Annotated in this window: 48 protein-coding genes and 4 tRNA genes (1 of these 52 running past the window's edge); 10 read left to right on the forward strand and 42 right to left on the reverse strand. The window is 61.1% G+C overall.

What is annotated here, in order from left to right:
- The 17 genes from M0H32_RS20085 to M0H32_RS20165 form a co-directional block, all read right to left on the reverse strand.
- A partial coding sequence (locus tag M0H32_RS20085; RefSeq protein WP_248157256.1) for a GTP-binding protein occupies positions 1-131 on the reverse strand: 131 nt, incomplete at its 3' end.
- A 47-nt stretch (positions 132-178) separates the two neighbouring features.
- Entirely contained in the window at positions 179-2,254 is a 2,076-nt protein-coding gene (gene fusA, locus M0H32_RS20090; RefSeq protein WP_248157076.1) for an elongation factor G, read from the reverse strand.
- 23 nt (positions 2,255-2,277) lie between these two features.
- Positions 2,278-2,748, reverse strand: coding sequence for a 30S ribosomal protein S7 (rpsG, locus tag M0H32_RS20095; protein ID WP_248157077.1), 471 nt, complete (start codon positions 2,746-2,748; stop codon positions 2,278-2,280).
- A 12-nt stretch (positions 2,749-2,760) separates the two neighbouring features.
- Positions 2,761-3,132, reverse strand: coding sequence for a 30S ribosomal protein S12 (rpsL, locus tag M0H32_RS20100; RefSeq protein ID WP_006936459.1), 372 nt, complete (start codon positions 3,130-3,132; stop codon positions 2,761-2,763).
- A 673-nt stretch (positions 3,133-3,805) separates the two neighbouring features.
- Positions 3,806-4,099, reverse strand: coding sequence for a regulator (locus M0H32_RS20105; RefSeq protein ID WP_248157078.1), 294 nt, complete (start codon positions 4,097-4,099; stop codon positions 3,806-3,808).
- Positions 4,100-4,177: 78 nt separating this feature from the next.
- Positions 4,178-8,377, reverse strand: coding sequence for a DNA-directed RNA polymerase subunit beta' (gene rpoC / locus M0H32_RS20110; protein ID WP_248157080.1), 4,200 nt, complete (start codon positions 8,375-8,377; stop codon positions 4,178-4,180).
- Positions 8,378-8,469: 92 nt separating this feature from the next.
- The gene (rpoB, locus tag M0H32_RS20115) at positions 8,470-12,609 is read right to left on the reverse strand and encodes a DNA-directed RNA polymerase subunit beta (protein WP_248157082.1); all 4,140 of its coding nucleotides are present in this window, start codon (positions 12,607-12,609) and stop codon (positions 8,470-8,472) included.
- 288 nt (positions 12,610-12,897) lie between these two features.
- A complete protein-coding gene (gene rplL, locus M0H32_RS20120) occupies positions 12,898-13,278 on the reverse strand; it encodes a 50S ribosomal protein L7/L12 (protein ID WP_248157083.1) in 381 nt (126 codons plus the stop codon).
- A gap of 60 nt (positions 13,279-13,338) precedes the next feature.
- On the reverse strand, positions 13,339-13,857 hold the full coding sequence (gene rplJ, locus M0H32_RS20125; protein ID WP_248157084.1) for a 50S ribosomal protein L10: 519 nt from the start codon (positions 13,855-13,857) through the stop codon (positions 13,339-13,341).
- Positions 13,858-14,182: 325 nt separating this feature from the next.
- Positions 14,183-14,881 carry a 50S ribosomal protein L1 gene (gene rplA, locus M0H32_RS20130; protein WP_248157086.1) on the reverse strand — a complete coding sequence of 233 codons (699 nt, stop codon included), beginning with the start codon at positions 14,879-14,881 and terminating at the stop codon, positions 14,183-14,185.
- A 4-nt stretch (positions 14,882-14,885) separates the two neighbouring features.
- On the reverse strand, positions 14,886-15,314 hold the full coding sequence (gene rplK / locus M0H32_RS20135) for a 50S ribosomal protein L11 (protein WP_248157089.1): 429 nt from the start codon (positions 15,312-15,314) through the stop codon (positions 14,886-14,888).
- Between the two features lie 173 nt (positions 15,315-15,487).
- Positions 15,488-16,018 (reverse strand): transcription termination/antitermination protein NusG, encoded by a 531-nt coding sequence (gene nusG, locus M0H32_RS20140; RefSeq protein WP_141186201.1) that lies wholly within the window; start codon positions 16,016-16,018, stop codon positions 15,488-15,490.
- Positions 16,019-16,072: 54 nt separating this feature from the next.
- Positions 16,073-16,270 (reverse strand): preprotein translocase subunit SecE, encoded by a 198-nt coding sequence (gene secE / locus M0H32_RS20145; RefSeq protein WP_248157091.1) that lies wholly within the window; start codon positions 16,268-16,270, stop codon positions 16,073-16,075.
- A gap of 104 nt (positions 16,271-16,374) precedes the next feature.
- Positions 16,375-16,450, reverse strand: a tRNA-Trp gene (locus M0H32_RS20150).
- Between the two features lie 108 nt (positions 16,451-16,558).
- Positions 16,559-17,749: an elongation factor Tu gene (tuf, locus tag M0H32_RS20155; protein ID WP_248157093.1), complete on the reverse strand. Its 1,191-nt coding sequence runs from the start codon at positions 17,747-17,749 to the stop codon at positions 16,559-16,561.
- 167 nt (positions 17,750-17,916) lie between these two features.
- Positions 17,917-17,990 (reverse strand) — tRNA-Gly (locus M0H32_RS20160).
- 22 nt (positions 17,991-18,012) lie between these two features.
- Positions 18,013-18,097: transfer RNA gene (locus M0H32_RS20165), tRNA-Tyr, on the reverse strand.
- Positions 18,098-18,516: 419 nt separating this feature from the next.
- Between M0H32_RS20165 and M0H32_RS20170 the strand changes: the two genes are divergently transcribed.
- From M0H32_RS20170 to M0H32_RS20180, 3 genes are all read left to right on the forward strand, one after another.
- Complete coding sequence (locus tag M0H32_RS20170) at positions 18,517-19,038, forward strand: MarR family winged helix-turn-helix transcriptional regulator (RefSeq protein WP_248157095.1); 522 nt, start codon at positions 18,517-18,519, stop codon at positions 19,036-19,038.
- Between the two features lie 30 nt (positions 19,039-19,068).
- Positions 19,069-19,572 carry a PaaI family thioesterase gene (locus tag M0H32_RS20175; protein ID WP_248157097.1) on the forward strand — a complete coding sequence of 168 codons (504 nt, stop codon included), beginning with the start codon at positions 19,069-19,071 and terminating at the stop codon, positions 19,570-19,572.
- Between the two features lie 67 nt (positions 19,573-19,639).
- On the forward strand, positions 19,640-20,455 hold the full coding sequence (locus M0H32_RS20180) for a TrmH family RNA methyltransferase (protein WP_248157099.1): 816 nt from the start codon (positions 19,640-19,642) through the stop codon (positions 20,453-20,455).
- A 330-nt stretch (positions 20,456-20,785) separates the two neighbouring features.
- Here the strand turns inward: M0H32_RS20180 and M0H32_RS20185 are convergent, their stop codons facing one another.
- Both M0H32_RS20185 and M0H32_RS20190 read right to left on the reverse strand, forming a co-directional pair.
- A complete protein-coding gene (locus tag M0H32_RS20185; RefSeq protein ID WP_248157101.1) occupies positions 20,786-21,952 on the reverse strand; it encodes an MFS transporter in 1,167 nt (388 codons plus the stop codon).
- A gap of 400 nt (positions 21,953-22,352) precedes the next feature.
- Positions 22,353-23,465: a YHYH protein gene (locus M0H32_RS20190; protein ID WP_248157102.1), complete on the reverse strand. Its 1,113-nt coding sequence runs from the start codon at positions 23,463-23,465 to the stop codon at positions 22,353-22,355.
- 374 nt (positions 23,466-23,839) lie between these two features.
- On the opposite strand from M0H32_RS20190, the gene M0H32_RS20195 reads away from it, so the two are divergent.
- A tRNA-Thr gene (locus M0H32_RS20195) sits at positions 23,840-23,915 on the forward strand.
- 63 nt (positions 23,916-23,978) lie between these two features.
- Here the strand turns inward: M0H32_RS20195 and cpaB are convergent.
- The 5 genes from cpaB to M0H32_RS20220 all read right to left on the reverse strand — a co-directional run bounded on the left by cpaB (position 23,979) and on the right by M0H32_RS20220 (position 28,068).
- Entirely contained in the window at positions 23,979-24,752 is a 774-nt protein-coding gene (gene cpaB, locus M0H32_RS20200; protein WP_248157257.1) for a Flp pilus assembly protein CpaB, read from the reverse strand.
- Between the two features lie 174 nt (positions 24,753-24,926).
- Positions 24,927-25,208, reverse strand: coding sequence for a hypothetical protein (locus tag M0H32_RS20205; protein ID WP_248157103.1), 282 nt, complete (start codon positions 25,206-25,208; stop codon positions 24,927-24,929).
- On the reverse strand, positions 25,189-26,625 hold the full coding sequence (locus tag M0H32_RS20210) for a type II and III secretion system protein family protein (RefSeq protein WP_425607342.1): 1,437 nt from the start codon (positions 26,623-26,625) through the stop codon (positions 25,189-25,191). Before M0H32_RS20210 ends, M0H32_RS20205 begins: the two co-directional genes overlap by 20 nt.
- Before the next feature lie 291 nt (positions 26,626-26,916).
- Entirely contained in the window at positions 26,917-27,555 is a 639-nt protein-coding gene (locus M0H32_RS20215) for a hypothetical protein (RefSeq protein WP_248157105.1), read from the reverse strand.
- Positions 27,556-28,068: a tetratricopeptide repeat protein gene (locus M0H32_RS20220; RefSeq protein ID WP_248157106.1), complete on the reverse strand. Its 513-nt coding sequence runs from the start codon at positions 28,066-28,068 to the stop codon at positions 27,556-27,558.
- Positions 28,069-28,513: 445 nt separating this feature from the next.
- On the opposite strand from M0H32_RS20220, the gene M0H32_RS20225 reads away from it, so the two are divergent.
- Positions 28,514-28,774 carry a hypothetical protein gene (locus tag M0H32_RS20225; RefSeq protein WP_248157108.1) on the forward strand — a complete coding sequence of 87 codons (261 nt, stop codon included), beginning with the start codon at positions 28,514-28,516 and terminating at the stop codon, positions 28,772-28,774.
- 36 nt (positions 28,775-28,810) lie between these two features.
- Here M0H32_RS20225 and M0H32_RS20230 read toward each other — a convergent pair whose 3' ends face one another.
- The 6 genes from M0H32_RS20230 to M0H32_RS20255 all read right to left on the reverse strand — a co-directional run bounded on the left by M0H32_RS20230 (position 28,811) and on the right by M0H32_RS20255 (position 34,499).
- The gene (locus tag M0H32_RS20230; RefSeq protein WP_248157109.1) at positions 28,811-29,089 is read right to left on the reverse strand and encodes a hypothetical protein; all 279 of its coding nucleotides are present in this window, start codon (positions 29,087-29,089) and stop codon (positions 28,811-28,813) included.
- 50 nt (positions 29,090-29,139) lie between these two features.
- On the reverse strand, positions 29,140-29,445 hold the full coding sequence (cyoD, locus tag M0H32_RS20235) for a cytochrome o ubiquinol oxidase subunit IV (protein WP_248157110.1): 306 nt from the start codon (positions 29,443-29,445) through the stop codon (positions 29,140-29,142).
- Between the two features lie 9 nt (positions 29,446-29,454).
- Positions 29,455-30,048: a cytochrome o ubiquinol oxidase subunit III gene (gene cyoC, locus M0H32_RS20240; protein ID WP_248157111.1), complete on the reverse strand. Its 594-nt coding sequence runs from the start codon at positions 30,046-30,048 to the stop codon at positions 29,455-29,457.
- Between the two features lie 14 nt (positions 30,049-30,062).
- On the reverse strand, positions 30,063-32,099 hold the full coding sequence (gene cyoB / locus M0H32_RS20245; protein ID WP_248157112.1) for a cytochrome o ubiquinol oxidase subunit I: 2,037 nt from the start codon (positions 32,097-32,099) through the stop codon (positions 30,063-30,065).
- Positions 32,100-33,023 (reverse strand): ubiquinol oxidase subunit II, encoded by a 924-nt coding sequence (cyoA, locus tag M0H32_RS20250; protein ID WP_248157114.1) that lies wholly within the window; start codon positions 33,021-33,023, stop codon positions 32,100-32,102.
- A gap of 225 nt (positions 33,024-33,248) precedes the next feature.
- Positions 33,249-34,499 (reverse strand): Zn-dependent hydrolase, encoded by a 1,251-nt coding sequence (locus M0H32_RS20255; RefSeq protein ID WP_248157116.1) that lies wholly within the window; start codon positions 34,497-34,499, stop codon positions 33,249-33,251.
- A gap of 147 nt (positions 34,500-34,646) precedes the next feature.
- Between M0H32_RS20255 and M0H32_RS20260 the strand changes: the two genes are divergently transcribed.
- The 5 genes from M0H32_RS20260 to M0H32_RS20280 all read left to right on the forward strand — a co-directional run bounded on the left by M0H32_RS20260 (position 34,647) and on the right by M0H32_RS20280 (position 41,204).
- A complete protein-coding gene (locus M0H32_RS20260) occupies positions 34,647-36,206 on the forward strand; it encodes an ABC transporter substrate-binding protein (protein ID WP_248157117.1) in 1,560 nt (519 codons plus the stop codon).
- Positions 36,207-36,507: 301 nt separating this feature from the next.
- Entirely contained in the window at positions 36,508-37,452 is a 945-nt protein-coding gene (locus tag M0H32_RS20265; RefSeq protein WP_248157118.1) for an ABC transporter permease, read from the forward strand.
- A complete protein-coding gene (locus M0H32_RS20270; RefSeq protein ID WP_248157119.1) occupies positions 37,452-39,389 on the forward strand; it encodes a dipeptide/oligopeptide/nickel ABC transporter permease/ATP-binding protein in 1,938 nt (645 codons plus the stop codon). The genes M0H32_RS20265 and M0H32_RS20270 overlap by 1 nt, the downstream gene beginning before the upstream one ends.
- Entirely contained in the window at positions 39,386-40,393 is a 1,008-nt protein-coding gene (locus M0H32_RS20275; protein ID WP_248157120.1) for an ABC transporter ATP-binding protein, read from the forward strand. Before M0H32_RS20270 ends, M0H32_RS20275 begins: the two co-directional genes overlap by 4 nt.
- Positions 40,394-40,424: 31 nt before the next feature.
- Entirely contained in the window at positions 40,425-41,204 is a 780-nt protein-coding gene (locus tag M0H32_RS20280; RefSeq protein WP_248157121.1) for a FadR/GntR family transcriptional regulator, read from the forward strand.
- A gap of 12 nt (positions 41,205-41,216) precedes the next feature.
- Here the strand turns inward: M0H32_RS20280 and cysG are convergent, their stop codons facing one another.
- The 12 genes from cysG to M0H32_RS20340 all read right to left on the reverse strand — a co-directional run.
- A complete protein-coding gene (cysG, locus tag M0H32_RS20285) occupies positions 41,217-42,698 on the reverse strand; it encodes a siroheme synthase CysG (protein WP_248157123.1) in 1,482 nt (493 codons plus the stop codon).
- The gene (locus M0H32_RS20290) at positions 42,670-45,351 is read right to left on the reverse strand and encodes a nitrate reductase (protein WP_248157124.1); all 2,682 of its coding nucleotides are present in this window, start codon (positions 45,349-45,351) and stop codon (positions 42,670-42,672) included. The genes cysG and M0H32_RS20290 overlap by 29 nt, the downstream gene beginning before the upstream one ends.
- A 23-nt stretch (positions 45,352-45,374) precedes the next feature.
- Positions 45,375-45,824, reverse strand: coding sequence for a cyanase (gene cynS / locus M0H32_RS20295; RefSeq protein WP_248157126.1), 450 nt, complete (start codon positions 45,822-45,824; stop codon positions 45,375-45,377).
- A 10-nt stretch (positions 45,825-45,834) separates the two neighbouring features.
- Positions 45,835-47,568, reverse strand: coding sequence for a bifunctional protein-serine/threonine kinase/phosphatase (locus M0H32_RS20300; RefSeq protein WP_248157258.1), 1,734 nt, complete (start codon positions 47,566-47,568; stop codon positions 45,835-45,837).
- 63 nt (positions 47,569-47,631) lie between these two features.
- Positions 47,632-48,477, reverse strand: coding sequence for a formate/nitrite transporter family protein (locus tag M0H32_RS20305; protein ID WP_248157129.1), 846 nt, complete (start codon positions 48,475-48,477; stop codon positions 47,632-47,634).
- Positions 48,478-48,508: 31 nt separating this feature from the next.
- Complete coding sequence (gene nirD, locus M0H32_RS20310; RefSeq protein ID WP_248157131.1) at positions 48,509-48,850, reverse strand: nitrite reductase small subunit NirD; 342 nt, start codon at positions 48,848-48,850, stop codon at positions 48,509-48,511.
- On the reverse strand, positions 48,847-51,300 hold the full coding sequence (gene nirB, locus M0H32_RS20315; RefSeq protein ID WP_248157133.1) for a nitrite reductase large subunit NirB: 2,454 nt from the start codon (positions 51,298-51,300) through the stop codon (positions 48,847-48,849). Before nirB ends, nirD begins: the two co-directional genes overlap by 4 nt.
- 17 nt (positions 51,301-51,317) lie before the next feature.
- The gene (locus M0H32_RS20320) at positions 51,318-53,078 is read right to left on the reverse strand and encodes an ABC transporter ATP-binding protein (RefSeq protein WP_248157134.1); all 1,761 of its coding nucleotides are present in this window, start codon (positions 53,076-53,078) and stop codon (positions 51,318-51,320) included.
- 10 nt (positions 53,079-53,088) lie between these two features.
- On the reverse strand, positions 53,089-54,171 hold the full coding sequence (locus M0H32_RS20325; protein ID WP_248157136.1) for an ABC transporter permease: 1,083 nt from the start codon (positions 54,169-54,171) through the stop codon (positions 53,089-53,091).
- Positions 54,172-54,263: 92 nt separating this feature from the next.
- On the reverse strand, positions 54,264-55,664 hold the full coding sequence (locus M0H32_RS20330; RefSeq protein WP_248157137.1) for a CmpA/NrtA family ABC transporter substrate-binding protein: 1,401 nt from the start codon (positions 55,662-55,664) through the stop codon (positions 54,264-54,266).
- A 362-nt stretch (positions 55,665-56,026) separates the two neighbouring features.
- Positions 56,027-57,136 carry a CmpA/NrtA family ABC transporter substrate-binding protein gene (locus M0H32_RS20335; protein WP_248157138.1) on the reverse strand — a complete coding sequence of 370 codons (1,110 nt, stop codon included), beginning with the start codon at positions 57,134-57,136 and terminating at the stop codon, positions 56,027-56,029.
- Positions 57,137-57,196: 60 nt separating this feature from the next.
- On the reverse strand, positions 57,197-57,671 hold the 3' portion of the coding sequence (locus M0H32_RS20340; protein WP_248157139.1) for an ANTAR domain-containing response regulator. 113 nt of this gene lie beyond the right edge of the window; the window shows 475 of its 588 coding nt (coding positions 114-588); the start codon falls outside the window, past its right edge — the gene reads right to left on this strand; the stop codon is at positions 57,197-57,199.

Here is a 57,671-nt window from a genome sequence, read left to right on the forward strand (position 1 = left end):
GCCGTAGCACCGCCGGTTTCGGCCAGCGTCATGGTGATTGCAGCGGTCAGCGTGGTCTTGCCGTGGTCAACGTGGCCAATCGTGCCAATGTTAACGTGCGGCTTCGTGCGCTCAAATTTTTCTTTCGCCATCGGATTACTCCGTTTCTCTATTTCTTTTTGACTTCAAGAGGTTGGGGTCAGGCGTATTTCGCCTGAACCTCTTCGGCGACAGCCTGCGGCACCTGCTCGTAGTGATCGAACACCATCGAGTACTGTGCGCGGCCTTGGGACATGGAACGCAGGTTGTTCACGTAGCCAAACATGTTGGCCAGCGGGACCATTGCGGTGATGACCGTGACGATGCCCCGGTTCTCCGTGCCGGCGATCTGGCCGCGGCGGGAGTTCAGGTCACCAATCACATCACCCATGTAGTCTTCCGGGGTGACAACCTCGACCTTCATGATCGGCTCGAGCAGTTTCGGGCCGGCCTTCTGGATCGCTTCGCGGAAACCGGCACGGCCGGCGATTTCGAAGGCGAGCACGGAGGAGTCAACGTCGTGGTATGCACCGTCGATCAGGATTGCCTTGATGTCGAGCATCGGGAATCCAGCGATCGGACCGGAAGACATGACGCTTTCGATACCCTTGGTAACACCCGGGATGTATTCCTTCGGGACGTTACCGCCGACAATCTTGCTCTCGAAGACATAACCTTCGTTCGGCTCGGCCGGCTCGATGACCAGCTTGATGCGAGCGAACTGACCGGAACCACCAGACTGCTTCTTGTGGGTGTAATCCACTTCGGCCTGCTTGGTGATGGTTTCGCGGTAAGCCACCTGCGGTGCGCCGATGTTGGCTTCGACCTTGAATTCGCGCTTCATGCGGTCGACGATGATGTCCAGGTGCAGTTCGCCCATGCCGGCGATGATGGTCTGACCGGATTCTTCGTCGGTTTTGACGCGGAAGGACGGATCCTCGGCTGCCAGGCGGTTGAGCGCGAGGCCCATCTTTTCCTGGTCGCCCTTGGTCTTCGGCTCGACAGCGATCTCGATGACCGGCTCCGGGAATTCCATGCGCTCCAGGATCACCGGCTTCAGCGGATCACACAGGGTGTCGCCAGTGGTGGTGTCCTTGAGGCCCGCGATGGCCACGATGTCGCCTGCATAGGCAATATCGATGTCTTCACGGGAGTTGGAGTGCATCTGCATCATCCGGCCGACGCGCTCACGCTTGTCTTTCACGGTGTTGAGCAGGGACACGCCCTTGTTCAGAACACCGGAGTAGATGCGGCAGAACGTCAGGGAGCCGACGAACGGGTCGTTGGCAATCTTGAACGCCAGCAGGCCAAGCGGCTCTTCGTCGGAGGACTTGCGGGTGATTTCACCTTCGGTCTTCGGATCGATGCCTTTGATGGCCGGCACTTCGACCGGGCTCGGCAGGTAGTCGACAACGGCGTCGAGCAGCGGCTGAACGCCTTTGTTCTTGAATGCGGAACCGCAGAAAACCGGAACGAAGTCGTTGTTGATGGTGCCCTTGCGGATCAACTTCTTGATGGTTTCTATGGAGGGCTCTTCGCCTTCCAGGTAGGCTTCCATGGCGGCTTCGTCGACTTCGACAACGGTCTCGATCAGCGCGTCACGTGCTTCCTGAGCACGGTCGACCAGATCGGCCGGGATGTCGACGACGTCCCAGGCAGCGCCGAGGTTTTCGGACTGCCAGATGAGGGCCTTCATGTCCAGAAGATCGACAACACCGGCGAAGTCGTTCTCGGCACCAACGTTCAGCTGCATGACCAGCGGGGTGCAGCCGAGGCGTTTCTTGATCATCTCGACGCAGCGATCGAAATCGGCGCCGAGCTTGTCCATCTTGTTGACGAAGATCATCCGCGGGACGTTGTACTTGTCGGCCTGGCGCCAGACAGTCTCGGTCTGCGGCTCAACGCCGGCGTTTGCGTCCAGAAGGGCGACGGCACCGTCGAGCACGCGCAGGGAGCGTTCAACTTCAATGGTGAAGTCAACGTGGCCCGGGGTGTCGATGATGTTCAGGCGCTTTTCTTTCCAGAAAGCGGTGGTCGCAGCAGAGGTGATCGTGATGCCACGCTCCTGCTCCTGCTCCATCCAGTCCATGGTGGCTGCGCCGTCATGAACTTCGCCGATCTTGTGGCTCTTACCCGTGTAGTAGAGGATCCGCTCGGTGGTAGTGGTCTTACCTGCATCGATGTGAGCCATGATGCCGAAGTTGCGGTAGTCCTCGATTTTATGCGTGCGCGACATAGCGTCAGCCCTTCGAAGTCAAATTACCAGCGATAGTGCGAGAACGCGCGGTTGGCATCTGCCATCCGGTGCGTGTCTTCGCGCTTCTTAACTGCGGTACCACGGTTGTTGGCTGCATCGAGCAGCTCACCGGAGAGGCGATCAATCATGGTGGTTTCGTTGCGGTTGCGCGCGGCGGCGATCAACCAACGAATGGCCAGCGCCTGACGGCGGTCGGTCCGAACCTCAACCGGCACCTGGTAGGTGGCACCACCGACACGGCGGGAGCGCACTTCCACTTGCGGCATAACGTTCTCAAGAGCAGCGTGGAACACCTCGATCGGGTTCTCGCGAGCCTTGTTTTCGACGACATCGAAGGCACCGTAGACGATGCGTTCTGCTGCCGACTTCTTGCCGTCATACATGATCGAGTTCATGAACTTCGTGACGACAACATCCCCGAACTTCGGATCCGGGTTGATTTCGCGTTTTTCAGCGCGGTGACGACGGGACATCTGATGTGCTCCTTACTTCGGCCGCTTAGCGCCGTATTTCGAACGACGCTGCTTACGATCCTTGACGCCCTGGGTATCGAGCACACCACGGATGATGTGGTAGCGCACACCCGGCAAATCCTTGACGCGGCCGCCGCGGATCATCACCACCGAGTGTTCCTGAAGGTTGTGACCTTCACCCGGGATGTAGCCAATGACTTCGAAGCCGTTGGTCAGGCGGATCTTGGCCACCTTACGCAGAGCCGAGTTCGGCTTCTTCGGCGTCGTCGTGTAAACGCGGGTGCAAACACCACGCTTCTGCGGGCAGGCCTCCATGGCCGGCACCTTGTTCCGCTTCGGCGGATCTTTCCGCGGCTTGCGGATCAACTGGTTGATGGTCGGCATTCTGTGCCCTTTACCTTGTCCATCCAAAAATTCGTATGCAACTGCAGTCCCCGCCGATCCTGCAAGCCGTTTGGACATGCAAAATCGCGCCCGCGCGCTCATAGTGAGCGGCCGGCGCTGCGAAAAACCAGAGGACCACGAGTTACCCCGCGGTCATGCAATCGACGCGTATTCGCCTATGTAACCCGGCAGCGTTTAAGAGGATTGGGTCCTGCGCCTTGGTTAGCGCTGGACGGTTCACTCTTACCGCCTGCCCTTGGGATGCGCGGAAACTACTCATATGCACCCATTGCGTCAAGTGCTTTGTCGAAAAAACCGCGTTTCTGCGCCTTACCAATCGGCAAGGTCAATTTCCGGAATGTTTTCGAGGCTTTGCAGCCACAGGTGACGCGTTTGCGTGGGTATTTTTGTAATTTTCTTTCGCAGGCGATTCCCGTGCCTTGCCCGAATTCTGAATCAAGTCTGAATCCGTTGAGTCAAATTGAAGCAACTGCGCGATTTCGACAGTTGGAAAGACTCAGTCTCATCCTTGAAATCATGATGCGATTCCGAATTCGGCTGGTGCGGCTTCGCCTCGGCGACCCGCTCCATCGGCCGCCATACCGAAACTGCAGACCAGCCCCTCCCCCGGCGCGATGCTGCGTTGGGGCATTTCGGGATCGATTTACTCAGGTCAAGCGGTGAAAGTGACGATCGCGACATTGCCGGCCAGGGCGTCCTGGTAGGCACCTTCATAGACCGGGTCGTCCGGCTCCCCATCCATCACGCCGATCTGCTCGAGTTCGGCTTCGGCGAAGCCCTGCGAGGACAGCGATTCCAGCGTCCGGCGGACGGCGTCGTCCTCATCGGGCGCCATCAGCATCGCGTGGATGGTGATCGCGTCTTCCGGCGAAGCCTCTTCATTTTCCCAGACCCGGCCGATCACGATATAGACCACCGGATCCAGTTCGAGTTCGTTGTCGTTCATTGAACTGTCTTTCATGTTCACCCTGATACAAGAAAGGCCGCCCGGAGGCGGCCTTTCGATGTCTCGAAGTCGCGCCGGTTATTCGGCGGCTCCGGTCATGTCTTCCAGAAGACCTTCCGCGGCGCTGTCCGAAGACTGCTGACGCTGCGCTTCCTGGATCAGGTCGTCGCGATGCGTCGCGATCTTGCGGATCCGCTTCATCACCCCGCCGGTACCGGCCGGGATCAGGCGGCCGACAATGACGTTCTCCTTGAGGCCGACCAGCGGGTCGGTCTTGCCGTTGACCGCGGCGTCCGTAAGAACGCGGGTCGTCTCCTGGAAGGAGGCGGCGGAGAAGAACGAGCGTGTCTGCAGCGACGCCTTGGTGATGCCGAGCAGAACCGGAACACCCTTGGCCGGGTCCCGGGCCGCATCCACGGCCTTCTGGTTGGCTTCCTCGAAGTCGATCTTGTCGATCTGCTCACCGGAGAAGAACTCGGTGTCGCCCGGATCGGTAATCTCGATCTTCTGCAGCATCTGGCGGACAATCACTTCAATGTGCTTGTCGTTGATGGTCACGCCCTGCAGGCGGTAGACTTCCTGGATCTCGTTGACGAGGTAAGCGGCCAGCGCCTCCACGCCCTTTACGGCCAGGATGTCATGCGGGGCCGGGTTGCCGTCGAGGATATACTCACCCTTTTCGATAGCGTCGCCTTCCTGAAGATGGAAGTGCTTGCCTTTCGGGATCAGATATTCGACGGGCTCGACGCCCTCTTCCGCCGGCTCGATGATGATGCGGCGCTTGTTCTTGTAGTCGCGGCCGAAGCGGATCGTACCATCGATTTCGGCGATGATCGCGTGATCCTTCGGACGGCGGGCTTCGAACAGTTCCGCAACGCGCGGCAGACCACCGGTGATGTCCTTCGTCTTGGCGCTTTCCAGCGGAATACGCGCAAGCACGTCACCGGCCTTGACCGATGCACCCGGCTGAACCGAGAGAACCGCGTCCACCGACAGCATCAGGCGGGCATCGGAGCCACGGTCGGTCTTGGAAACCGCGCCCTTGGCGTCCTTGACCACGATGGCCGGCTTCAGGTCTGCGCCACGCTGCGAAGAGCGCCAGTCAATGACGATACGCTTGGTGATGCCGGTTGCCTCGTCGGCCGTTTCCTGCACGGACTGGCCGTCGACCAGGTCCTCGAAGTCCACGATACCATCGACTTCGGCCAGCATCGGACGGGTGTAGGGATCCCATTCCGCGATACGCTGGCCGCGTTTGACGGCGTCGCCCTCGTCGACATGCAGCTTGGAGCCGTAGGCAACACGGTGCACGGCGCGCTCGTTGCCGTCGCTGTCGATGACAACGATGGACATGTTGCGCACCATGGCAATCAGGTTGCCATCGCTGTCGCGGTTGACCGAACGGTTCCGGATCTTGACCGTGCCGTCGACGTTGGACTCGATGAACGAGCTGTCGACAACCTGTGCCGTACCACCGATGTGGAAGGTACGCATGGTCAGCTGGGTGCCCGGTTCACCGATGGACTGAGCCGCGATGACACCGACCGCTTCGCCCATGTTCACAGGCGTACCGCGGGCAAGGTCACGGCCGTAGCAGGTCGCGCAGACGCCGGTTTCGGTTTCACAGGTCAGAACCGAGCGGATCTTGACCTGCTGCACCTTGGCAGCCTCGATCGCCTCAACGTCCTTCTCGTCGATGAGCGTTCCCTTCGGAATGATCACTTCGCCGGTCTGGTTGTTGATGACGTCTTCCGCCGTGGTCCGGCCGAGAACGCGCATGCCCAGAGAGGCAATGACGTTACCGGCATCCACGATCGGCGCAACGGTGATGCCGCGGGTCGAGCCGCAATCCGGTTCCAGGATGATGGAGTCCTGGGCCACGTCCACCAGACGGCGGGTCAGGTAACCGGAGTTCGCGGTCTTCAGAGCGGTATCTGCCAGACCCTTACGGGCACCGTGGGTGGAGTTGAAGTACTCCAGAACCGACAGGCCTTCCTTGAAGTTCGAGATGATCGGGTTCTCGATGATGGAACCGTCCGGCTTGGCCATCAGGCCGCGCATGCCGGCCAGCTGCTTCATCTGCTGGGGTGAACCACGAGCACCGGAGTGGGACATCATGTAGACCGAGTTCATCGGCTTCTGGCGTCCGGTCTCCTCGTCGATCTGAACGGCCTTAATGCGGGCCATCATCTCGTCGGCGATCTTGTCGGTGCATTTCGCCCAGGCGTCGACAACCTTGTTGTACTTCTCACCCTGGGTGATCAGACCGTCATTGTACTGCTGCTCGTATTCGGTCGCGAGCGCCGAGGTCTCGGCCACCAGGTCGTGCTTGGTGTCCGGGATGACCATGTCGTCCATGCCGAAGGAAATGCCGGCGTTACAGGCATTCTTGAAGCCGAGCTGCATGATCCGGTCACAGAAGATGACCGTCTCCTTCTGACCGCAGGCACGGTAAACCGTGTCGATCATCTTGGAGATGTCCTTCTTGGTCATCAGCTTGTTGCAGGCATCGAAGGGCACTTCATGGTGCTTCGGCAGCAGTTCCGCGATCAGCATGCGGCCCGGTGTGGTCTCGAAGATCTCGGACGTCGGGTTGCCCTCGGAGTCAACAGACCGGAAACGTCCCTTGATCTTGGTGTGCAGCGTGATGACCTTGTTGGCCAGCGCGTGATGGATCTCGCCGATATCACTGAAGGCCATGCCTTCACCCGGCTCACCCTCTGCCATGATGGAGAGGTAATAGAGACCGAGAACGATGTCCTGCGACGGAACGATGATCGGGCCACCGTTGGCCGGATGCAGGATGTTGTTGGTCGACATCATCAGTGTACGCGCTTCGAGCTGGGCCTCCAGCGACAGCGGCACGTGAACAGCCATCTGGTCACCGTCGAAGTCGGCGTTGAAGGCCGAACAGACGAGCGGGTGCAGCTGGATGGCCTTGCCTTCGATCAGCGTCGGTTCGAAGGCCTGGATGCCAAGACGGTGCAGCGTCGGCGCGCGGTTCAGGAGAACCGGGTGCTCGCGGATGACCTCGTCAAGGATGTCCCAGACTTCCGGACGTTCCTTTTCGACCAGCTTCTTGGCCTGCTTGACCGTCGAGGAGAAGCCCTTGGCGTCAAGCCGCGAATAGATGAACGGCTTGAACAGCTCGAGCGCCATCTTCTTCGGCAGGCCGCACTGGTGCAGCTTCAGTTCCGGGCCCACGGTGATGACCGAACGGCCGGAATAGTCGACGCGCTTGCCGAGCAGGTTCTGACGGAAGCGGCCCTGCTTGCCTTTCAGCATGTCGGACAGCGACTTCAGAGGACGCTTGTTGGCACCGGTGATGACCCGGCCGCGGCGGCCGTTGTCGAACAGGGCGTCAACGGACTCCTGCAGCATGCGCTTTTCGTTCCGGATGATGATGTCCGGAGCGCGCAGTTCCATCAGGCGGCGCAGACGGTTGTTCCGGTTGATCACGCGGCGGTAGAGATCGTTCAGATCCGAGGTCGCGAACCGGCCGCCATCAAGCGGAACCAGCGGACGCAGATCCGGCGGGATCACCGGCACCACGGTCATGATCATCCATTCCGGGCGGTTGCCGGATTCCATGAAGGCTTCGATGACCTTCAGGCGCTTGGCCAGCTTCTTCGGCTTCAGCTCGGTGGTCGCCTCGGCGATTTCCTGGCGCAGCTTTTCAGATTCGCGTTCCAGATCCATGCTCATCAGGATCTCGCGGATCGCCTCGGCACCGATCATCGCGGTGAAGGCATCTTCGCCATACTCGTCCTGAGCGGCGATGAAGTCTTCTTCCGACAGAAGCTGATGCTGCTTGAGCGGGGTCAGGCCCGGCTCCAGAACCACGTAGTTCTCGAAATAGAGAACACGTTCCAGATCCTTCAGCGTCATGTCGAGCAGCAAACCGATGCGGCTCGGCAGGGACTTCAGGAACCAGATATGCGCGACCGGTGCAGCCAGCTCAATGTGGCCCATGCGCTCACGGCGAACCCGCGACAGGGTGACTTCAACGCCACACTTTTCGCAGATAACACCTTTGTATTTCATGCGCTTGTATTTGCCGCAAAGACATTCGTAGTCCTTGATCGGGCCAAAGATGCGCGCGCAGAACAGGCCGTCGCGTTCCGGCTTGAACGTGCGGTAGTTGATGGTCTCCGGCTTTTTGATTTCGCCGAAGGACCAGGACAAGATCTTTTCGGGGCTCGCCAGCGAGATCCGGATGTTGTCGAAGGTCTGTGCGGGAGCCTGCTGATTGAACAGGTTCATGACCTCATGATTCATGGTCCATCTCCTTCGATGCGCGGCCGGGAAACGGGCTGTTGCGCCCCTCCCCGTCACCGGCATTCCAAGTCATATTGGGTCCGTTACCGGGATTATTCTGCGGCGTCCGCAGTTTCTTCCTCGGCAATCGCGGGTGCGTCGGTACGTTGCAGTTCAACGTTGAGACCCAGGGACCGCATTTCCTTCACAAGCACGTTGAAGCTTTCCGGGATGCCCGCCTCGAACGTGTCGTCGCCGCGAACGATGGCCTCGTAGACCTTCGTACGGCCGGCCACGTCGTCCGACTTGACGGTGAGCATTTCCTGCAGCGTGTAGGCTGCACCGTAAGCTTCAAGCGCCCAGACCTCCATTTCACCGAAGCGCTGGCCACCGAACTGTGCCTTACCACCCAGCGGCTGCTGAGTGACAAGCGAGTACGGGCCGATCGAACGGGCATGGATCTTGTCGTCGACCAGGTGGTGGAGCTTCAGCATATAGATGTAGCCCACGGTCACCTTGCGGTCGAACTCTTCACCGGTCCGGCCGTCATAAAGGACGGACTGGCCGCTCGGATCGTAGCCGGCGATGTTCAGAGCCTCGACAACGTCGGGTTCACGGGCGCCGTCGAAGACCGGCGTCGCGATGGAGACACCCTTCTTCAGCTGCTCCGCCAGGCGCACGACGCCTTCGTCGTCGTATTCCTTGACGTTGTCGCCCTTCATGTTGTCGCCGTAGATCTCGACAATCTTGCCGCGCAGCTCTTCGATCTGGCCCGACTTCTTGTACTCTTCGTACATTTCGCCGATCCGGTTGCCCATGCCGCGGCAGGCCCAACCCAGGTGGGTTTCAAGGATCTGACCGACGTTCATGCGCGACGGAACGCCGAGCGGGTTCAACACGATGTCGACATGCGTGCCGTCTTCCAGGAACGGCATGTCTTCGCACGGGTTGATCTTGGAGACCACGCCCTTGTTGCCGTGACGGCCGGCCATCTTGTCGCCCGGCTGAAGCTTGCGCTTCACGGCAACGAAGACCTTGACCATCTTCATGACGCCCGGCGGCAGTTCGTCACCGCGCTGCAGTTTCTCGACCTTGTCGATGAAACGCTGCTCGAGACGCTTGCGGCTGTCGTCATACTGACCGCGCAGAGCTTCGATCTCGGACATGAACTTCTCGTCGTCGGTGGCGAACTGCCACCACTGCGAGCGCGGGAAGTCGTTCAGAACGTCCCCGGTCAGCACGGTGTCCTTCTTGAAGCCCTTCGGGCCGGCAACGGCGGTCTTGTCCATCAGCATCTCGGCCAGACGGCCATAGACGTTGCGGTCGAGGATCGCCTGTTCGTCGTCGCGGTCTTTTGCGAGACGTTCGATTTCCTCGCGCTCGATCGCCATCGCGCGCTCGTCTTTTTCAACGCCGTGGCGGTTGAAGACGCGCACTTCGACAACGGTGCCCGAAACCCCCGGCGGCAGGCGCAGGGAAGTGTCGCGAACGTCTGAGGCCTTCTCGCCGAAGATGGCGCGCAGAAGCTTTTCTTCCGGCGTCATCGGGCTCTCGCCCTTCGGCGTGATCTTGCCGACCAGGATATCGCCCGGGTTCAGCTCGGCGCCGATATAGACAATGCCGGCTTCGTCGAGGTTCTTCAGCGCTTCTTCCGAAACGTTCGGAATGTCGCGGGTGATTTCTTCCGGGCCGAGCTTGGTGTCACGCGCCATCACTTCGAATTCCTCGAGGTGAATGGAGGTGAAAACATCGTCGGAGACGATGCGCTCGGAAAGAAGGATGGAATCCTCGAAGTTGTAGCCGTTCCAGGGCATGAACGCGACGAGCACGTTCCGGCCGAGCGCCAGATCGCCGAGATCGGTCGACGGACCGTCGGCAATGATGTCGCCCTTGTGCACCCGGTCACCGACACGCACCAGCGGACGCTGGTTGATGCAGGTGTTCTGGTTGGAGCGCTGGAACTTCTGCAGCCGGTAGATGTCGACGCCGGACTTGCCCGGGTCGAGATCTTCGGTCGCCCGGATAACGATACGGGTCGCATCGACCTGGTCGACCACGCCTGCGCGGCGGGCGCCGATGGCAGCGCCGGAATCACGGGCCACGATCGGCTCCATGCCGGTGCCGACAAACGGGGCCTCGGCGCGCACCAGCGGCACGGCCTGACGCTGCATGTTCGAGCCCATCAGAGCGCGGTTGGCGTCATCGTTCTCAAGGAACGGGATCAGCGCCGCGGCGACGGAAACGAGCTGCTTCGGCGACACGTCCATGAGGTCGACCTTGTCGGACGGAACCATCATGTTTTCACCGGCGTGACGGCAGGTGATCAGCTCTTCGGTGAAGTGACCGGCGTCGTCATAGACGGCGTTGGACTGCGCCACATAGTGCTTGGCTTCTTCCATGGCCGACAGGTAGACGACGTCGTTGGTGACGACACCGTCCTTGACCTTCCGGTACGGGCTTTCGATGAAGCCGTATTTGTTCACACGGGCGAAGGTTGCCAGCGAGTTGATCAGACCGATGTTCGGGCCTTCCGGCGTTTCAATCGGGCAGATACGGCCGTAATGCGTCGGGTGAACGTCGCGGACTTCGAAGCCTGCGCGCTCACGAGTCAGACCACCCGGGCCAAGGGCCGACAGGCGGCGCTTGTGAGTGACTTCCGACAGCGGGTTGGTCTGGTCCATGAACTGCGACAGCTGCGAAGAGCCGAAGAATTCACGCACGGCAGCCGCGGCCGGTTTCGCGTTGATCAGGTCCTGCGGCATCACGGTGTCGATCTCGACGGAGCTCATGCGCTCCTTGATCGCCCGTTCCATGCGCAGCAGGCCGACGCGGTACTGGTTTTCCATCAGCTCGCCGACCGAACGCACACGGCGGTTGCCGAGGTTGTCGATGTCGTCGATGTCGCCCTTGCCGTCGCGCAGCTGCAGAAGCACGCGGATGACTTCCAGGATGTCTTCCTTGCGCAGAACCCGGACGGTGTCTTCGCACTCAACGTCGAGGCGCATGTTCATCTTCACGCGGCCGACCGCGGACAGATCGTAGCGCTCGTCGTCGAAGAACAGCGACTGGAACATCGCTTCGGCGGTGTCGATGGTGGGCGGTTCACCCGGACGCATCACGCGGTAGATGTCGAACAGCGCGTCCTCGCGGGACTCGTTCTTGTCGACAGCCAGCGTGTTGCGGATGTAGGGACCGGTGTTGACGTGGTCGATGTCGAGCATAGGCAGGTCGTGATAGCCACGGTCGACCAGCTCTTCCAGCAATTTGCCGGAGATTTCGTCGCCGGCTTCGGCATAGATCTCGCCGGACTTCGCATCGACGATGTCCTCGGCCAGATACTGGCCGTGCAGGTCTTCGTCGGTCACCTTCAGAGCGGTGACGCCCTTTTCCTCGAGCTGCTTGATGGTGCGCGCGGTGATCTTGCGGCCGCCTTCGATGACCACTTCGCCGCTGTCGGCGTCGATCAGGTCATAGGAAGCCTTGGTGCCCTTCAGACGGTTGCCGTCAAAAGGCATGCGCCAGGAACCGTCCTTCTGCCGGGTATAGTCGACCCGGTTGTAGAAGGTGTTCAGGATTTCCTCGCCGTCGAGGCCAAGCGCCATCAGCAGCGACGTTACCGGGATCTTGCGGCGGCGGTCGATACGCGCGTGGACGATGTCCTTGGCGTCGAACTCGATGTCCAGCCAGGAACCGCGATACGGGATCACGCGGGCGGCGAACAGCAGCTTGCCGGAAGAATGGGTCTTGCCCTTGTCATGGTCGAAGAACACGCCCGGGGAGCGGTGCATCTGGGAGACGATGACGCGCTCGGTGCCGTTGACGATGAAGGTGCCGTTGTCGGTCATGAACGGCATGTCGCCCATGTAGACATCCTGTTCCTTGATGTCCTTGACGGACTTGGCACCGGTGTCCTCGTCGACGTCAAACACGATCAGGCGCAGGGTGACCTTCAGCGGCGCGGCGAACGTCATGTCGCGCTGACGGCACTCGTCGACGTCGTATTTGGGGGCTTCAAATTCGTAGGAAACAAATTCCAGCAGGGACGTGCCTGCAAAATCGGAGATCGGAAACACGGACTGGAAGACCGCTTCAAGGCCTTCATTTTTGCGGCCGCCGCCCGGCATCTCGTCGACCTGCAGGAACTGGTCGTAGGATGCTTTTTGAACCTCGATGAGATTGGGCATTGCCGCGACATCGCGGATGGATCCGAAATATTTACGGACCTTTTTGCGACCGTTGAACGTTTGGGTCATTGTCGCTCCTCGTATCGGCCGGGTAACGGCTTCCCGAAACGCCCCTTGTCCAATCGGGCCTCTGCCCGGGCGCTTCGGAAAACCGTCCCCCTTCAGATCAACCTGCTTTTGTGACCTCACAAAAAAGCAGACGCGTTGATCGGTCTGTGGGGTCCAGGGCATGTCGGTCCATCGGGGACCGCAACTCCATGCCCTAGTGGGACGTTCGCCCCGGAAACGGGTCAGACCCGCCGGGGCAAGCAACGGTCCCGGCCAGGCCGGGACCGCCAAAGGCTTGAAAAGCCTTTATTACTTCAGCTCGACAGAAGCGCCGGCTTCTTCCAGCTTCTTCTTCAGCTCTTCAGCTTCGTCCTTGGAAACGCCTTCCTTGACAGCCTTCGGAGCGGACTCGACGAGTTCCTTAGCTTCCTTCAGGCCCAGGCCGGTGATGGCACGGACTTCCTTGATGACGTTGATTTTCTTGTCGCCAGCAGAAGCCAGAACAACGTCAAATTCGGTTTTCTCTTCAGCAGCAGCAGCAGCATCGCCAGCACCGCCAGCAACAGCAGCAACTGCGACCGGAGCAGCGGCGGAAACGCCCCACTTTTCTTCCAGGAGCTTGCTGAGTTCAGCAGCTTCCATGACGGTCAGTGCGGACAGTTCTTCTACGAGCTTTTCAAGATCAGCCATTTTCTTAGTACCTTAGTTCGAACCAGTATTGGTTACATCGAGACAGTGTGTTTGGACGCCTTATGCGGCCTCGTCCTTCTTGGCGTACGCGCCGAAGACACGGGCAAGCTGCCCGGCCGGTGCGGCGGTAACCTGAGCCATACGGGAAGCCGGGGTCTGAATCATGCCAACCAGTTTCGCACGCAGCTCATCGAGCGACGGCATGGTTGCCAGAGACTTGACCCCTTCCGGGTTCAGGTTGGTCGAGCCAAGAGCACCACCAAGGATTGCAAACTTGTCGTTTGCCTTGGCGAATTCGACGGCTGCTTTCGGTGCGGCTACCGGATCCTCGGAATAAACGAGAACGGTAGGGCCCTGAAACAGGTCGGAGATGTGCTCAAGGTCGGTGCCTTTGAGGGCGAGTTTCACAAGGCGGTTTTTTGCGACTCTCACAGAGCCGCCGGCTTCGCGCACGGATGCCCGCAATGCGGTCATCTGAGCAACCGAAAGACCTGCATAGTGCGCGACGACAACAACACCGGTATCACCCAGCACGTTGTTGAGAGACGTCACGAACTCGTGCTTTTCCGCTCTTTCCACTTGCCTTCTCCAGTTGATGGCGGGATCGCCATCGGTTTACCTTTGCCGCCTCGGCGGGTGGTCCCGAACCCGGAACCGCCTTTCAAGACGACGCTCAGGGTCCTGTCCCCTCACCCACACGCTTGACAAGCGCGCGGCAAGGTCTGGTTCGAACCTGGTTGCCCGCCGGCTCGGCGGAGAATTCGGTTCTCACCCATCTATGCAGGCCTAAATGCTTAAGCCGGTCACCCGGCACCTGCAGTCTCGGACAGGGCAACCCGGCGGCTGACCGCCGGGTCTATTCGGCCTTGCGGCCGAAATCTCAAAATCAATCCGGAAGCCCGGATTACTCGCCAGCGATGCTCGCGAGATCAACCTTCACGCCCGGGCCCATGGTGGAGGACACGGCGATGCGCTTCAGGTAGGAACCTTTTGCGCCGGTCGGCTTTGCCTTCTGGACGGCGTCGATCAGAGCCTTGACGTTCTGAGAGATCGCCTCTTCGGAGAAGGACACCTTGCCAACACCGGCATGAACGATACCGGCCTTTTCGACGCGGAACTGAACAGCGCCGCCCTTGGCGTCATTGACAGCTGCGGTCACGTCCGGCGTCACGGTGCCGACCTTCGGGTTCGGCATCAGGCCGCGGGGGCCGAGAACCTTACCGAGACGGCCGACCAGCGGCATCATGTCCGGGGTCGCGATGCAGCGATCGAAATCGATCTTGCCGCTCTGGACTTCTGCAACCAGCTCTTCCGCACCTACGATGTCGGCGCCGGCAGCCTTGGCTTCATCGGCCTTGTCGCCACGGGCAAACACGGCAACCTTGACGGTCTTGCCGGTGCCGTTCGGCAGGATGCACACGCCGCGGACCATCTGGTCTGCGTGACGCGGGTCAACACCGAGGTTGATCGCAACTTCAACGGTTTCGTCAAATTTGGTCTTGGAACGGCCCTTCACCATGCTGATGGCTTCGTCGAGGCCATAGAGCTTGTTGCGGTCGATGCCGTCGCGCGCTTCCTTGATACGCTTTCCAACCTTCGCCATGATCTTACCCCTTAACCTCGATGCCCATGGAACGGGCGGAGCCTTCGACCATCAGCATCGCTGCGTCGACGTCGTTGGCGTTCAGGTCCTTCATCTTGGCTTCCGCGATTTCCTTGACCTGGTCACGGGTCACGGAACCGACGGTGCCGCGGCCCGGGGTCTGGGAACCCTTCTGCAGCTTGGCGGCCTTCTTCAGGAAGAAGCTGACCGGAGCCGTCTTCACTTCGAACGTGAAGGACTTGTCGGAGTAATAGGTGATCACGGTCGGGCACGGTGCGCCCTTTTCAACATCCTGGGTCTGCGCGTTGAACGCCTTGCAGAATTCCATGATGTTCAGACCACGCTGACCGAGCGCCGGCCCGATGGGCGGCGACGGGGTCGCGGAACCTGCCGGCACCTGAAGCTTCAGGAAGCCTTCAATCTTTTTCGCCATGTGTCTCTCCATTCATTTGCAGACGAACGGCAATCCGCCTGCCTGGGAGGTGGTGGTCCGGCCCTTTCATGGGACCCGGCGATGAGCCCCGGAACCTTCCACCGCGATTATCCCGGCGCAGCCTCAATGGCCGCCACCAGGCACTCAAACCCGCCCGCAGGGGCGGCAAACAGTCAGAGCTTGTCGACCTGACCGAATTCCAGTTCCACCGGCGTCGCACGGCCAAAGATTGACACGGCCACCTTGAGACGCGCGCGCTCGTCGTCGACTTCCTCGACAAGGCCGGAGAAGGACGCGAACGGCCCATCGGACACCCGCACCTGCTCGCCAACCTCGAAGCTCACCGACGGCTTCGGCCGGTCCACGCCTTCCTGCACCTGATTGATGATGCGCATGGCTTCTTTTTCCGGGATCGGCATCGGCTTTTGATCCGCGCCCAGGAACCCGGTGACTTTCGGCGTGTCCTTGATCAGGTGAAACGCCTCATTGGTCATATCCATCTTCACCAGGACATAGCCCGGGAAGAACTTGCGCTCGGCATCGACCTTGCGGCCACGGCGCACTTCAACGACCTTTTCCATCGGAACGAGAATTTCCTCGAACAGATCGGACAAGCCTTTCTGCTCGGCCTTTTCGCGGATGGACTCGGCGACCTTCTTCTCGAAATTGGAATAGGCGTGCACAATGTACCAGCGCTTGGCCATGGATTTCAGTTCCGCTTCTTGTTCTTTGTCTTCAAACCGGACGGCGGCGAATGCCTAGCCGCCGACACCCAACAGATATCCGATCCCGAGGCCCATCAGCTGGTCCGCCACGAGAAAAAAGATCGAGGCGATCAGCACCATGACAAACACCATGACGGTGGTCACCGCGGTTTCCTTGCGCGTCGGCCACGTCACCTTGGACGTTTCAGCGCGCACTTCCTGGATGAATTTAAAGGGATTGGTCTTTGCCATTCCGATTCCGGTCTTCTAAATACGAGCGGGCGCGCGAAAATTCTTCGCGCGCCTCACTCGAGGAAACTCTTTAAGCCCTCGAGGCAGATTAATCAAGAGCAAAATGGCAGGGGCAGCAGGGTTCGAACCCGCGACCTACGGTTTTGGAGACCGTCGCTCTACCAGCTGAGCTATACCCCTTCAAGAGACCCGCGTCAGCGGGTCGGCTCCTGATACCCCCATAAGCCGCACATCGCAAGACTTAAGAGGTGGGACTGCCGAGCACAAGCCCGGCAGCCCGAAATCATCTTATTCGATGATGGATGCGACGACGCCGGCGCCGACGGTACGGCCACCTTCGCGGATCGCGAAGCGCAGGCCTTCTTCCATGGCGATCGGCACGATCAGTTCAACGTCAACAGAGACGTTGTCGCCCGGCATCACCATTTCCGTGCCTTCCGGCAGGGACACCACACCGGTCACGTCCGTGGTGCGGAAGTAGAACTGCGGGCGGTAGTTGGTGAAGAACGGGGTGTGACGGCCACCTTCTTCCTTGGTGAGGATGTAAGCCTCTGCCTTGAACTTCGTGTGCGGGGTCACAGAACCCGGCTTACACAGAACCTGGCCACGCTCAACTTCTTCACGGCCGACGCCGCGGATCAGGGCGCCGATGTTGTCGCCGGCTTCACCGCTGTCCAGCAGCTTGCGGAACATTTCAACGCCGGTCACGGTCGTCTTGGTGGTGTCCTTGATGCCGACGATTTCGACTTCTTCACCAACCTTCACGATGCCACGCTCGACACGGCCGGTCACGACGGTGCCGCGGCCGGAAATCGAGAACACGTCTTCGATCGGCATCAGGAACGGCAGGTCCTTCGGACGCTCCGGGGTCGGGATGTAGGCGTCGACCTGAGCCATCAGCTCGCGGATCGCGTCACGGCCGATGGCCGGATCGCGGTTCTCGACGGCGGCCAGAGCCGAACCCTTGACGATCGGAATGTCGTCGCCCGGGAATTCGTAGGAAGACAGCAGCTCGCGGATTTCCATTTCGACCAGCTCGAGCAGCTCCTCATCGTCGACCTGGTCGACTTTGTTCATGAAGACAACCAGAGCCGGAACGCCAACCTGGCGGGCCAGCAGGATGTGCTCGCGGGTCTGCGGCATCGGGCCGTCAGCTGCGGAACAGACCAGGATCGCGCCGTCCATCTGGGCAGCACCGGTGATCATGTTCTTCACGTAGTCGGCGTGGCCAGGGCAGTCGACGTGAGCGTAGTGACGGTTTTCCGTCTCGTACTCAACGTGTGCCGTGGAGATGGTGATGCCGCGTGCCTTTTCTTCCGGCGCGCCGTCGATCTCATCATAAGCCTTCGCCGTAGCACCGCCGGTTTCGGCCAGCGTCATGGTGATTGCAGCGGTCAGCGTGGTCTTGCCGTGGTCAACGTGGCCAATCGTGCCAATGTTAACGTGCGGCTTCGTGCGCTCAAATTTTTCCTTCGCCATCGGCGTCGCTCTCTATCCAATACTCAGTTCGGTCGATACGGGTCGAGGCGGGCCGCAATCCGGCGTCTTGGACAGATCCGCGAACGACGAACTACTTCCCGTAGAACTTTTCAGGATTTCCGGGCGAAAGAGCCTTCCGTTCCGGACACTCCGATCAGCACCCATGATGGAGCGGGTGAAGGGAATCGAACCCTCGTCGTCAGCTTGGAAGGCTGCTGCTCTACCATTGAGCTACACCCGCACAACGAGAGAACCAGGAACGATGGTGGAGGAGGTTGGATTCGAACCAACGTAGGCATAGCCAACGGATTTACAGTCCGTCCCCTTTAGCCACTCGGGCACTCCTCCATCTCGTCCTGCTTCACGCCGAAGCGATCAGGATGGCTTAACCGGAGAGCCCGCCCGGAAGGGGCGAGCAATCCCGTGGCGCGTGTTATGCAGATGCGGACCTGCCCTGTCAACGCCGATTTTGCAAAGAAATGAACAAAATCAGCAAGGCGCTCGAAACACCCGCTCCGAACGCTTCCGATTGCACCGGGCAACCTCGAGATCAGACTGCCCTCATTAACCGTCGATGTCACGGTTTCCCTACGTTCTCCGCAAATTCCCGTCGCCAACGCCCCAGCCTGTGGACAACTTCAAGGACCCAACAGAGGAATAAGGGCCTTGCGCAAAGCCGCGGTGTTTTCCCTCAGCGCCGCACATTACAACGTGAATCCAACTCTCCTTCGCTTGCCGGGATTCTCTATTTGTTGTATCTACAACACATGACATCCGAACTCGACGACATCGACTTTCTGCATATGGGGCGAACGTGCCTTGGCCACGCGGCCCGGCGCACCGCCAATCTGCTGACCCGACATTATAACCGGCACATGGCCGCGCTTGGGCTGGAACTGACCCAGGCCCAGTTGCTCGCCGCCATTGCCGACGGCTCCGCCGCTTCAGCGGCCGAGATTGCCCGCTTCCTCGGCATCGACCGTTCCACCCTCGCCCGCAACCTGAAACCGCTTGAGGCCGCCGGCCTGATCGCGCGCCGGCAGGTCGGCGGCCGCACGGTCCTGCCCGTGCTCACGCCCGAGGGCGAGGAAAAGGTCGTCGAGATCCACAAGACCTGGCTGAAAGCGCAAGGAGAAGTCAGTGCCCTGCTCGGCCCCGACGGCGCCGACGCGGTCCGCGCCCACATGTCCGCCCTGCGCAAGGCCGTGCATATTCTGGAGGACAGTGCTCCTGAAAACCGCGCCCCGGAAATCGCGGCGGGCGTCCCCCCATCCAAAACCAATTCCTGAAACACCCACCCTCTTAAAGGGACCATTGTTATGAGCGACACCGACACGATCAACCTGGACGGCAAGACCCACACGCTGGGAGCCCTGCCGAAAAAGGCCTTTCACGAGATGACCGGCCTCGATATTTTCGAGCGCATGATGGCCGGCGAATTGCCTGCGCCGCCGATCATGGTGCATTCCAATATTCGCATGAAGGAATTTTCCGATGGCCGGGCGGTCTTCACCGGCCAGCCGGCCAAGGAATTCCTCAACCCGCTCGGCACGGTCCATGGCGGCTGGATCTCCACCCTGATCGACACGGCCCTGTCCTGCGCGGTCCATACGACCCTGAAACCGGGTGAGTTCTATACGACCACGTCGCTGACCGTGAACATGGTCCGCCCGCTGATGCCAACCAGCGGCGAGGTCATCTGCGAAGGCCGCATCGTCCACCGCGGCTCGCGCCTGGCGACCTCCGAGGGCGACCTGAAGGATTCAAACGGCAAGCTGATCGCGCATGGAACCGTCAGCTGCATGATCCTGAAGCCGTCCTGAGACCATATTTGTATCCAGACGCGGGCGACCTCTTTTCCTTTTGCCGGAATACCGGTAGAGCTGCGGCATGAGTGACGACAGAAAACCCTTCCGCGCCGGCGGCAAGCCCGGCTTTCGTGGCAACAAGAAATTTGCCGGCAAGCCGGCGCCGCGCCGGCCCGGCCTGCCGCCGGAAGGCCCGGTGCTGCTGTATGGCCTGCACACCGTGGAAGCGGCCTTTGCCAACAAGGACCGCAAGCGGCTGAAACTGTTTGCGACTGAAAACGCGTTGCGCCGCCTCGAAGAGCGCGGCGTCAAGATTGACGTGCCGGTCGAAAACATGATGCCGCGCGCGCTTGACCGCATGGTCACCAAGGACGCCGTGCACCAGGGCATGATCCTGGAAGCCGATCCCCTGCCCGCCTATGGCCCGGAGCATCTGAAAGGCGCCCGCCTCATTCTGGCGCTCGATCAGGTCACCGATCCGCACAATGTCGGCGCCATCCTGCGCTCCGCCGTCGCGCTCGATGCCGACGCGGTCGTCACCACCGAGCGCCATGCGCCGGAAGAAGGTTCGGTGCTTGCCAAGTCCGCCTCTGGCGCGCTCGACATGATCAAGCATGTGCGGGTGAAGAACATGGGCCGCTTTGTTGCGGAGATGAAGGATCAGGGCTTTGGCTGCATCGCGCTCGACAGCGATGGGCCGGCGAGCCTGGAAGAGACGCCCTTTACGGAAAAGACCGTGCTGGTGCTCGGCTCGGAAGGCAAGGGCGTGCGCCAGGGCGTGCGCGAGGCCTGCGGGCTGACCGCAAGGCTCGACATGCCCGGCGAGATACGCTCCCTCAACGTTTCCAATGCCGCCGTGCTGTCGCTTTATGTGGCGCGGATGAAAATGGGGCTTTGAGGGACCGGAATAAGAGCTTCAAGACCGGTTCCAGCTTTGTCTCAGTTTCAAGACAGCAAACAACCCGGCCGCAAAAAACAATGAAGCTCCAAGGAAATTCCCATAAGGATCCGGCACAACTACAGAAACAAGCAGTGAGACTACAGCGCTGGCCAATACAATCGCCAGAAATCCAACAAAGCTGACGAATTCGGCAGATTGCTTTCATCCAATTTCTCGCCCTCCAATTTGTCCCTTCGTTGCGCAAGTTCCAATTTAGGTCCGATGTCGGCCCTGGACGCTAAACCATTGCATTGTTACTGAAGTCGCTTCACTTTTTCATACACTTCCTCAGCTAACAGCCGTGTCGCGAATATCACTCCTGAAAGATTCCGCGCGTGTCAAACACGGGGCCAGCAACAGGCTGAGGCCGACGGTCGGGGCCAGCACCATCAGCGCCGCGCGGATCCCGAAGGCATCCGCCAGCGGCCCGATCAGGAGCGGGCCGATCAGAAACCCGAGCAGCGCCACGAAGGACAGCACGGCGACATTGGCGGCCGGGCTGCTGCCCGGCGCGGCGGAGGCCGCGGTCACGCCAAGCGGAAAGGCGAGCGCCGCACCGCAGCCCAGAATGCCGAGACCGGCAAGCGCCACCGGCACCGACGGCGCCAGCCAGATCAACAACAGGCCGGTGAGCCCGACCAGCGCCAGTCCCTGCCCAAGACGGCCCGAGTTCGTCACCTGACGCAGCCGGTCGCCGAGGAGCCGGGTCGAGGCCAGGCACAGCGAGAAAATCGAGATGCCGAGACCGGCAAGCCCGGGATGAGCGGCGAAGACATCGCGCAGGTAAACCGCGGCCCAGTCGGCAACCGCGCCTTCCACCAGCGTGGTGCCGAAGGTGAAGACACAGACCCCGAGCAGAAGGGGATGCGGCAAACTTGAGCCTCGCCCTCCCTCCGGTTTCACGGGCGCCCCTTCCGGAACAGGCAACCGGAGGGTCGCGGGTAGAACCAGGGTCTGGACAAAGAGAGCGATGACGATCCCCGCGTGAAGCGGCTCCAATCCGAGGCCGGCAACCGCGGCTCCGATCAGCGTTCCGGACAGCAGGCCGAAACTCCAGCAGCCATGCGCCCGGCTCATGATCTTGTGGCGTGTGCGGGTCTCGTATTCGTCCGCCAGGACATTGAAGCCGAGTTCCAACACCGACATGGAACATCCGACCAGCGCAAGCGCTCCCATCAGCCACCACTCGGACGGCGCCAGGAACGGCAGCAGCATCGCCAGCAGAAAGAGCGGGTAGAACATCAGCGTGATCCGCCGTGCCCCGAGCCATGTGGCCAGCTTTCCGGCCACAAGCAACGTCGTCAGCGTGCCGGCCGGCAACCCGATCAGGGCCAGGGCCAGCGCGCTGTTGCTGAGGTCCAAAGCAGTCTGCACCCCCGGAATATGCGGCAACCAGGCTCCGAGGGCGATCGGCTGCAGATAAAAGATCAGGCAGATGCGTTGCGCTTCGGTCATTCGGGATGGATCCAGGGAGGCACGACAACGAACGCGCTCAGACATCGGGAACAAATAAAATGAGGGGGTGGATCCGGAAAGGGATTGGCACTCCGGTTCCGTGAACACCCACTTGGAAGAATGTTGCGTTACTCTACTGACACGCTTTGTCTGACATTTTCAAGACCGGTTGGTGTCGCCGTCGCTGGGCACCGCCCTAGTGAAGTTGGAGTTTTGTACTCAGACAAGGCATTGCCCCTCCATTGTCATCCCGGCCGCAACGAAGCGGAGAGCCGGGACCCGATAAACCATGAAGGTCCATATTGCCGCGTCCCTCGCGACACGGCGTACTGGATCCCGGCCTTGCCGCTGGCGGGCCTAACCGGGATGACAACTGAAGCGGTTTCCAGAAGATAGAAGTTCAACGCCCCATCGGCGGCGGCCCCTTGCGGCTCTGGGCCGGTCCCTCGTAAGGCGTGAAGGTTTTCAGGCCCGACACATCGAAGCCTCTGGGGCAGCCATCGGCGATCCTGTCGTAATATATCGCCCGGCCGCGAATAGCCCGGCTGCGGTCGGCCTCGAAGAACAGACCGTAACAGGCCTTGTTGCAATAAAAGAGCGCCCCTTCCTCCGCGCGGACCTTGCGGGTCCGGCCCTCGGTCAGAAGAAGCTGCTCGCCCTGAAGCACCCCGGTCATCACATGGCAGACATCGCCGCCATAGGCGCGTCGGCTCGAGTCCTCGATGGCAAAGCGGATCGGGATGCCGGTGATCTCCTTGCCCGTGCGGTCCTGCCGGTGAAACCAGCGGTCGCGGGCAAAATGCTGCGGCCGGCCGGAAAGGCAATTGAGAACGTCCCAGCTTGAGGTGGTTTTGACATTGTAGAAATACTGTCCCGAGGCGTCCTTCATGCCCCGGCACGGGTCGAGGTCTTTTTCGACCGCATTTTTCTTGTCGAACCAGCCAAGCGCCAGGATCGGAAACCCGTCCATGGCATAGCCGATCGGTTTCTTGTCCTGCTCCACCCAGTCCGGCCCCAGATCCTCGATCAGGCATTTGGGCGCGATGTGATAGTGATAGTCGTCGCCGCGCCCGGCATGCCCGCCGCAGACATCGAGTTCTCCCGCCTCGAAGGCGCTCGGCCGCTTGCCCGTGTTCCGGTCGGCCGGGCCCTGCGTGCTCGGATCGAAGATCGGCACGCCGTTGACGGCAACGCCGACCGGCCCCGCATCGGTGCGGGTCGGCCGTCCGGCCAGCTCCGGTTTCAACAGGATCTCGAACTCGTAATTGTGCAGGGCCGGGAACTGCTGATTGGTCGCCGTGATGCCGCGCATCATCGGGTCCTTCGGATCCGGCAGGCCATGGGAGAAAAACCGTGCCCGGCCGCGCTCGCAGGAGACCTTGGCAACCTCGTCCGTGTAACAGGCCTGATCGCATGTGCAGACGGTGATGTCATGGGCATGGGCCGCCAGGAGCCCTCCCCCGAAAACCGCAGCCAGCAATGCTGCTAGCCCGGCCAATCTGATAATGCGCATCACCCATCCTCCTCAGGTCCTCCCGGCTTACCATGTCTTCGAGAGTGAGAGGACCCTTTCGGAAGGAAACACAACCCCAAATGCGTCCTCCCGGACGCAGCGCAGCGGAGATCCGGGATCGGAGAGCCAAGGCCCGTCGGTTTTGCCTTTCAAACGACCACGAAAGTTCGGAACTCCCCGGTCCCGGCTCGCGCTGCGCTTGGCCGGGAAGACGCGTTTGAGGTTTGCCCCATCACTGGTCCGCGATTATCCACAGCGGCCAGGCCGTTTAGATCGAAGATTGAAGGGTTTAGGGGATTTTCCGGAATCGGATCCTAAAAAATGAAAACCGGGCATGGACAAGCGCGCCCAATCTGGTAGAAGCCATTCCCGGCGCCGGTATAGCTCAGCTGGTAGAGCACGTGATTTGTAATCTCGGGGTCGCGGGTTCGAATCCTGCTGCCGGCACCAGTTTTCCCCACATACATTCCGATCGTTCGGGCCTGCCGAAAGCCCACCCGCCAGAAGGGCCGGTCAGAACACGCTGTCGTCGGCGACCGTGGACCAGCGGCCGGAATTCACGCGCATGAATTTGGTGTCCCGCCTCTTGGTCTGCTCCGCTTCGGAGACATCAAACGAATCTTCCGCGCTTCGCAAGGCCAGGGCGATGCTGCCGACCTGCTGCGCCTGAACAATGATCTCGGATTGATCGAGGCTGAGTTCCAGCGTTGCGGTCCGTTTGGGCGACAGGTTCTTGGTCTCCTGCTCGCCGGCCGTCGTGGCGTCGATGGCAAGGACGCGAATGTTCTGCAAGATTGTGTCGCTGACCAGGTTCTTGTCGCTGAACTTTCTTGTCAGAATCACATCCACCTTGTCGCCCGGGAGGATAAACCCGCCGGCCGACGTTTCCTGCTCCACCCTGACGGCGATCGCACGTTTTCCTTTCGGCAGGATCGCGGCCATATAGCCTTTGTCCGTCCTGATAAGCCGTTCCGCCCGGATCGGTTCTCCAGAATAAATGCGGTCTCTGGCAATCATGCCGACGAAGTCTTTGCCGGTGACGGTGGCCCCCTCTCTAGTGATCACACCGTTGGACAGCGGCCCCTCCGGCCAGTCGCGCCAGGTAATGTCGCCCGCCTCAAGCTTCTTGCCGAGAGGAATATCGTTTACCGCGACCAGGACACTTCTCGTGACCGCCACCGGCTCCGCTTCCGCGACAGGCGCGTTCTGGTTTTCCAAAACAAGACGGTACGCCACGAAGCCTGCACCGACCGCAAACAACAGTACCAGTATGCGAAGGATCTTCATTTCCAATTCCAGTGTTGCCAGAGGCCGAATGCCATCTGGAAAAACACTAGGACAAACGCGTCAAAACTAGGCTTATGGGAAAGGGACAATTTGAATCAATAATTTAGGAAAAATTGCTTCTGTGGTGATTTCAGGCGCTGTTTTGCGCCAGCGCTCAGGCGAAGGAAAGTTAATTTACTGGGCTGCCGCCGCTTCCGAATTGCCACCGACCACTTCCGGATCGCCCGGCGTCAGATAACGATCCTGGGCATTGACCGCCGACTTTCCGTCTCGCTCGATATTCGTATCGTAGGCCCGGGGCGGAAACGGCTGGGCGGTGTGAATGGCCATATTGGCCTCCATCGCGTTGCCGGCACCGAACGTCACCGTGTCGCGATGGCTCATATAGTCCGCGCAACCCGCAAGCAGGACGGCCGGAAGGACAAGGAAGAAGACGTCAGTTCTTCGAATAGACATAGCCAGCCTCAAGCTCCAGATCGACGATATGTCCATAGGGTCCGATCAGACCCTCGCCCTCGCGGTATTTGCGCAGCATGTCCTTGTCGACCTCCAGAAGACCAAGCGCAAACATCTCGACGTCGTCGGTGGGCCGTGTCCTGTCCAGTGGAGACGCCAGGTTTTCGCTCGGATTGGCGGGCCGCACGAGGCGCGGCGTTGCCACGATGACCAGATCCGTTTCCCGTTTCTGGAAACTCGTCGACCTGAAAAGCGTGCCCAGCACGGGAACCTGCCCCAGCCAGGGGACCTGGTTGATGTCCCGCTGGTCGATGTTGTCTAGAAGACCGGCCATGGAGAAACTCTGGCCATCGCGCAGTTCGATCACCGCCTCCGCGCGCCTGGACCGGAAACCCGGATTACCATTGACATTGATCGACCCGTCAATGTCGCTGACTTCGGTCATCACCCGCAGATTGATGCGGCTGTTGTCGAGAACAGTCGGAACAAATTCCAGCCGCACGCCGAACGGGCGGTAGTCCGTGGATGTCGCAACACCGCCTGCATTCGAGACCGCCGTCTGGATGGGCACCTCGCCACCGACATGAAACCGGGCGACTTCCCCGCTGATCGTGGTCAGGTTGGGCTGGGCAAGCCGGCGAACGAGCCCCTTGCCTTCCAGCGCATCGATAATGGTATCGATCCGCAAACCGGCGGTCTCAAGGACCTTTGCGACGAGGGTTCCGAAGGGCAAAGCCCCTTGCTGGGCGATACTGGCCCCCGATCCCAGAACGGAAATCAACCCGCCGGTTTCGGGATTGACACCGGTCTGAACCCGGGAGCCGACGGTGCTGACGTCGCCATTGTCGGACCGTGCGACCCAGTTCACACCAAGGTCCCGTCCGATCGAGCGGCTGGCTTCCAGAACCCTGATTTCCAGCGCGACCTGCTGCGGCCCTCGAACGCTGAGCGCATTGATCACCGGAGAGTCCGAAAACTGCTGCGCGACCTCAAGGACCCGCGTCAATTCGGTGGCATCGTTGACGTTGCCGATCAGCCGGATGCGGTTGCCGACGTTGGAAACCCGGATCTGCGCGGTCGGTGCCACGGCCCGGACGGCCTGGGCAACATCGCTGAAATTCAGCTGCACGCGCACCTCGATCACACCCAGCAGCGTCTTGCGGTCATTGTAGATCGAAATATTGGTCAGCCCGGGCGCCTTGCCCTGAATATAGAGTGACTGGCTGGACAGCGGAACGATATCCGCGACTTCCGGATTGCCGACGACAAGGTCAGAAAAAGTGCGGTTGGTCTTGACGGTCTTGGTCGTACCCGGTGGCATGATCACCTTCGAGACGCCACCGTTGACAAAAAGAGTGACCTCGTCGACCTGGGCCTGCGCCGACGGCATGGAGCATAAACCGTGCGCGAGCCCCATGATCAGGACGGCACCTGCCAGGATCGACTTGGCTCGCTTGAACCGTATGTTGCTGAGGCTGGTCAATTTTCGCGTTACGTGGAACCACGTCCCCTTCAAGGTTTGTTTGTTTTCTGCGTCAGGTCAGGGACGCCTCTGCCGACTCGTTATTGTCCATTTTGAATTGATGACGATTAACACCAGGTGAAACGACAACGAAGACATTGATTTTAAAAGCTTTTCACATCATCACGCCGCGGAATTGCTTCACCCTGAGACCGGAAAACGGCAGTCCGCCGAAAGTCCGCTACGTCACCTCCTCATTTCATACCGGACTTTCCCGTCCTCGGTGGTGACCCGCCTGAAAAGGGAAGCTTCTCCCTGCGACGGATCGGCTCCAGAGTAAGTGCGCGCGAAAGACGGGGGCTTCGCGGACTGGCTCGGAACAAACCCTCGCGTAGTCTGCCCGGACAATTCGGGTGCCAGCAAAAGCTCGGCCGTCGCTGTTCCGAAATACGCCCCGTCGTTGCGGACCATGGTGGCAATGCGCTCAACCGCCGCTGCCGGATCCCTACGCCCCTTGGTGACAAGACTGATATCGGACTGAATGACACCCATGCGCCGATCGACTTTTGAAAGACGGTGCTGAATGCCGTTGTTCATTGTGTCCACGCCGGCCAGGATCCGCTTTTCGAACTGCTGCAGTTCCGCAAGCTCCCGTCTGACCGTGTTGAGGTCTGAATTGATCGACCAGGAAAGGATCAGACCTGCAAACAGCAACAGGGCAAGCGCAATGGAGACGACGTTCAGAACGATCAGAACGCGGATGTTCTTTTGAGCTGATTTCTCGTGGTCTCCAGAAGACCCGGCCAAGGGCAGAGACCGGGCCCAACCGGGCAAGCCGAGCTGCTTGATGGCCGTGTAGTCGGGGGTGATCTCACTGTGTTTCATTCATCCCCGCTTCGCAAAGGACACACTGTTCCCGAGCAGCTGCAAGTTGTTGACTGTGGTCGGATTTTTCGGGTCGATTTCGTAGGCCTTCAAAAAATACCGGCGCGCTGCCATGAGATTGCCGCGCAGCAGGTAGGAATAGCCGACATTGTTCAGGTATTCCGGACGGCCGGGGATCATTCCCGCCAGAACCCTGTAGCCCTGGTCAGCACTGTCGAAGCGACCGACCATATCCGCGGAGGCCGCATATCCGATCCAGGCCACCGGATCCTTGGGATACACTTCGACCGCCTTCTTGTAGATCGAATAGGCCTTGCCGTAGTTCTTCGCCTTGAACTGGACCTGTCCCTGCTTCAGAAGCTCGTCATCCCTGTAATAGGCAACGTTGGACAGGTCATCGTTTGTGAAGGACTTGTCGCCGTAGGTCGAAAGGTCTGCCAGGCTGCCCGACTGACAGCCGCTCAAACTGACAAGCAGGACTGCAATGACCGGGAACCTGTGACTGACCCACATTTACTCTTACCTTCGCCAACCATTCATCACACGAATGGACACGGACACTCAGCAGATTTTACAGTAATCGAAATCTACTCAACAGCAATTAACAACTCTCGATCAAAACAATTAAATATTTGCAAAATATATTTATGCGGAAATTTACGAATAAACACTCCGTTATAATGACAATATCGACTCCTTCACTACCGCTTGCCGCATTCAACTTCAAATTGCCCTTGCGAAAACCACCCCTTGCCGGGTTTTCCTATGCCAGGCGCCAATCCTTCGATCCCAAGCAGCAATTGGAATGGCCTGATGTCGCGACCAGAGGAGGTCCCGGCTCAGCCCGGTTTTCGGGCGCCTCGCGCATCCTTGGCTCCACCGCTCAATTCCAATTGACGCACCCGTAAATCAGGCGTAGCGAAGAAGCCTACGTGCTTTCCCGAATAGGAAAACTGACATGCCTGAGCTGAAGCAACTGACGGCGCATATGAATGCTGCTAGATCCAGGGTGGGCAAAGCCATGTGGTACATGGTGCTGTCGCAGACTGTCGTGGACATGCTCGCCCAGAACAAGGTGATCACGCGGGCCGCGCTTCTGGACCAGCTGAAGGCCAATGCCGGGTTCGAAGGCAACAGCGACAATCTGAAAGAAGCCTATCAGCAGGCGGCGCACCTGATCGAGGTCGGGACGGAAACGCCGGTGGAGCCCGCGGCCTGAAGCCCGTTACGGCGGTTCAGGTCCGTTTCCTTTCCCCTATTCGACGCCGCCCATGGCCTTTGCCTGATCGATCAGCTCCTGGCATTTTGCCTCATTACCGGCCTTGCGCTCCTTGTTGGCCTCTTCCAGAAGTGCGCGCATGCGTTCGGCAACCGTGATGTCGATGCCCTCACGCTCGCTGTGATCGACCGCGTATTCCACCTTGTCGATATCCTTGCTACACTCGGCTCCGGCGGCGGTGGGGGCCGCCACCATGATCAGGGCGGTCAGGGCCGCTCCTGCATACCAATTCCTTGGAAAAGATATCTTGCGCATCTGCCGCACTCCTTGTGGCTGCGTATTCCCCGTTCCCGGACGTTCACCCGCTACATCATCCGCTGATGCAGGTCGCTCATGATCCAGAGGCTGCCGCCGACCATGATGACGATCAGCACAGCGGCAAAGGCCAGGAAGAAGACGTTTTCCGCTGGCGTCGATTTCAGATCGAGATGCAGGAAGAACACCAGGTGCACCAGCACCTGAAGCAGGGCACCGGCCGCAATCACGACATAGGCCTGGGGGCCGGTCAGAAGCCCGCCCCAGACAACGGCGAAGGGAATGGCGGTCAGGATCACCGCCAGAACAAAGCCGATCAGGTAGCGGGCAACAGGACGGTCAGCGAGGCGGTACATCAGCGTCTCCTACATCACACCGGGCAGATAGACGACCGAGAAGATCCCGATCCAGACGATGTCGAGAAAGTGCCAGAAAAGCCCGAGCCGGAAGACCCTGGAGCGCACCGGCTGGGTCAGCCCCTTCACCAGGATCTGACCGATCATCACGATGATGCCGAGACAGCCGAAGGCGACATGCAGCCCATGGGTTCCGACCAGCGTGAAAAAGGCCGACGAGAACCCGCTGACCTCGGGACCGGCGCCGGCCGCGATCATGCCCTGGAACTCGATCAGCTCCATCGCCAGGAAGCCGAGCCCAAGCAGCAGCGTCACGATAAGCCACTGCACTTCGCGCATCTTGTGGCCGGCCCTCTGGGCGATCGAGGCAAAGCCGAAGGTCAGGCTGGAAATCAGCAGGAGCGCCGTTTCGCCGGCGGTATGGCCGAGATCGAACAGTTCCTTGGAGCTCGGTCCGGAGGCGAAATTCCGCGACAGGACCACATAGGTGGCGAACAGAAGCGCGAAGATGATCGCGTCGGTCATCAGGTAGATCCAGAAACCGAATTCACGGGCCTCCAGCGAGACCTTCTCTTCTTCTTCGAGGATGGTTGCGTCGGACATCTAGGCGCTCCTCCTCAAACCGTTCCTGGCAGCGGCGCGCCGGAAGCGGCCCCGCGTGGCGCAAAATCGCGCATGTCATGCAAGTCCGCCGGCGTGATCTGTGCCAGCCGCTCGCGCTCGATCTTCGCGACTTCGGCCGCCGGCAGCACGTACTCGGAATTGTCGTCCGAGGCACGAATGCCGACGCAGATCAGCGACAGCACGAAGGAGAGCGCCACCAGCCACCAGATGTACCAGACAAAGGCAAAGCCGAGCACGAAGGCGAGACCGCCGAGCACCGGGCCGATCCAGGTGTTTTTCGGCATGACGATGTCTTCGTATTGCTGCGGCTGGTAGGCCTCGCCGAGGATCTTCATCTCGTGGAAGGCGTCAAGGCCATTGACCACCGGCAGCACGGCGAAATTATAGGGCGCGGGCGGCGAGGAGGTTGCCCATTCCAGCGTGCGCCCGTTCCAGGGATCGCCGGTGATGTCGCGCGAAGATCCCCATTGCCGCGCCGACACCCACAGCTGGATGGCGATGCAGGCAATGCCGATCAGCACACAGACGGCACCGAGCGCGGCCACAATCAGATAGGGCTGCCAGTTGGGGTCGGCGTAATGCTCCATTCGCCGGCTCATGCCCATGAAACCGAGCACGTAGAGCGGCATGAAGGCGAGATAGAAACCGATGATCCAGAACCAGAAAGAACGGATGCCCCATTTGGCGTCGAGCTTGAAGCCGAAGGCCTTGGGGAACCAGTAGTTCAGCCCGGCGAAATAGCCGAACAGCGCGCCCGGGATCAGCATGTTGTGGAAATGGGCCACCAGGAAGGTGGAATTGTGCATCAGGTAATCTGCCGGAGGCAGCGCCAGCAGAACGCCGGTGACCCCACCGATGACAAAGGTCACCATGAAGCCGATGGTGAACACCATTGAGGGGTGAAACTCGATCCGGCCCTTATACATGGTGAACAGCCAGTCGAAGATCTTCACCCCTGTCGGTACGGCGATGATCATGGTGGCGATGCCGAAGACCGCGTTCACATTGGCCGAGGAGCCCATGGTGAAGAAGTGGTGCAGCCAGACGGTGAAGGACAGGATCGCGATGCAGGCGGTGGCATAGACCAGCGAGGTGTAGCCGAAGAGACGCTTGCGCGAGAAGGTGGCGACCACTTCGGAGAAGATGCCGAAGGCTGGAAGGATCAGAATATAGACTTCCGGATGCCCCCAGATCCAGAGCAGGTTGGCATACATCATCATGTTGCCGCCGTCGCCATTGGTGAAGAAATGGAAACCAAGCGTGCGGTCAAGGGTGAGCTGGGCGGCGACCACCGTCAGCGCCGGGAAGGCGAAGGCGATCAGGATGGAGATGCACAGCGTCGTCCAGGTAAACATCGGCATGCGCATGAATGTCATGCCCGGGCAGCGGTTCTTGACGATCGTGACGATGAAATTGATCCCCGACAGGGTTGAGCCGACCCCGGAGACGATCAGCGCCCAGAGCCAGTAGTCCACGCCGACGCCGGGGCTGTATTCGATGCCTGAATAAGGCGGATAGCCCGTCCAGCCGGCCTGGGAGAACTTGCCGACCACCAGCGAGACCAGCACCAGTCCGGCTCCTGCCGCCGTCATCCACAAGCTGACGGAGTTCAGGAACGGGAAAGCGACGTCGCGCGCGCCGATCTGCTGCGGCACGATGATGTTGATCAAGCCGGTCAGGAAGGGCATCGCCACGAAGAAGATCATGATCGTGCCGTGGGAGGAGAAGATCTGCTCGAAATGTTCCGGTGGCAGATAGCCTTCCGAATTGAGCGAAACGGCCTGCTGGGCGCGCATCATGATGGCATCGACAAAACCGCGCACCAGCATCACCAGAGCCAGCACCACATACATGATGCCGATCTTCTTGTGATCGACGCTGGTCAGCCAGTCGGTCCACAGCACCTTCCAGGCGCGCAGGTAGGTGATCAGCAAAAAGACGACAATGCCGCCACCGACCGTTACACCCGCGCCGCCCATGGCGACCCAGGAATAGAACGGCAGGGCATCGATGGTCAGACGTCCCAGCATTTATGAAGCCCCCTCGCCTGTGTCTTCCGCAGCCTGATGCTGCGGCGTGCCGGCCGGCGCGTATTTTTTCAGGATCGTCATGAAGAGGTCCGGCTCGAACGATCCATAATGGGTCACCGGATTGGCGACGCTCTTCTTGTGCAGCTCTGCGTAGGCCGCCGCATCGAGCGCGGTGCCGGACCCGGAAACCTTGTCCTGCCAGGCCTTGAAATCCGCCTCGTTCAAGGCATGGGCCTTGAAATGCTGGTCGGAAAAGCCGTCTCCGGAATACATGGTGTTGCGGCCCATGAAGACGCCCGGGCCATCTGCAATCAGATTGAGCTCGGACCGCATGCCGGCCATCGCGTAGATCTGTCCGCCGAGAGCCGGGATCATCAGCGAGTTCATCACCGTATCGGACGTGATCTCGATGGACAGTGGCCGGTCCGCCGGAAAGGCCAGCTCATTGACGCTGGCCGTACCGAGTTCGGGATAGAGGAACAGCCACTTCCAGTCGAGTGCGACGGCCTGGACCTTGAATTCAGGCTTGTCGGAAGCCAGTGCCTTATAGGGGTCGAGCCGGTGCGTCGACTCCCAGACCAGCGTGCCGATGACAATCACGATCGCGGCGGGAACCAGCCAGACAACCGCCTCGATGGCGTTGGAGCCGTCCCAGTCGGGCGCATGGTCCGCGCCGTTGTCCCGGCGGTAGCGCCAGGCGAACAGCAATGTCAGCAGAATGGCCGGAATGGCCACGATCATCATCAGCCAGAAGGCGGTGAAAAGCAGGTCCCGCTCGGCGAGCGCAATCGGCCCCTTGGGATGCAGCACCGGCGCGTCTGAGAGCGCGCAGCCCGACAAAGCTATTCCGGTGAACAAAAGCAGGGACACCGGCGCCGCCTTGGCGATCCGTCGAAAACACGATCCGGCAATCACGTCAAACATGGCTCCTCCTTTTCAAGGGACAGAGGCAGTCATGGATCGAACCCAACAGCCATCAAACTATGTCGTTGGGTTCACTGGCAATTCGGTGACGGCGCCTGGCGCCGCCGGTATCGGTGAAATGTCTTGTGAGGAAGCCTAGCCGAGCACGCGCGCCTTTGAAAGGCCGCAATTCAGAGTTTTCCCAAACTGGCGAAATTCCGCGATTTCCGGAGCCGTCTCAGGCCCTTATCGCGTCGCGCCCGACAGATCGATCAGGGCCTGCAGCATCAGATTCGCTCCCTTTTCGATGTCTCCCCAATCGCTGTGCTCTTCCGGAGCGTGACTGATTCCGTTTCGACTCGGAACGAAGATCAACCCGGACGGACAGAAACGCTGCATGGTCTGGGCATCGTGGCCGGCGCCAGAGGGCATGCGCCTGGCCGGCAGTCCGTGGCGCTCCGCCAGAGCGCTCATACGCTCGGCAAGTTCCGCGTCAAGCTTGAGCGGTGACAGCCAGCTGCGCTCTGCTGTTTCAAGCTTCAACCCGTGCCGGCTGGCAATCGCCGTGGCGTTTTCGAGAAACCTTGACTTGAGCGCCACCATGACGGTTTCCGACGTGTCACGCAGGATCGCCGAGAACACGGCCTTGCCCGGGATCGTGTGCGGATGATTGGGGGAAAGCTCCACATGTCCGATGGTGATTCGGCTTTGATCGGTGCCGTGGTCCTGGATAAGCGCGCCGATCGTGCCGGACACTTCGGCAAGGCCCGCAAATGCATCGGCACGCAAATGCATCGGCGTGGTTCCGGAATGATTGGCGATGCCGGACAGAACGAGTTCCAGGTAACAGACCCCGGACACCTCCTCGACAATACCGATGGGCAGCTTCTCCTGTTCCAGGATCGGCCCCTGCTCGATATGAAGCTCGAGAAAGGCCTTGATCGATCCAGAAGGCCTGACGGCATCAGGAACCTGCTCCGGAATGAGGCCGTTAGCGCGCATGGCGTCGGTCAGCTTGATACCATCAGCATCAACCGCGCTGTCGATCCAGTCCGGCGTCACTTCACCGGTGATCGCCTGGGAGCCCAGCATGCCGCCGAACCGGCCTTCTTCCTCGGACGTCGCCACCACTTCGATGGCCGTTGCCGGCTCCAAACCGGCCTCTTTCATTGTCCGTACGCATTCCAGCGCGACACAGGCACCGAGAGACCCGTCATAGGCGCCGCCATTGACGACCGTATCGAGATGGGAACCAGCCATGATGCAGGGCCCCTCTTTCGAACCAAATCTACCGAAGAGGTTGAGCGCACCGTCTTTCCAGACGGTAAGACCATCTTCCTCCATCTGAGCAGCGAACCAGGCGCGGCAATCGAGGTCTGATTTGGAGAATCCGGGACGGTTGTACCCCCCGGTCTCAGGATCGAACCCATAGCGGTTGACCCCGCCGAGCAGGGCCTTCAGACGCTCCAGATTGATCGTGTCGGCAGGCTGCGGCATCCGAATTTCTCCCCGTTTTTCAGCGCTTAAGCGTTTATTTGGCTCTGAAGTCGCAACCCTCAGGCGAAAATAAATATGAAATAATTGTTGAATGAATGCAATTAATCATGATTAATTATTTGCCAGAACACAACGAGGGGAATGGTCATGAAAAAGTTCCTAGCCGGGGCAATTGCCTCGGCCTTCCTTGCTTTCGCGCCACAGGCGCAGGCGCAAACACCGCCGAATGTTCTGGTCGTCGGCCAGATCGCGGAACCGAAATCGCTCGACCCGCATGCGGTCACGGCGGTCAACGACTTCCGTATTCTGGTGAACCTTTATGACGGTCTGGTCCGCTACAAGGACGGCACGCTGGAAGTCGAACCGTCCCTGGCCGAAAGCTGGACCATTTCGGACGACGGCAAGAGCTACACCTTCAAGCTGCGCGAAGGCGTGACCTTCCACGACGGCTCGCCGTTCAACGCGGAAGCGGTGAAGTTCAACTTTGACCGCATGTTGAAGGAAGACCACCCCTTCCACGACACCGGCCCCTTCCCGCTGTCCTTCTTCTTCTCCACGGTCGAAGAAGTGACAGCCGAGGACGACACAACGGTGACCTTCAAGCTGAGCGCGCCCTATGCGCCGTTCCTGTCCAATCTGGCCTATCCGACCGGCCTGATCGTCTCCCCGGAAGCGGTCAAGCAGCATGGCAAGGATTTCGGCCGCAATCCGTCGGGCACCGGCGCCTACAAGTTCGGTGAATGGATCGCCAACTCCAAGATGGTCGCCATCCGAAATGATGACTATTGGGATGGTGCTCCGGATCTGGAGGCCCTGATCTTCCGTCCAGTCACCGACGCCAACACGCGGATTGCCGAAATGCTCTCCGGTGGTCTCGACGTGATGGTCGAAGTGCCGCCCGACAGCCTGCAGCAGTTCAAGGACGATTCCACTTTCAAGGTTCTCGAACAGGCCGGTCCGCACGTCTGGTTCCTGATCCTGAACGCCAAGGAAGCTCCGTTCGACAACAAGGCCGCCCGTCAGGCCGCCAACTACGCCATCAACAAAAAGGCGCTGGTTGAGAACATCCTGCAGGGCACGGCCGAAGTTGCCGCGGGTCCGACACCGCCGGCCTTCGCCTGGGCCTATAACGAAGGCCTTGAGCCCTATCCGTATGATCCGGAGAAAGCGAAGGAACTCCTGAAGGAAGCCGGTTACAACGGCGAGGAAGTGACGTTCTATGTCACCGAAGGCGGCTCCGGCATGCTCGACCCGATCGCCATGGGCACGGCCATCCAGGCGGACCTGCAGGCCGTCGGCATGAACGTCAAGATCGAAACCTATGAGTGGAACACCTTCCTCGGCAAGGTGAACCCGGGTCTCGAAGGCAAAGCCGGCATGGCCGAGATGGCCTGGATGACCAACGATCCGGACACCCTGCCCTTCCTGGCGCTGCGTACCGAAGCGATGCCCGACAAGGGCGGCTTCAACTCCGGCTATTATTCCAATGCCAAGGTGGATGAGCTGCTGGAGAAAGCCCGCGAGGTCACCGACCAGGGCGAGCGCGCCAAGCTCTACAAGGAAATGCAGGAAATCGTCCAGGAGGACGCGCCCTGGGTCTTCGTCGCCAACTGGAAGCAGAATGCTGTGACCAAGGCGTCGGTCGAGGACTTCAAGCTGCAACCCTCCTTCTTCCTGATGCTTCAGGACGTCAAGAAGACTCAGTAAGCTGACAACGCATCCCGGCGGGTCTTCGGACCTGCCGGGATTTTCGTATCCGGTTCGCAACGCGCAATCGATCTCAGGTCGAGCGCCGCCACACCCAAAAGCGTCATCCTGAGGAGGCGCAATGCGCCGTCTCGAAGGATCGGCGGTGCATACGGCGGGGCCGATCCTTCGAGACGGACCTGACGGTCCTCCTCAGGATGACGTCCTGGTGTGTTGCGACGCTCTGGAAAGTGGCCTCTTCTGCGGGGCTCATCTAGTGAGGCTCACGGTCCGGCCGCATGCAACTACGGGGGAGAGACCATTGGCTGCCTATATCGCCAGGCGTCTGCTGGCCGCCATTCCGGTCCTGTTCGGACTGACCATCATCGTCTTCCTGATCATGGCCATGATCCCGGGCGATCCCGCGACCGCCATTCTCGGCTCCTACGCCACACCGGAAAATGTCGCCAAGCTGAACAAGGATCTTGGCCTCGACAAACCTTTGATCCAGCAATATTTCATCTGGATCGGCAACCTGTTCCAGGGCGATCTCGGCCGCTCCTACACGCTCAACCGGCCCGTGCTCGACGAGGTCATGGAGCGCTTCTCCGCAACGCTGATCCTGGCAGGGACTTCGCTTGTTCTCTGCTCCATCCTCGGTCTGCTGGCCGGCATCGTCTCCGCTGTGCGCCAATACGGCTGGGCCGACAAGATCATCACGCTCCTCGTGCTGATCGGCATTTCCACGCCATCCTTCTGGCTCGGCCTGCTGCTGATCCTGATCTTCGCGGTCAAACTGCGCCTGTTCCCGGCCTCCGGCATGTACGCCATCTATGGCGGCGGAGACCTCCCCGACCTGCTCTATCACCTGGCCCTTCCGGCGATCACGCTTTCGGTGGTCGCCACCGGCGTCATCGCCCGGCTGACCCGCACTGCCATGCTGGAAGTGCTGCGTCAGGACTATATCCGCACCGCCCGCGCCAAGGGCCTGTCGGAACAGAAGGTCATCTACAAGCACGCCTTCAAATCCGCCCTGGTCGGCGTCGTCCCTGTGATCGGCATCCAGGCCGGTTTCGTCATCGGCGGTGCGGTCTATATCGAGACCGTGTTCCAATGGCCAGGCATCGGTTCCATGCTGGTGACGGCGATTTCCACCCGGGACCTTCTTCTGGTCCAGGGCGGCGTGCTGGTCGTGGCCGCCGCCTACGTTCTCTTCAATCTGCTCGCCGACGTGGTGCAGACCATTCTGGATCCGAGGCTCCGCTGATGACCGAGACCACCCTGAGCGCCCCGGCCAAACCCGCGAAGAAGTCAGCCCGCCCCGGCACGCTGGCCCTTCTCCTCAACAACTCACTTGCGACCGGCGGTCTGATCGTACTTGCCCTGATCTGCCTGATCGCGCTGGCGGCCCCGATCCTGCCCTTGCCCGACCCCGACGTAACCGCACCGGCCGACCGCTTGAAGCCAATCTTCAGCGAAGACCATCTGCTGGGCACGGACCATCTTGGCCGCGATCTCCTGTCCCGGCTCATCTGGGGTTCGCGCGTGTCCCTGGCCGTCGGCCTGTCGGCCACTGTGATCGCCGCCTTCTTCGGCTCGCTGCTCGGCCTTGTCGCCGGTTACGCCGGCGGGCGCACCGATACGATCATCATGCGCGGCATCGATATGGTGATGGCCTTTCCCTATATCCTGCTGGCGCTGGCCATCGTCGCCGTGCTTGGCCCGGGCCTCCTGAACGCGCTTTACGCCATCGCCCTCGTCAACATACCGTTCTTTGCCCGGAACATCCGCGGCATCACGCTCGGCCTGTCGCGGCGCGAATTCGTCGATGCCGCCCGTCTTTCCGGCAAGTCGCCGCCGCAGATCCTGTTCCTGGAGATCCTGCCCAATGTATTACCGGTAATCGTCATCACCATGTCGACCACGGTCGGCTGGATGATCCTGGAAACGGCGGGTCTGTCCTTCCTGGGTCTCGGCGCGCAGCCGCCTCAGGCCGATCTCGGCTCCATGCTGGGCGAAGGCCGCAAGATCCTGTTCACCGCGCCGCATGTCTCCATCATTCCCGGCCTGATGATCTTCGCCCTGGTGATGAGCATCAATCTCTTCGGCGATGGCGTGCGCGACATTCTGGATCCGCGCCTGCGCGCCGGCTCGCTGACCCGCCCGGTCTCCCGTACCGCCGTAGAAAGGAACAAGGCCGACATTCCCGCTCCGTCCGAAAAACAGGGCGTTCTCGACGTGCGCCAGATGCGTACCGAATTCCAGATCGGTTCGTCCGTCTACAAGGCCGTTGGCGGCGTCGACCTCAACCTGCAGCAGGGCGAATGCCTTGGCGTCGTCGGCGAGAGCGGTTCCGGCAAGTCTGTGACCGCCATGTCGATCATGGGCCTTGTGCCGACCCCGCCAGGCCGCATTGCCGGCGGTGCGGCCTATCTTGAGGGTGAGGACCTGTTCGCGGCCAGCGACAGGCGCATCCGCGACTTGCGCGGCGGTTCGGTCGCCTATGTCTTCCAGGACCCGCTGTCGACCCTGCACCCGCTGTTCACGGTCGGCGCGCAACTGACCGAAGCGATCACCACCCACCAGCCGATGTCCCGAGCAAAGGCCCGCGACAAGGCCATCGACCTGTTGTCGCTGGTGCGCATCCCCAATGCCAGGGAACGTCTCGACGCCTATCCGCATGAACTCTCCGGCGGCATGCGTCAGCGTGTCTGCATCGCCATGGCGCTTGCCAACGATGCCAAGGTGCTGATCGCGGATGAGCCGACCACCGCGCTCGACGTCACCGTACAGTCCCAGATCCTGACGCTGATGAACGGCCTGCGCCGCGAGCGCAACGCGGCGATCCTGTTCATCACCCACGATTTCGGCGTGGTATCCGCCATCTGCGACCGGGTCGCGGTGATGTATGCAGGCCGGATCGTGGAGACCGGTACGACCGACGAGGTGCTCAACAGCCCGCAGCATCCCTATACGGCCAAGCTGATCGAGTGCGTGCCCGTCCTGGGTGAACCGGAACGCCGGCTCGACGCCATTGAGGGCCGCCCGCCGGTGGTCAACAACCTGCCCGCGGGCTGTGCCTTCGCGGACCGCTGTCCCCATGTGCAGCCTGCCTGCCGCCAGGGCGAGATTTCCCTGGACATGTCCTCCGGAACAAGAGGCGTCCGCTGCCTCTTTCCCCTGACCTCGGGAGCCTCGGCATGAGCGAGATGAGCCAGAACAAGGCCAGCCAGGAAGCCCTGCTGACCATTGAGGCCGTCGAGCGGATCTTCGGCGGCGAGCGCAAGCTGTTCGGCGGGCACAATCCGGCCGTTCACGCGGTCCAGGGCCTAAGCCTCGATGTGAAAAAAGGCGAGACGCTTGGCGTTGTCGGGGAATCAGGCTGCGGCAAGTCCACCCTTGCCCGCCTTGTTGTCGGGCTCGATCTGCCGACCTCCGGCACGATCACCTTTGCCGGAGAGGACCTGACAGCGCTTGCCCGGAAAGATCGCAACGCGCTGGCGCGCAAGGTCCAATACGTCTTCCAGGATCCGGTGGCCTCGCTCAACCCGCGCAAGACCATCCGCACCATTCTGGAAGCGCCGCTGAAGCACCTGACCGACCTCAATGCGGATGGCCGCGAACAAAGGCTCGCGGAACTCTTGCAGGCGGTCAATCTGGCGCCGGAATTTCTGGAGCGTTACCCGCATGAATTCTCCGGCGGCCAGGCTCAGCGGATCGGTATTGCCCGCGCCCTCGCCGCGGGACCCGAGCTCATCGTTCTCGACGAACCGGTCTCCGCGCTGGATGTGTCCGTGCAGGCCCAGGTGCTCAATCTCTTGGACAAGCTCAAGGACGATTTCGGCCTCACCTACATCTTCATCAGCCACGACCTTTCCGTGGTGGAAAGCGTCAGCGACCGGGTCGCGGTGATGTATTTCGGCCGCATGGCCGAGCTTGGCCCGGCAAAGGAAATCTTCAGACATCCCTTGCATCCTTACACCGACCTGCTGATGCGGTCAGCCCCGGCGCCCGGGCGGCATGACCTCATGTCGGAAGATGCCTCGGCCGAGTTGCCGGACCCTTATAGTCCGCCAGCCGGCTGCGCGTTCGCGGCCCGGTGCGGACACAAGACCGAAAAGTGTCTGGCCGCGAAACCGGCCCCGGACGAAGCCGTCAGCGGCGCGAAGCATTTTGCCGCTTGCTATCACCCGCTGGGGCAGGCATAGGCAGGAAAAGAGCCAAGAAGAAAAGCCGGCAATGAAAATTCCTGAAGGTGCAACGGACCCGAAAACCCGCAAACGGCTGCGGCGGCCCGATTTGGTGGCCCAGCAGATCCGCGAGCAGATCGTGGAGGCAGGCCTCCGGCCCGGCGACCGTGTGCCCAACGACTGGCTGATGCCGGAAGCGGTCAAGGTCTCCCGCGGCACGTTGCGCGAAGCGCTCAAGGTGCTGGAATACCAGGGCCTGATCTCGACCCGCAGTGGCCCGGGCGGCGGCGTTTTCGTCGCCTCGGTGGAACCGGGCGAAGCCATCCGTCTCCTGGACAACCTGTTCCTGTTCGACCAGCCCTCGATCGCCGACATTTACACGCTGCGCAAGCAGCTGGAGCCGGAACTCGCTGCGGCCGTGGCCGGCAATCTGACGGACGAGGCCTTTCAGGCCCTGCAGAGCTGTATCCGTCTTTATGAAGACGAACCGCAGACGGCGGAAGAAGAATATGACCAGCGTCTGGCCGAACTCGATTTTCACGAGGAACTGGCGCGGCACTGCGCCAACCCGATCCTCGCCTTCACCTGCTCCTTCCTGCTCAGCCTCCTGCGTGACATGACCGTATGCCGGTCGATCTACAAGGAACCGAACCCGGGGCTGCGGGCAACGGGCCTGCATTATCAGGTCCAGCTGTTGCGCGCGATCAAGTCGGGCGATGCGGAACTCTGCCGCATGATCATGCGCAGCCACATGTTCGAGGCCGAAAAATACATGCTCGAACGCGCTGCCATGCGCACGCGCAACGGCGCGGCCCCGGACGAAGACTAGACCGACCGGCTGTCAGCCAAACTTCAACATTTCAAGGCTAAACGGGAATTCCTGCGTGGCCCCTTCCCGTCCTTCAAAGACCCGCCCGACGGCAATCAGCACCGGACGCTGCAGGCCAAGGCCGGTGACGCCGTCTTCCAGCGTAGCCAATGTACCGTGCCACCGGGTTTCGTCCGGCGTCGCGATGCCGGAGACGGCGACGGCGGGGGTTTGTCCCGAAAATCCTTCCGCTATCAGCCTGTCCCGGATCCGGCCGGCCATGCGGGCACCCATATAGAACACCGTTGTGGTCGCCGGGTCCGACAGACCCTGCCAGTCGACCGTTTCCGGCAGGTCTCCATGGCGGGAATGACCGGTAACGAAGCGGACCGACTGGGCCTGGTCGCGATGGGTCAGCGAAATGCCGAGCCGCGCGGCCATGGCCGAGGCCGCCGTGATGCCCGGCACTACGGTTGCGGGGATGCCGGCCAAGGCCAATAGCTCCAGCTCCTCGCCACCCCGGCCGAAAATCATCGGGTCGCCGGATTTCAGCCGCACCACATGTTTGCCCTGGCGCGCCAGCGTCACCATCATCCGGTTGATGTCCTCCTGGCGGCAGCTTTCCCTCCCGCCGCGCTTGCCGACCAGCATGCGCTTGGCTTCCCGGCGCGCCAGTTCCAGCACCGCGTCGTCGACAAGATCATCGAACAGGATAACGTCGGCAGCCTGAAGCGCCCGCACCGCTTTCAAGGTCAGGTATTCCGCGTCCCCCGGCCCGGCGCCCACCAGCGTGACCCGGCCGTTCCCGGCACTCTTGGCGTCTTCCACAAGGGTCTCCGCCAGACCGGTTTCATCCTCCGGCGCAGCCCGGCCTGAAAAGGCAAGATCGGAAAACCGTTCCCAGAAGCGCCGACGCTCGGGGCCTGCCTGCAGGTAGGCCAGCGTTTTCTCCCTCAGCCGTCCGGCAAGCTGCGCCCAGCCCTGAAGGCTCTCCGGCAATAAGGTCTCGATCCGGCGTCGGATTGCCTGGCCCACAATGGGCGCGACTCCGTTGGTCGAGATACCGATCACGACCGGTGAACGGTTGACGATCGAGCCGAACTGGAAGTCGCAGAAAGCCGGCTTGTCGATGACATTGACCGGCAAGCCATGCGCCCTGGCCGCGCACGCAAAGGCCTGTGCCTCGCCGTCCGTTTCCGCATCCGCGATCGCCAGGATTGCTCCGTCGAAACTGTCCTCCGCCCAGGGACGGCGGTGCCACAGGAATCGGCCGTTCTCGCTCCCGGTCTCAAGCAAGGTCTCGAAGGCCGGATCAAGATCCGGTGCAAAAACATGGACCTCCGCACCGGCTGCCCCCAGGAGTTCCGCTTTCCAGGCCGCCGCGTCCGAGCCGCCCGCAAGGACGACCTTGCGCCCCTTGAGTGGGAAGAACAGCGGCAGACTGGCCAGAGTCCCGACCCGTGCGGGCGTACGCTGCCGCGTCACCTCAACTGGCTTGCGCGATATCGGTGTCATCGAGCTCTTCCTTGCTTATCTCGTTGAGAAGCGTCTGGATTTCCGAGCGGCAGGAGCCGCAATTGGTGCCGGCCTTGAGGGTTTCGCCAATCGCCCTGACGCTGGCCGCGCCGCAGCGGGCGGCTGTCTCGATCTGGTTGCTGCCGATCTGGAAACAGGAGCAGACGATGGCTCCTGGATCCGGCCGGTCCGCCGGTGCCCGCCCGGCCAGCACGCCCGCCCGGTCCGCGCCTGAAACCGGCTCGGCGGACAACAGCCCACAGGCCCATTGCCGCGACACGTCCACAGGCTCCCGGGAAAAGAACATCGCTGACTGCAATACATCCCCGCTCCAATTTGCCAGCCGCAGCCAGCCACCGGCGTCATCGCCGATCCGCAGCACATCTTGGCTGTTCGGAGCGAGCGCGGCGGCCAGCGCCTTGAAATCCGTCTCCGTTTCCCCCGCAAACTCCAGCCGGTACCCGCCTTCGACCGGAGCAAGCGCCCAATAGGGTGCCGGAATTGTCACGGGCCGTTGCCGCAAGACGGCAAAGCCGAACCAGGCCATCTCGCGTTTTGCCACCTGAACCGGCGTGAATTTCGACCCCGGTTGTCCGGACTGCGGATCGGTCTCCGGCGCGACAACCGCGTCGATCCGGGCGCTGGACGCGAGGTGGTCGGTCCAGTGCATCGGCACAAAAACCTCCCCCTCGCCCACCCTGTCGGTGACCAGAGCCCGCACCAGAACGGATCCGTGTGGGCTGGTGACTTCGACCAGATCCGCCGGGGCAATGCCGAGCCTGGCCGCGTCCTGAGGATGGAGTTCCGCGAAAGGCTCGGCAATGTGCGACGTCAGCCGCGCCGTCTTGCCGGTGCGCGTCATCGTATGCCACTGGTCGCGGATCCGGCCTGTGTTGAGCGCGAAGGGATAGCGGCGTGCGCGTTTGCGCGGCACCTTGAACGCGGTGGGAACGAAAACCGCCTTGCGTCCGCCGGTAAAAAAACCGCCCTGGCCGAAAAACCGCGTTTCCTTCGGCGCCGTCTCGGCCGGTTGCGGCCATTGAAACGGTGTCAGGCCGTCAAAGACCGTGTCGGATATGTCCTTGTGCGCACCGATGTCGAAGTCCCGCGTGCCACCGTTCTGGTAGTCGGACAGCGCGGCATGCTCGCGGAAGATCGCAGCAGGCCCCCGGTAGGAAAAAGCGTCCGCAAAGCCCATCCGGCGGCCTACTTCGCTCAGCTGCCACCAGTCGGGTTTGACTTCGCCCGGCAGGTCCAGGAACTGCCTCTGGCGCGAAATCCGCCGCTCGGAATTGGTGACTGTGCCGTCCTTCTCGCCCCATGCGGCGGCGGGCAGAACCACATCGGCAAATGCAAGCGAACTCGCTGCCCGGCTGACCTCCGACACCACGACAAAGGGACAGTCCTTCAGGGCCGCCGCAACCCCATCCGCATCTGGCAGGCTGTCCGCCGGGCTGGTGGCCATGATCCAGAGCGCCTTGATGCGCCCGTCCCCAACGGCCTTGAACAGATCGACGGCTTTCAGGCCCTGTTTGTCGGCGATCACCGGGCTGTTCCAGAAACCTTGCACGATTTGCCGGTGGTTCGGGTTTTCAAGCACCATGTGGCCGGCCAGCATGTTGGCAAGACCGCCGACCTCGCGCCCGCCCATGGCATTCGGCTGACCGGTGACGGAAAAGGGCCCCATGCCCGCACGGCCAATCCGGCCTGTCGCCAGATGGGTGTTGATGATGGCATTGACCTTGTCCGTGCCGACCACCGACTGGTTGACACCCTGGCTGTAGACCGTGACAGTTTTTTCGGTCCGCGCCACCATCTTGTAGAACAGGGCTATGTCCTGGCGTGACAGACCGGTCTTCTCGGAAATCAGGCCGATTTCACATGGACCCGCTGCTTGAATCGCTTCCTCAAACCCTTCCGTGAACCGCTTGATATAATTGTGGTTCAGCGCATCGGCTTCGGAAAGAAACGCCAGCAGTCCGTTGAAGAGGAAAACATCCGTGTCAGGCTTCAGGGCGAGATGCAGATCCGCGATGGCACAGGTGGCCGTGCGGCGCGGATCGATCACCACGACGCGCATCGCCGGATTGGCCGCCTTGGCCGCTTCCAGACGCTGGAACAGCACCGGATGGCACCAGGCAAGGTTCGACCCGACCAGTACCACCAGGTCGGCCTGTTCCAGATCCACATAGGTACCGGGCACCGTGTCGCTGCCGAACGCGCGCCTGTGGCCGGCGACGGACGACGCCATGCACAGACGCGAATTGGTGTCGATATTGGCCGAGCCGATGAAGCCCTTCATCAGCTTGTTGGCGACGTAATAGTCCTCGGTCAGAATCTGGCCGGAGACGTAAAAGGCAACGCTGTCGGGACCATGATCCCGCACCGCCGTGGAAAACCTCTCCGCCACCAGGTCGAGCGCCGTGTCCCAGCCGGCGCGTTCGCCGGCGATCTCCGGATAAAGCAGCCGGTCGTCCAGCGACAGGGTCTCGGCCAGCGCCGATCCCTTGGAGCACAGCCGGCCAAAATTGGCCGGATGGTCCGGATCGCCGGTGACGCTGACCGTGCCGTCGTCCTGCCGTGTGGCGAGCACGCCGCAGCCGACCCCGCAATAGGGGCACGTGGTCCGGGTGGTTTTGCTGTCCGTTGTCATTCCATTGTCCCCGGGGACCCGGCTCACCAGGCGTTGTAGGAGAGGTATTTGCCGGACATTTCGATCTTCACCCGGTCGCCCTTCGGGTTCTCGACCCGGGTAACCGACATGTCGAAATCGATCGCCGACATGATGCCGTCGCCGAACTTTTCGTGGATCAGCGCCTTGATGGTCGGGCCGTAGACGCCGACCACTTCGTAAAGCCGGTAGATGCAGGGATCGGTCGGAACCGTCTGGGACCAGATCTTGGTCGGGCTTTCCTGCAGGATCAGAGCGGCCTCCTGCGGCAGACCGAGCGTTGCCGTGATCGCCTCGGCCTTGTCCGCCGGCATGGCGTTCATGCCCATGGCCGCGGAATGGGTCCAGACCGGCGACATGCCGATGGCCTCGGCAATGCCCTCCCATGTAAGCCCCGCCTGGCGTTTCGCGGACAGGATCATGCTGGTGACGTCTTCACGGGTCAAAGCGGACATATGAGTCTCCTTATGGATTGCCAAGCAGTTGGTAGAAAAGGACGAAACAAAGCAGCGCGAGACCGGCGGACACCAGCTGCCAGAAGCCTACCGGATCCCGTTCAGCAAGAGGTACGAACCGGTCTGAGGCAAAGGTTGGATTGGGCCGGCGCAGGTCCGCCAAAAACGCGCTCAGGACGTCGTAGCGTTTGCCGGGAACCGGATGCACCGCCTTGCAAAGGGCGCTGTCGACCCAGTCCGGCACCCGCTCCGTGATTGCCGCGGCACTGCGATAGCGCAGCGCCGATTGCGCGCGCTCGCTGGTCGCCCGGGCGACATTTGCGCCGTAAGGCAGACGTCCCGTCAGCATCTCATAGGCGATCACGCCGAGCGAAAACTGATCGCTGAACTCGGTGCCGAGATAACCGAGAAACACTTCCGGAGCGGTGTATTGATGTGTGCCCAGGATCTCGGGTGTGTCGAGCGCTGGCGCAGCTTCCATCACCCCGGCGATCCGCACCGATCCGAAATCGATGATCTTCACCGTTCCGGAGGCGTCGATCATGATGTTTTCCGGCCGGAGGTCCTGATGAACCATGTCCTTGCGATGAAAGGCGCCAAGCCCCCGGACGATTTGTTCCAGGATGTCCCGCGCTGTTTCCAAATCCGGTGCAGGATTGTCGGTCATCCATTGGCGCAGGGTCTGGCCTTCGACAAATTCGGTCGCCAGGAACAGTATTTCACGGTCGCTCGGATAGGACGCGGCTTTCAGAACGTGCGGCGAGGAAATCCGCCGGGCAACCCATTCCTCCAGCGCGAACCGGCGCAGGTAATCCGCGTCGCCGCGCAGGTCCATGGACGGAAACTTGAGGGCAACCCTGTCGCCTGTAGCTCCATTTTCCGCAAGGAAGATGTGACTGCGGCTGGAAGCATGAAGCTGGCGCAACAGGTGAAAACCTTCGAAATGTCCCGGCACATGTGGCACGGGCGCAGGCGGCAGCATGCCCTCTTCGCTCAGGAGTTCAGCGGCGCTCGGCTCCGCGACCGCATCGACCCGCACGATCTGGACGGTGAGATTGTCGTCGCTGCCGGCTGCCAGCGCCTGGTCCGCAAGAGCCTTGGCGGCAGCGTCGAGGTCATCGGATGTCAGCACCGTCGTCGCAAGCTGTTTTGGCGACAGGAAGCCGTGCACACCATCCGTGGTCAGAAGAAAGACATCCCCTGCCCTGAGGTCCAGGGCTGCGTAGTCGATTTCCATGGAGGCGGACATGCCGAGCGCGCGGCCGAGATAACTCTCCGTCTCCGATATCCGGACGGTGTGGTCCTCGGTAAGCTGATCAAGGCTCTGGCCGTCAAGACGCCAGATCCGGCTGTCGCCGACATGAAAGAGATGCGCCTTGCGCCCTTTGAGAACCAGCGCGGAGAAGGTGCAGACATGGCCAAGATCCCGGTCGCCCGCCAGGCGGGTCTGACTATTGAGCCAGGAGTTGGTTGCCGCGATCACCCGGGTTGCCGCTGTCTTCACCGACCAGGCCTCGGAGGTACAGTAATAGTCGGAGAGGAAGGATTTGACGGCGGTCTCGGCGGCAACGTGCGCCACCGGACTGGAGGAAATGCCGTCCGCAATCGCCAGGGCGACACCCTTGTGCAACAGCGCCTGTCCGTCCGGCACCATCGCGCCGTGGAAGTCCTGGTTCTGAGCCTTCCGGCCGGCCGACGAATACTGGCCGGTCTCGACGCTCAAGCTGTTGGGGCGGACTTGCATCAGCACGGGAAATAGCTCCTCCGGAAGGGGGCTCCGCCGCCAGTCGGCGAAGCCGGTCTTTTGTTATTCGGCCGGAACCGCCGCCGGGGCCTTCTCGTAACCGGCCTTGCGGGACGGCGAGGTCTTGTAGTGGGTGGCGTAGATCATGCCGCCGACAAAGGTCAGGCCGCCGACCAAGTTGCCGACTACGACCGGGATCTCGTTGTAGGCAAAGTAGTCGAACCAGGTGAAGTCGCCGCCGAGCATGATGCCGGACGGGAACAGGAACATGTTGACGATCGAGTGTTCGAAGCCGAGATAGAAGAACACCAGGATGGGCATCCACATGGCCATGATCTTGCCGGAGACCGAGTTGGACATCATCGCCGCGACGACGCCGGTGGAGACCATCCAGTTGCACATCACGGCACGGATGAAGACAGTCAGCAGACCCGCCCAACCGGCGGCGGCGTAACCGAGCGTCCGGGCCTCACCGATCTTGCCGATCTTCTGGCCGACCGCATTCGGTTCCTGGCTGAATCCCATGGTGAAGATGATCGCCATGAAGACGGCGACGGTCATTGCGCCGGCGAAGTTGCCGCAGAAAACCAGGCCCCAATTGCGGAAAACGCCGCCCCAGGTGCAGCCTGGGCGCTTGGCGATGACCGCAAGAGGTGCCAGCGTGAAAACGCCGGTCAGAAGATCGAAACCGAGCAGGTAAAGCATGCAGAACCCGACCGGGAACAGAACCGAAGCCACCAGGAAGTTGCCGGTGTTGACGGCAATCGTCACGGCAAAGGCGGCGGCCAGCGCCAGGATTGCACCGGCCATATAGGCACGGATCAGCGTGTCCTTGGTGGACATGAAAATCTTGGTTTCGCCGGCATCGATCATTTTCGACGCGAACTCGGAAGGCATCACGTAGGACATTGATATTCCTCTCTCAAAAGGGTTCGGTCGATCAGACCGCTTCGTGGGAATAGGAAAGGTCGATGAGGATCTGACCGTCTTCCAGACGGACCGGGAAGGCCGCTGTCCGGCCCTCGTCGGCACCTTGCGCGGCGCCGGTTTCCAGGGAGATCACCCAATTGTGCAATGGGCAGGTCACGCAGCCGTCATGCACGATCCCCTGGCTGAGCGGCCCGTTCTTGTGCGGGCACTTGTCTTCCAAGGCGAACACATCGTCCTTGGCGGTGCGGAAGACGGCGATGGTCATGTCGCCGTTCTTCACGCACCGTGCTCCCTCCCTAGGAATGTCTTCGAGGCTCCCGATCTGGACCCAGTTTCTAATATCGGCGGTCATTCGGCGGCCTCCTTGGTCAGTACAGCCATCGGCTTGAACTCGTGTTTGTCCTTGCCGGAGACACGCTCCGACCACGGATCGACCTGGGCGAATTTCTGGGAGAAAACGAAGCGGTCGAAATAGGCCTTGCGCATGTCCGCGTCGTCCATGATCTGGCGGCGGATCTCGTCGTAGCCGATGCGCTTGGCCCACTTGTAGATCCGCTCCAGATAGTGTCCCTGCTCGCGGTACATCTGCGCCAGGGCGGCGACATATTCGATCGCCTCGTCCTCGGTCTTCACCAGTCCGAGAACTTCCGTGCCCTTGATGTCGAGACCGGCGGCGCCTGCGAAATGGATCTCGTAGCCGCTGTCGACGCAGATGATGCCGATGTCCTTGCAGGTGGCTTCCGCGCAATTGCGCGGGCAGCCGGAGACCGCCATTTTCAGCTTGGCCGGGGTCCAGGACCCCCACATGAATTTCTCCAGCTTGACGCCGAGGCCGGTGCTGTCTTGCGTGCCGAAGCGGCACCAGTCCGTGCCCACGCAGGTCTTCACGGTCCGGAGCCCCTTGGCATAGGCCTGCCCGGACACAAACCCGGCCTTGCCGAGATCCGCCCAGACGGCCGGAAGGTCTTCCTTCCTGATACCGAGCATGTCGATGCGCTGGCCGCCGGTGCATTTCACCGCCGGGATATCGAACTTGTCGACCACGTCGGCAATCGCCCTGAGTTCCTTCGACGAGGTCATGCCGCCCCACATGCGCGGAACCACCGAATAGGTGCCGTCTTTCTGGATGTTGGCGTGGACACGCTCGTTGATGAAGCGGGACTGGTAGTCGTCCGCGTATTCGTCGGGCCAGTCGGAGACGAGATAATAGTTCAGCGCCGGCCGGCACTTGGCGCAGCCCCCGGAGGTGGTCCATTCCAGCTCCTGCATCACGGCCGGAATGGTCTTCAGTTCCTTCGACTTGATCAGCCGGCGAACCTCGGAATGACCGAGGGGCGTGCAACCGCACATCGGCGTGACGGTGGCGGGATTATAGGCATCGCCAAGCGTGACCTGCATCAGCTGTTCGACCAGGCCGGTGCAGGTGCCGCAGGAGTTCGACGCTTTTGTATGCGCCCGGACGCCGTCGAGCGTGGTCAGGCCCTTCTCCTTGATCGTGGCGACGATCTTGCCCTTGCAAACGCCGTTGCAGCCGCAGATTTCCGCATCATCCGGCAAGGCTGCAACGGCCGCCGTAGGGTCCAGGGGGGCGCCCCCCTGGTAGGCCTGGCCGAAGATCAGCGTTTCGCGCATTTCCGAAACGTCGGTGCCCTTCTTGAGCAGGTCGAAGAACCACGGGCCGTCGGATGTCTCGCCATAGAGAACCGCGCCGATGATCCTGTTGTCCTTCAGGACCAGCCGCTTGTAGACACCGGCGGTGGCATCGCGCAGTACGATTTCCTCGCGGTCGTCGCCTTCGGCAAAATCGCCTGCCGAATAGAGATCGACACCCGTGACCTTGAGCTTGGTGGCTGTGACGGAACCCGTATAATCGGCGTTGCCCTCGAGCAGATTGTCGGCGATCACCTCGGCCATCTCATAGAGCGGTGCGACCAGGCCGTAGCACATGCCCCGGTGTTCGACGCATTCGCCAAGGGCGAAGATGTCGGGATCGCTGGTGCGCATGTCATCGCCGACCAGAATGCCGCGATTGGTGTCGAGGCCGACCGCTTTCGCCAGATCCGCGGACGGTCGGATGCCGACCGCCATCACCACGATGCCGGCCTCGATTTCCGTGCCGTCGTCGAGGCGGATCGCCTTCACCTTACCGGTGCCGTCATCGACGATCTCGTGACTGTTGGCCTTGGTGCGGACATCAATGCCGCGGCGCTTGAATTCCGTTTCCAGCAGGAAGCCGGCGGCGGGATCGAGCTGGCGCTCCATCAGGGTCGGCATCAGGTGCAGGACCGTGACCTCCATGCCCTGCATCTTCAGGCCGGCCGCAGCTTCCAGACCCAGCAGGCCACCACCGATGACGATGGCGCGCCCGCCCCTCTTGGCGGCCTCCAGCATCCTGTCGACGTCGTCGAGGTCCCGATAGGTCAGCACCCCGTCGAGATCCTTGCCCGGAAGCGGAATGATGAACGGGTTGGACCCTGTGGCAATCACCAGCTTGTCGTAGCTTGCCGTAATGCCGGTTTCCGAGGTGACGGTCTTGGCGTCCCGGTCGATTGCGCTGACGCGGGCGGCCTTGTGCAGGGTCACGCCATGCTCGGCATACCAGTCGTCGCCATGGGTGATGATGTCTTCATAGGTCTTCTCGCCGGAGAGCACCGGCGACAGCATCAGCCGGTTGTAATTGACCCTGGGTTCCGCGTTGAAAATGGTGACGTCATAGGCATCCGCGTCCTTTTCGAACAAATGCTCAAGCATCCGTCCTGGGGCCATGCCGTTGCCGACAATGACCAGCTTTTTCTGTGTCATGATTTGTCCCCTGTCTTTCATTCGGCCGCTTCGACGGCAGCCTGTTGCCGGGCCATGCGGGCGGCACGCTTTTCCTGAATGGATTTCAGCTGGTCCTCGCTTGGATCAGCGCCGCCCTCATAGGCTTCCAGGAAGTCCAGAAGCTCTTCGCGGTAGGCGTAGTAATCCGGGTGGGCGAGCAGTTCCTTGCGGGAGCGCGGCCGCGGAAGGTCAACCTCCATTATGTTGCCGATGCGGGCGTTGGGCCCGTTGGACATCATCACCACCCGGTCGGCGAGCAGGATGGCCTCGTCGACATCGTGGGTGACGCAGACCGCGGTCACCTGGGTACGTTTCCAGACATCCATCAGGACATCCTGAAGCTCCCAGCGGGTGAGGCTGTCGAGCATGCCGAAAGGTTCGTCGAGCAGCAGCAGCTTCGGCGACAGGGCAAAGGCACGGGCAATGCCGACGCGCTGTTTCATACCGTTGGACAGATCCAGCGCCGCCTTGTGCATGGCGTCCGCCAGGCCGACCTTGGCGAGGTAATATTCAATGACGTCCCGCTTCTCGGCCTTGGACGCGTCCGGGTAGACCTTGTCAACGCCGAGCGCGACGTTTTCATAAGCCGTCAGCCAGGGCATCAGGCTCGGTGCCTGGAACACCACCGCCCGGTCGGGCCCGGCCTGGGTGACATGGGTACCGTCCAGGACTATGGCGCCTTCCGTGATCTTGTTGAGGCCCGCGACCATGGAGAGCACCGTCGACTTGCCGCAGCCGGAATGGCCGATCAGGGTAATGAATTCGCCCTTCTTCATCTTCAGGTCGAAACCGTCGACAACCGTCAGCGGGCCTTTCGGAGTCGGATAGACTTTCTTCAGCTGCGAGAAATCCAGATACCGGTCCTCGATCGGCGACCCGGCCGCCCGCTCATAGGCCGCGGGCAGCTTGTCGCCGCCCCTTTCGCGCTGGGTGATCGGCACGATGTCCGGCAGCACAATGTCCCGCTCCAGATCGGCCCCGCGCTCCGCGCCGACTTCCATCAGATATTCGGTGATTTCGGCGCGCAACTTGATGAACTCGTCATCGTGGTTTAGTTCGCCCCGGTCACGCGGCCGCTTGAACGGCACCTTGAATTCCGGGCCGAGTGTCGCGGAGGCACCGGGTTTGAGCGGAATGATCCGGTCGGCGAGCAGGATCGCTTCGTCGACGTCATTGGTGATCAGGACGATGGTTTTCTTTTCCTCGTCGCAGATCGCCGCAAACTCATCCTGCAGCTTGGCGCGGGTCAGTGCGTCGAGAGCAGACAGCGGCTCATCGAGCAACAGAAGCTCGGGCTGCATCGCGAGGGCCCTTGCAACGGCAACGCGCTGGCGCATGCCGCCGGAAAGTTCCGCCGGCTTGCGGTCCCTGGCGTGGCCGAGGCCGACCATCTCGATATACTTGTCCGAGATCGCCTTGCGCTCGACGGCCGGCTTTTTCTTGAAGACACTGTCGACGGCGAGCGACACGTTGCCGGTCACCGACAGCCACGGCATCAGGGAATAGGACTGGAACACCACGCCCCGGTCCGGGCTCGGCCCGTCGATTTCCTTTCCCTTGAAGATGATGCCGCCGGTATCCGGCTCGATCAGTCCCGCCAGCAGCGAGATCAGCGTCGTCTTGCCGGTGCCCGAGAAGCCGACGATGGCGATGAACTCGCCCTCGTCCACTTTCAGGTTGATGTCTTCCAGAACGTCGGTCCGGTTGGCACCTTCGCCATAGGCCTTGGAGACGCCGGAAATTTCCAGAAAGGACATGTCCGTCTCCTTAGCGATTGGCCGAGAATGTGAAAGCGCGCTGCAGGGCGAACATCAGCCGGTCGAGCATGAAGCCGATAAGACCGATGGTGAGCACCGCGACCATGATCTTGGCGAGCGACTGGGAGGAACCGTTCTGGAACTCGTCCCAGACGAATTTGCCGAGACCCGGGTTCTGGGCCAGCATTTCGGCTGCGATCAGCACCATCCAGCCCACACCCAGCGACAGGCGCAATCCGGTGAAGATCAGCGGCAGGGAGGACGGCAGCACCAGCTTGGTGACGGTTTTCCAGGTCGGCAGCTGCAGGACGCGGCCGACATTCATCAGGTCCTTGTCGACCGAGGCAACACCGAGCGCCGTGTTGATCAGGGTCGGCCACATGGAGCAGAGCGTCACGGTGACCGCGGAGATCAGGAGCGACTTGGACAGCCAGTCGTAGGGATTGGCATAGGTGGCCGAGACGATCATGGTCACGATCGGCAGCCAGGCCAGCGGCGACACCGGCTTGAAAATCTGGATCAGCGGGTTGATCGCGCCGTTGATGGAACGCGACAGGCCGGAGGCGATGCCGAGCGGCACAGCAATCAGCGTCGCGATCAGGAAGCCCAGACCCACGGTTTTCAGCGAGGTGCCGATCTGGTCGATATAGGTCGGCTTGCCGGTATAGTCGCGCCACTTGATCTTGTCGGTCTTGCCCTCGGCCTCGAATTTGGCGTTGCGCTTGTCCTGACGCTCATAGAATGCCGCTGCCTTATCTCGTTCACGAACGTGATCTTCCCAGAGATTGACGGTCTGCTCCCAGACCTGCGCCGGTCCGGGCACGGCACCGAGCGAGGTCTGCACCTGCGGCGCCAGCACGCCCCAGAGCACCAGGAAGGCAGCGATGCCCATCAACGGGATCAGGAGCACGCGCTTGAGTTCGCCCAGCTGCTCCTTCGGGCTGTCACCGGCGGCGATTTTCAAGAGAGGCACGGACCAGGACAGGCCCAGCGCATCCAGCCAGCCGGCCGCCTTGTTGATGCGTGTGAAAAGCTTCTCCCGGCGCGCGGCGCGGGCAAGGTCCGGACTGCCTGCGGTATCGGCATTGGCCATGATGCGATCCTTGTTGTCGACTTCTGTCGTTCGTATGACTTGAAAAGAGGAGCGGCGGGGCTGCAGGGCCGCCGCTCTAGTTTGGGGAGTGCTTAGCCGCCGACGACTTCGGAGCCGTCCACGACCTGCTTGCCTTTCAAGCCGATCGGCAGGCTGTCGATATAGGCGTTGGGCTGTTTGCCGTCGTAGGCGATGCCGTCGATGATGTCGCTGGCCGGGGTCGGAGCGCGGTAGCCGTCGGAATCCCAGGGAAAGTCTTCCTTGGCGACATGGCCTTCCTCGACCAGCATTTCGGCGGCTTTCAGGTAGATGTCCGGCTTGTAGACGGACCTGGCGACCTCGTCGTACCAGCTGTCCGGCTTGTACTCGCCGATCTGGCCCCAGCGGCGCATCTGGGTCAGGTACCAGACCGCGTCGGAGTAGTAGGGGTAAGTGGCGTAGTAGCGGTAGAAGACGTTGAAGTCCGGAACGTCGCGCTTGTCGCCCTTCTCGTATTCGAAGGTACCGGTCATGGAATTCGCGATGACTTCCGCGTCCGCGCCGACATATTCGGAGCGTGACAGGATCTCGACCGCTTCCATGCGATTGGCATTGTCATTCTCGTCCAGCCACTTGGCGGCCCGGATCAGCGCCTTGGTGATGGCCAGCGTCGTGTTCGGATATTCTTCGGTAAACTCCTTGGTGAGGCCGAAGACCTTTTCCGGGTTGTTCTTCCAGATTTCATAATCCGTGATCACCGGCACGCCGATGCCCTTGAAGACGGCCTGTTGGTTCCAGGGTTCCCCGACGCAATACCCATAGATGGTGCCGGCTTCCAGGGTGGAGGGCATCTGCGGCGGCGGCGTCACCGACAGCAACGCGTCGGCCTGGATCTGGCCGGAAATGTCGGTGTCGGAATAGAAGCCTGGATGAATGTCGCCGGAAGCGAGCCAGTAGCGCAGCTCGTAATTGTGGGTGGAGACCGGAAAGACCATGCCCATGTTGAACGGCTTGCCCTCGGCCTTGAACGTGTCGACAACCGGTTTCAGGGCGGAGGCCTTGACCGGATGCACCGGGTTGCCGTCGTCCTGCATTTCCAGATGCGGCTTCATCATCTCCCAGATCTCGTTGGAAACGGTGATGCCGTTGCCGTTGAGATCCATGGAGAACGGGGTGACGATATGCGCCTTGGTGCCGAAGCCGATGGTCGCCGCGAGCGGCTGGCCGGCCAGCATATGGGCTCCGTCCAGTTCACCTGTAATGACCCGGTCCAGCAGCACCTTCCAGTTGGCCTGCGCCTCCAGGGTCACGAACAGGCCCTCGTCCTCGAAATAGCCGAGCTCATAGGCAATCGCGAGCGGTGCCATGTCGGTCAGCTTGATAAAACCGAAGGTGAGTTCGTCCTTTTCGACGTCGAGCATGTCCGCGAAGGCGCTCGTCGCCGGAACCATCGCGGTGGCGGCCATCAAGGCGCCAAGTGCAACACGGCGGGTGAATGAATAGGTATTAGCCATTGTCACGTCCTGTCCCTCTGTCTTCCTGTGCCGCCTCTGGCTGCGCACAGGACCAAAAAAAAGCCGCCGTCCGACCAGCATGCTTGGAGAGGTCCCATGCGGATCGGAGCGGCAGCTTTGCCTGTGCGCCCGCCAGTGGGCGCGATATCTGTTAGGCCGTCTTTGGCCTCACCCTCGTTAAAAGCACGAAGCGTGCCAGTTTCTGATTTTTGGCGTTTCCTATATTTTTCAACATCTTGGCTGTGATGTATTTCTGACCACGCTGGTCCGTCTGCATTTTTAATCGGCTAAGGCCGCAGGCAATTGATCGTTTTTTGTGCAATGCAGCGAGACTGTTTTCGAGGCATGCGGTGCTGCCGGGATCAGAATTTCTCGCCGTCGAACATCTCGATCACCACGTCCGTCACGACGTCTTCCAGCCCCAGCGCGGAGAGATAGGCCTCAGGGGCAAAGACCTTCTCGACATCCTTCAATGCCGCCTCCGAGTGCGCCGCCTGTCCCCAGCGCACCATCTGCCGATAGAACCATTTGCCATGCGCAGGCATCGGTGCCGCCTTGACCCCGCTGGCAAAGGAAAGAAAACCGGGAACGCTTTTCTTGGTGTTGGGACCAAGGCGCAATTGGCCGGACAGGGCGGCCAGGCAAGTCTCCGCAGGACAGCCCAGAATGTCGGGCCGCGACAGGATGTCCGCCAGCTCTGCATTGTTGCGCAGATCGGCGCACCAGTCGGCGGCTGCGGAAAAGGCGCGCATCAGGGCGGCCAATGTCTCCGGATTGGCGTGAGCCCATTTTTCGGTCACGCCAAGAACCTTTTCCGGACTGTCGGGCCAGATCGCCTGTTTATAGGTCGCGATCCGGCCGGTCCCCGCGTCGACCGCAGCCGTGTTCCAGGGCTCGCCGACACAATAGCCGTCCAGCTGTCCACCTTTCAGCGCATCGGCCATGACCTGAGGTGCCAGCACGGTTATTTCAACATCCCGGTCCGGATCGATGCCGGCGGCGGCCAGCCAGTAACGCAACTCATAGGCATGCCCGGAAAACGGATGAACCACACCGAAATGCAGCAGCGGCGCATCCGCTTCCTGTCTGACGGCTATCACGTCGGCAAGCGCCTTTCCGGTCGAGGCAGGATCGCCGAAGGGGTCCGCGCCGGCGCGCGCCATGTCGGACCAGAGCCCGGTCGACACGGTAATGGCATTGCCGCCAAGGCCCAGCAGCATGGGAGCCCTCATCGGCACCGCCAGACTGGTCAGGTTCAGAGAGGCAGCGATCGGCATTGGCGCGAGCATATGGGCAACATCGAAGTGACCGACCGAGATGCGGTCACGGATATTGGCCCAGGAGGTCTCCCGGATCAGCTTCAGCGCGATGCCTTCCTGTTCGGCAAAGCCCTTCTCTGCCGCTGCCACGACGACCGCGCTGTCCAAAAGCGGGATGAAGCCCGCGATAACGGGTCTCAGATTGGTGTCCATGTCGCTCCCGCCCCCTGGTTCTCCGCCCCTCCCCGGCCGGTCCTGTCTTTTGTCATCGCGTCAGTCCCCCAACAATCCGCTGGCGATCACCAGGCTTTGGGCCACTTCGATGATTTTCCGGCTTTGATTCATGGCTGTGCGCCGCAAAAGGTCATAGGCTTCCTGTTCCGACAGGCCTTTGGAGCGCATCAGAATGCCCTTGGCACGGTCGATGGTCTTTCTGTCGGCAAGTTCGGTACGCACCTCTTCCAGTTCCTCCGACAGTTTGGAGAACGCCCGGAAGCGGCTGATCGCCATGTCCAGGATCGGCTTGACCCGCTCCCGCTTCAGCCCGTCGACGATATAGGCGGAGACACCGGCATCGACTGCCGCCTCGATCGAGTGGCTGTCCGCCTTGTCGACAAACATCGCGATCGGCCGCCGCACGGCGCGGCTGACCTGGAACATGTGCTCCAGCTGGTCACGGTTCGGATTTTCCAGATCGATGACGATCACGTCCGGATTGATTTCGGAGATCTGGCGCACCAGCCAGTCC

This window comes from Roseibium sediminicola (assembly GCF_023156505.1).
In the GTDB taxonomy this organism is placed as follows: Bacteria; Pseudomonadota; Alphaproteobacteria; order Rhizobiales; family Stappiaceae; genus Roseibium; species Roseibium sediminicola.

Coding starts and splice junctions, on each gene's coding strand:
- fusA (WP_248157076.1), bottom strand. CDS start 2,254: ATGTCGCGCACGCATAAAATCGAGGACTACCGCAACTTCGGCATCATG.
- rpsG (WP_248157077.1), bottom strand. CDS start 2,748: ATGTCCCGTCGTCACCGCGCTGAAAAACGCGAAATCAACCCGGATCCG.
- rpsL (WP_006936459.1), bottom strand. CDS start 3,132: ATGCCGACCATCAACCAGTTGATCCGCAAGCCGCGGAAAGATCCGCCG.
- M0H32_RS20105 (WP_248157078.1), bottom strand. CDS start 4,099: ATGAACGACAACGAACTCGAACTGGATCCGGTGGTCTATATCGTGATC.
- rpoC (WP_248157080.1), bottom strand. CDS start 8,377: ATGAATCATGAGGTCATGAACCTGTTCAATCAGCAGGCTCCCGCACAG.
- rpoB (WP_248157082.1), bottom strand. CDS start 12,609: ATGACCCAAACGTTCAACGGTCGCAAAAAGGTCCGTAAATATTTCGGA.
- rplL (WP_248157083.1), bottom strand. CDS start 13,278: ATGGCTGATCTTGAAAAGCTCGTAGAAGAACTGTCCGCACTGACCGTC.
- rplA (WP_248157086.1), bottom strand. CDS start 14,881: ATGGCGAAGGTTGGAAAGCGTATCAAGGAAGCGCGCGACGGCATCGAC.
- rplK (WP_248157089.1), bottom strand. CDS start 15,314: ATGGCGAAAAAGATTGAAGGCTTCCTGAAGCTTCAGGTGCCGGCAGGT.
- nusG (WP_141186201.1), bottom strand. CDS start 16,018: ATGGCCAAGCGCTGGTACATTGTGCACGCCTATTCCAATTTCGAGAAG.
- secE (WP_248157091.1), bottom strand. CDS start 16,270: ATGGCAAAGACCAATCCCTTTAAATTCATCCAGGAAGTGCGCGCTGAA.
- tuf (WP_248157093.1), bottom strand. CDS start 17,749: ATGGCGAAGGAAAAATTTGAGCGCACGAAGCCGCACGTTAACATTGGC.
- M0H32_RS20170 (WP_248157095.1), top strand. CDS start 18,517: ATGACATCCGAACTCGACGACATCGACTTTCTGCATATGGGGCGAACG.
- M0H32_RS20175 (WP_248157097.1), top strand. CDS start 19,069: ATGAGCGACACCGACACGATCAACCTGGACGGCAAGACCCACACGCTG.
- M0H32_RS20180 (WP_248157099.1), top strand. CDS start 19,640: ATGAGTGACGACAGAAAACCCTTCCGCGCCGGCGGCAAGCCCGGCTTT.
- M0H32_RS20185 (WP_248157101.1), bottom strand. CDS start 21,952: ATGACCGAAGCGCAACGCATCTGCCTGATCTTTTATCTGCAGCCGATC.
- M0H32_RS20190 (WP_248157102.1), bottom strand. CDS start 23,465: ATGCGCATTATCAGATTGGCCGGGCTAGCAGCATTGCTGGCTGCGGTT.
- cpaB (WP_248157257.1), bottom strand. CDS start 24,752: ATGAAGATCCTTCGCATACTGGTACTGTTGTTTGCGGTCGGTGCAGGC.
- M0H32_RS20205 (WP_248157103.1), bottom strand. CDS start 25,208: ATGTCTATTCGAAGAACTGACGTCTTCTTCCTTGTCCTTCCGGCCGTC.
- M0H32_RS20210 (WP_425607342.1), bottom strand. CDS start 26,625: ATGGGGCTCGCGCACGGTTTATGCTCCATGCCGTCGGCGCAGGCCCAG.
- M0H32_RS20215 (WP_248157105.1), bottom strand. CDS start 27,555: ATGAAACACAGTGAGATCACCCCCGACTACACGGCCATCAAGCAGCTC.
- M0H32_RS20220 (WP_248157106.1), bottom strand. CDS start 28,068: ATGTGGGTCAGTCACAGGTTCCCGGTCATTGCAGTCCTGCTTGTCAGT.
- M0H32_RS20225 (WP_248157108.1), top strand. CDS start 28,514: ATGCCTGAGCTGAAGCAACTGACGGCGCATATGAATGCTGCTAGATCC.
- M0H32_RS20230 (WP_248157109.1), bottom strand. CDS start 29,089: ATGCGCAAGATATCTTTTCCAAGGAATTGGTATGCAGGAGCGGCCCTG.
- cyoD (WP_248157110.1), bottom strand. CDS start 29,445: ATGTACCGCCTCGCTGACCGTCCTGTTGCCCGCTACCTGATCGGCTTT.
- cyoC (WP_248157111.1), bottom strand. CDS start 30,048: ATGTCCGACGCAACCATCCTCGAAGAAGAAGAGAAGGTCTCGCTGGAG.
- cyoB (WP_248157112.1), bottom strand. CDS start 32,099: ATGCTGGGACGTCTGACCATCGATGCCCTGCCGTTCTATTCCTGGGTC.
- cyoA (WP_248157114.1), bottom strand. CDS start 33,023: ATGTTTGACGTGATTGCCGGATCGTGTTTTCGACGGATCGCCAAGGCG.
- M0H32_RS20255 (WP_248157116.1), bottom strand. CDS start 34,499: ATGCCGCAGCCTGCCGACACGATCAATCTGGAGCGTCTGAAGGCCCTG.
- M0H32_RS20260 (WP_248157117.1), top strand. CDS start 34,647: ATGAAAAAGTTCCTAGCCGGGGCAATTGCCTCGGCCTTCCTTGCTTTC.
- M0H32_RS20270 (WP_248157119.1), top strand. CDS start 37,452: ATGACCGAGACCACCCTGAGCGCCCCGGCCAAACCCGCGAAGAAGTCA.
- M0H32_RS20275 (WP_248157120.1), top strand. CDS start 39,386: ATGAGCGAGATGAGCCAGAACAAGGCCAGCCAGGAAGCCCTGCTGACC.
- M0H32_RS20280 (WP_248157121.1), top strand. CDS start 40,425: ATGAAAATTCCTGAAGGTGCAACGGACCCGAAAACCCGCAAACGGCTG.
- cysG (WP_248157123.1), bottom strand. CDS start 42,698: ATGACACCGATATCGCGCAAGCCAGTTGAGGTGACGCGGCAGCGTACG.
- M0H32_RS20290 (WP_248157124.1), bottom strand. CDS start 45,351: ATGACAACGGACAGCAAAACCACCCGGACCACGTGCCCCTATTGCGGG.
- cynS (WP_248157126.1), bottom strand. CDS start 45,824: ATGTCCGCTTTGACCCGTGAAGACGTCACCAGCATGATCCTGTCCGCG.
- M0H32_RS20300 (WP_248157258.1), bottom strand. CDS start 47,568: ATGCAAGTCCGCCCCAACAGCTTGAGCGTCGAGACCGGCCAGTATTCG.
- M0H32_RS20305 (WP_248157129.1), bottom strand. CDS start 48,477: ATGTCCTACGTGATGCCTTCCGAGTTCGCGTCGAAAATGATCGATGCC.
- nirD (WP_248157131.1), bottom strand. CDS start 48,850: ATGACCGCCGATATTAGAAACTGGGTCCAGATCGGGAGCCTCGAAGAC.
- nirB (WP_248157133.1), bottom strand. CDS start 51,300: ATGACACAGAAAAAGCTGGTCATTGTCGGCAACGGCATGGCCCCAGGA.
- M0H32_RS20320 (WP_248157134.1), bottom strand. CDS start 53,078: ATGTCCTTTCTGGAAATTTCCGGCGTCTCCAAGGCCTATGGCGAAGGT.
- M0H32_RS20325 (WP_248157136.1), bottom strand. CDS start 54,171: ATGGCCAATGCCGATACCGCAGGCAGTCCGGACCTTGCCCGCGCCGCG.
- M0H32_RS20330 (WP_248157137.1), bottom strand. CDS start 55,664: ATGGCTAATACCTATTCATTCACCCGCCGTGTTGCACTTGGCGCCTTG.
- M0H32_RS20335 (WP_248157138.1), bottom strand. CDS start 57,136: ATGGACACCAATCTGAGACCCGTTATCGCGGGCTTCATCCCGCTTTTG.